Here is a 57,671-nt window from a genome sequence, read left to right as displayed (position 1 = left end):
TGACGAATTTGCCGAACTGGCCGGCATACTTGCCGCCGAAGAAGGCATTGCCGCCATTGAAGTGAACATCTCGTGCCCCAACGTAAGTGAAGGGGGCATACTCTTCGGACAGGATGCAAGACAGGCCGCCCGGGTGACCGGCGCCGTAAAACGCCGTTCCGGCACCAAGCCCGTCATCGTCAAACTGTCGCCCAATGTCACCGACATTGCCGAAATTGCCCGTGCAGTGGAAGACAGCGGGGCGGACATGCTTTCGTGCATCAACACGCTGAGCGGCATGGCCGTGGACATCCGCAGCCGCAAGCCTCTGCTGGCCAATGTCATCGGCGGACTTTCCGGCCCTGCCATCAAACCAGTGGCCCTGCGCTGCGTATGGCAGGCCGCCCGCTCTGTCAGCATTCCGGTCATCGGCATCGGCGGAGCCACCACGGCAGAAGACATACTGGAATTCATGCTGGTGGGCGCACACGCCGTACAGATAGGCACCGCCAACTTCATGCGCCCCGACTGCGCCTTCCGGCTGGTGGATGAACTGCAGCAGCTGGTGGATACGCTGGGCATCACCAGCTGGGATGACTTCAGAGGCTCGCTGGACATCAGATAATTTTTCGGCAAATTACCGGAAAGCAGCCCGGAACGCCGTTCATTCTGCGGCATTGCGGCATGTTATCACAGCGGCACGGCACAACACCGCCATCAGGCCGGAAAGGAAATCCTTTCCGGCTTTTTTTTGCACCGGCTCTGAGCGCAGGAAAGGCAGAACGTTTTCAAACTGTTGCACGGCACGCACCAACTGCAACGACTGACCATTTTTGTACAAACATACTTGCCTTGAATAGTGCGAACACGTACAACTTCACAAAATCAATAAAAATGCCGCATTGCAACGCGGCATGACGGGAGAGCCGTTCACTCGAATCACTCACACCTTACCGCTTCCGAGGAGGACCGCATGGAAACCATGCCAGACGAAAAAATTGTCTCGCGCGGAAAAGAATTTTTCACCAGCATCAGCGGCGAAGCTCCGTCCATCTTCAACAAGGGATGGTGGACCGGCAAAGTCATGGACTGGGCCATGAAAAATGAAGACTTCAAAGTCCAGCTTTTCCGGTTTGTCGACGTTTTCCCGTATCTGAACACCTCGGAATCTCTTTCGCGGCATATCCGCGAATACTTCGCCGAAGGCGGCGACGTGCCCGCAGTGCTCAAATGGGGAGCCGGAAAAGCCGGCATAGGCGGCAAACTGACCGCCATGCTGATGGAAAAAACCATCCGCTCCAACATTGAAAACATGGGCCGGCAGTTCATCATCGGCCAGAACGCCAAAGAAGCCGTCAAATCCATAGCCAAACTGCGCAAAGACGGTTTTGCCTTTACCGTGGACCTGCTGGGCGAAGCGACTGTGAACGAGGAAGAGGCCGACGCCTATCGCGACGGCTATCTGGAGGTGCTTGACGCGCTGGCCAGAGAACAGGACAAATGGTCGCCCCTGAAAGGTCCCGGCCCTGACACGGACACAGACTGGGGCTGCACCCCCAGAGTCAACGTATCCATCAAGCCTTCCGCACTGTATTCACAGGCCAAACCCGTGGATATAGAAGGCTCGGTGCAGGGCATCATGAAGCGCCTTGTGCCCGTGTACCGCAAGGTTGTAGAAATGAACGGCTTTCTGTGCATTGACATGGAAGCGCTGAAATACAAGGAAATGACGCTTGAACTGTACCGCAGACTGCGCAGCGAGCCGGAATTCCGTCATTATCCGCATCTTTCCATCGTGCTGCAGGCCTATCTGCGTGAATCGGAAAAAGACCTTGCCGACCTGCTGCACTGGGCCCGCACCGAAAAGCTGCCCATTGCCATCCGGCTGGTTAAGGGCGCTTACTGGGACGCCGAAACCGTCATAGCCAGACAGAACGGCTGGGACATTCCCGTATGGGTGCACAAACCACAGTCCGACATGTGTTTTGAACGCATGGCCCGCACCATTCTTGAAAACAGCGACATCTGCTACTTCGCCTGCGGTTCGCACAATATCCGCACCATTGCCGCCACCATGGAAACAGCCCGCCAGCTGGGCGTGCCCGAAACACGATACGAATTTCAGGTGTTGTACGGCATGGCCGAACCGGTCCGCAAAGGCCTGCTGAATGTGGCGGGCAGGGTGCGGCTGTACTGCCCCTACGGCGAGCTTATTCCGGGCATGGCATATCTGGTGCGCCGCCTGCTGGAAAACACAGCCAACGAATCATTTCTGCGACAGAGCTTTGCCGACGGCACCGACATGGAGCGGCTGCTTGAAAATCCGGAGCTGACCCTGCAGCGCGAGCTGGCAGCCCGTCCGGCACCGGTGGAGCCTTCCGGCACGGGAGGCATTCCGCCGTTCCGCAATGATCCCATGATAGACTTCACCATACCCGAACAGCGGGCCGCCTTTCCGCGGGCCATAGCCGAGGTACGCGCCGCCGCAGGCGGCACCGTCCCTCTGTTCATCGGCGGTAAAGAAGTGTTCACGCAGGACACCATGCCAACGACCAATCCGGCCGACCCCGATGAAAAACTCGCCGATGTATGTCAGGCGGGCATAGCGGAAATCGATGCGGCCATCGAGGCGGCGGGCAGGGCGTTTCTCATCTGGCGCGATGTGTCACCCGAAGACCGCGCCAACTACCTGTTCAAGGCCGCGGACGCCGCACGCAGAAGCGCCTACAGGCTGTCCGCATGGCAGATTCTTGAAGTGGGCAAACAGTGGGATCAGGCATACCACGATGTGGGCGAAGGCATAGACTTTATGGAATACTATGCCCGCGAAATGCTCCGGCTGGGCAGGCCCCGCCGCATGGGCCGCGCCCCCGGCGAACACAACCACCTGTTCTACCAGCCCAAAGGCATTGCCGCCGTCATCTCGCCGTGGAACTTTCCCTTTGCCATCTCCATCGGCATGGCTTCTGCGGCTATAGTGACGGGCAATCCGGTCATTTACAAACCATCCGGCATTGCCGCGCGCATCGGCTACAACCTGACAGAGGTCTTCCGCGAAGCAGGACTGCCCGACGGCGTATTCAACTACTGCCCCGGACGCAGCTCGGTCATGGGCGATTATCTTGTCGAACACCCCGCAATCAACATGATCTGCTTTACCGGATCCATGGAAGTAGGCCTGCGCATTCAGGAAAAAGCGGCCGTTGTACAGCCCGGACAACACCACTGCAAACGCGTCATCGCCGAAATGGGCGGCAAAAACGCCATTATCATTGATGACGATGCCGACCTTGACGAGGCCGTGCTGCAGGTCATTTATTCGGCATTCGGCTTTCAGGGGCAGAAGTGCTCCGCCTGCTCGCGGGTCATCGTGCTGGACCCCATATACGACCGCTTTGTGAAGCGGCTGGTCGAAGCCTGCAACGACCTGAAGATAGGACCGGCAGAAGATCCGGCAAACTACATGGGCCCGCTGGCCGATGCCTCGCTGCAGAAAAACGTCGGCAGATACATTGAAATAGCCAGAGAAGAAGGTACCATACTGGTTTCGCGCGACGATATTCCCGCGCGTGGCTGCTATGTGCCGCTTACCGTGGTTGCCGACATTACTCCCGACAGCCGCATAGCGCAGGAAGAAATATTCGGTCCCGTGCTCGGCGTCATGCGGGCCTCCACCTTTGAAGAAGCGCTGGAAATCGCCAACGGCACCCGGTTTGCCCTGACCGGCGGCGTGTTCTCGCGCAGTCCGGAACATCTCGAAAAAGCCCGCAAAGAATTCCGCGTGGGCAACCTGTACCTGAACAAGGGCAGCACCGGCGCGCTGGTGGAACGGCAGGCATTCGGCGGCTTCAAGCTTTCCGGTGTCGGCTCAAAGACCGGCGGCCCCGACTACCTGCTGCAGTTCATGGACCCGCGCGTAGTGACGGAAAACACCATGCGCCGCGGATTCACCCCCATCGAAGAAGACGACGACTGGATTGTATAACGCGGGTACGATCCGGTAAGAAAAACAAACATGAAAGGCTCCTGAAAAGGAGCCTTTTTTATCAGTCGGAAACCTTACAAACCTATCAAGACAATCATGCCTGTGCATGCCGGCAGCCTTGCCGGAGTTTATATCTGCGAAGGTTGCCCGCATACTGCAGCCTGTATACGGCGCAGCCAGCTGCCATCAGATCACAGCTTGCGCATCTTGTTCAGGGGCCAGTACACGTATCCGGCTTTTGCCGTTATTTCCTTTTCAGAAACGAGAGTCTGAAAGTTTTGCGGATTACGGGCACCGACAACATAGTGCCCCTTGGGTATCAGGTAACCATCGCCTGCGCCAGCAAACGTTCCTGAGCGCGTGCAGACAGACGCAGGGCATTTTTCGCCCGCAACGCCATGAACCTGTAATATAAAAGGACTCTTGCTAAAAGGGCCTGTTGTTTTTTGCTCAATTATCACAAAATCACCTTTGACAGGCTCTTGCTCCCAGTATTGATACGGGACGCCCAATAGCGCTGTTCCTGCCTCAAGCTCTGGCGACAACATCGTACTGCCGGAGGCTATGGAAAATGCATGTAATCTACCCGCAGGAAATTCTCTGCCCGGTCCGAGAGTTGCCGCTGCAAGCCCCGCAACAAGCGCCAGCCTTGACCATTTCCCTGCACTACCTTTCGCATCTGCAGCTTTATTCAGACGCGCTGCGTCAACAGCGGAGTATAAGCGGATGGCAGTATCCAGCAGCACTACAAAAACGACCAGCGCCAAGTACCGGTCATTGCTTAGTGCCACGGCAGCGTTCAAAACAAGATAACCGGCTGAGCTGCCTGATGCCAGAATCAGGGCCTTAGACACTTTCCCCTTAACTATCTGACCTGCCCCCGGAACAACAAATGACAATAAAGCCAACAGGACATTTGACATAATTATATGAAGTTCCCGTGAAAGATTGATTTTTTTATCAGAAACAGAAACAGCAACAGCACATGATCTGTACCTTTGCCATAAGATGTTTATTTATCGACATAAAACACGCTGGTTCCATCTTGCCCAAACCATCTTTTGCCCCGCAACATGCACTCTGAGCGGCCATTTCCTCAACTTTCAACGCACCCTCACATTGGCAATAGCTTTGATTCTATTCTGGAGTTGATAACAAAAATTATTTTCAATGCCAAATAAAGGGGCAGCATCCGACAACCCGTTTTATTCCTTTCGACAGGTGCGCCAAGCGACTGTGCACACAACAATAGCTGTGAAAAAAGCCCCATAAGGACAAAAAACAGCCCGCAGGCCACATGGCCTGCGGGCTGTTTACTAAGCGTAATCATCCTGTCCGATGGACGCTACAGGGCAGCCTTCAGAACGTTCCGGCTTACTTCCAGCGTCTGGTCGCCGCGCTCGGACATGGCTGTCAGGCCTTTTGCTTCCAGACCCTTGATTACAGCGTCGAAATGCTCAACGCCGAGCTTATGGTCGGAAAGTCTGGTTTTAACGCCCAGAGACTCAAAGAAGGCTCTTGTCCGGGCAATGGCGGCATCAATGCGCTCATCGTCTGTGCCTCCGGTGATGTTCCAGATGCGCTCGGCATACTGCAGCAGCTTTTCGCGTTTGGCATCGCGGCGCACATCCATCAGGGCAGGCAGAATGATAGCCAGCGTCCGGCCGTGATCAAGCCCGTAAAGAGACGTAATCTCGTGCCCGATCATATGGGTTGCCCAGTCCTGCGGCACGCCGGAACCGATAAGGCCGTTCAACCCCATGGTTGCGCACCATACAAGGTTCGCACGGGCATCATAATCTTCGGGGTGATCAATGGTGTAACGTCCGATTTCAATAAGGGTCAGCAGGATGCCTTCCGAGGTTCTGTCCTGAAAGCGTCCTTCCACGGGAAAGGTGAGATACTGCTCCATAACATGGACAAAGGTGTCCACCACTCCGTTTGCCACCTGTCTGGCAGGCAGCGAGTAGGTAAGCGTGGGATCAAGAATTGAAAACTTCGGGAAGGTAAGCGGGCAGAGTACGGGGAACTTTCCGTCACCCTTGCTGATAACTCCTCCCATGTTCATTTCAGAACCGGTGGCGGGCAGCGTTACCACGCATCCCAGCGGCAGAGCTTTTGCGGCGGGCACACCGGCAAAGCCGTGGTACAGCAGCGACTCCGGATCACCGTCATGCACCGATGCCAGCGACACAAACTTTGTCCCGTCCATTACGGAACCGCCCCCCACAGCCAGCAGAAAATCCACCCCTTCACTGCGGACCTTTTCCACCGCCTTCAGCAGTGTTTCGTACCGCGGGTTGGGTTCAATGCCGCCGAACTCGTGAACGGTTCTGCCGTTTTCAAGGGCAGCCCGCACCTTGTCCAGCGTGCCGAACCGGCGGACACTGCCCCCGCCGTACAGAACAAGCACAGTGGCACCGGCAGGAACCAGCGTATCAAGCTCCGCCAGTCTGTCTTTGCCGAAAACAATGCGGGTAGGGTTGTGGAAATCAAAATCAAGCATGCTGAAAACCTCCTGTGAAAACCGGCCTGACAGCACGACACAGCCGGACACATACGGCCCGTCCAGCGGCCCATGCCGGAACATTTATACGATAACGCTCCATTGTATCCTATCGGCTGCGCCCCGTCACCCGTCCCGCGCATAACATATGCCCGCACCCTCCGGAGATACGCTGACACGGCGCAGGGCTGCCTGCCATGAATCAGCCTGCGACAGGGTTTGCTTTTCCGTTGAGTATCCGTATAGTCACATATCGCGTAAATACCGGCATGTTACGCCCCCTGCTTCGGGGAGCGTGATACCGGCACATGACGCCAGTACCTGTTACGGAGTGTGAATCATGCGTGTATCACAGCCATCCGGCGGACGCACCATACCGCCCATACCACCGGTCCCCAGACGAGACGTGCTGGTGACCGTCAGCGAAACGCCTGCCCAGCTGCATGCGGCGGAGTTTGCTGCCCGCTTTCTGCACGATTCGCCGTCCATCGGCATTACACTGCTGTATGTGGCCCCGCCCAGACGCTATAAAAGCATCGGCCCTTACGGGCTTGTCATGGGCGAGGCAGGCATGGACGAAAAAGAGTTCCACCGCCATCTGGCCCTGGGCAATGAAAGTCTGGAACAGGCCAGAACCATGCTGCTGCAGGCCGGAGTACACGAACAGCGCATCCGGCTGTGCGCCGTGCCTGATTCCGTCTCCATGGACTGGGACATCCTGCATCAGGGCACTACAGGAGGCCATGCAGCCATTGTGCTGGGCAACCGCGGCCGCACATGGCTGGAAAACATGCTGGAAGGCACTCCGGACATCACCAGTGAAATGGTCAAACAGTCGTGCGTGGTGCCGCTGTGGCTCTGTCCGCCGCAGGCGCGTGATTCAAAGGAAGTGCTCATCTGTGTGGACGGCTCCGCCTCGGCGTTCAACGCGGTACATCATATCGCCAGCCTGCTGGGCAGTGACAGCCCCCACAAATTCACGCTGCTGCGCGTCTGCCGTGCAACGCCGTGTGGCCTGACAGACAGCGGCATGCTGTTCAAACAGTGCAGGCAGATCATGGAAGGGCAGGGCATTGCGGCGCACCGCATCTCCACCAACGTGGTCACCCACGGCAATGTGGTAGAAGCAATCCTGCGGCTTTCGCTCGAAGGCGACTTCGGGCTGGTGGTTTCCGGCAGGCGCGGCATGGGGTCCGGCATTCTTGAACATCTCATGATGGGTTCCGTGGCGGACAAACTGTTCCGCAGGCTGCGCAGCAGCGCCCTGTGTCTGTGCTGCTGACAGCACCCTTCACACAGCACGCGCATATTGTCCGGTCATGCGTTGCCCCGCCGCGCATTGCTCCTTTGCGGCCGCAGGTGCATACAGACGGTATGGAATACATAGCGGCCCGCACCATCCTTGCCCGCGTGAAAAACGCGCCGGACGCGCTTTTCGGCGGACATTACACCATGAACCTGTACCGCGGCTGTCCCCACGGCTGCATCTACTGCGACACCCGCAGCAACTGCTACGGCATCGGCAGGCTGGAGCACATACGAGCAAAACGTCATGCACTGGAAATCCTCTGGCATGAAGTAGTTTCCAAACGTGCCCGGGGAACCGTGGTCACAGGCTCCATGCACGACCCGTATCTGCCGCAGGAAAAAGAAGAGCAGCTCACCCGTTCTGCGCTGAAGCTGCTCATCCGGCACGGATTCGGGGTGCATGTGATAACTAAAGGTACCCTTGTAACCCGCGATGCAGACCTGCTTGCGCAGGCACAACGTACCTTCGGGGCTGTCAGCATAACCGTGACCACGCCGGACGACGGGCTGGCCGCCGCCATAGAGCCGCACGCCCCGCCGCCGTCCATGAGGTTCAAGGCTCTGGCCGCGCTGCGCGCTGCCGGTGTATACGCCGGCATCACCCTCATGCCGGTACTGCCTTTCATCACCGACTCGCCCCGCGACATCACCCGCCTTGTACGCTGCGCGGCTGACGCCGGTGCGGCATATGTGCTCTTCTGGCCGGGCATGACGCTGCGCGATGCCTGCCGCGAACACTACCTGCTCCGGCTGGAACATCTTTTTCCCGGCATGGCGCGGCAGTACAGGCGCCGCTACGGCGACAGATATGTCTGCATGTCTCCTGCCGCCGCACAGCTGAACAGAATAGTGGACCGCTGCACGGCGGCCTGCGGCATGGAACGCTCTGTCCGCGTATGGCAGCCGCCCCGGCCGGAACAGGGCCGCCTGCTGTAGGCGCCTGCCGCAAGTGCCGGCCTGCGCTCGGGCACCCTGCAGCACGGCAACAGCCGCAGGGCTGGTGCCATACCGCATATTGCACTTCCGCTGCAGGCAGCTTCGCATTGTGCGTCGTTCCGCCCCGCAGCCGCTACACATTCACCCGGTACATAAAAAAAGCCGCCCGCATGAATCCATGCGGGCGGCTGTACAGTCATCAGCGTTTCACGTGAAACGTCAATTTCCGCAGCGGGCTACATCATTGCAGCCACATGATCGGCACCGGCCTGCAGCGCCTCGGCGTTTTTAGGGATAAGATGCGCATAATGGCTTGAAATAACGCTGGAAAGACTCTTTTTAACCACTTCCAGATCAAGCACTCCCGTGGCCTGCACATAGCCGCCCAAAGCCACCATGTTGGCCATACGCGTGTTGCCCAGCTTATCCGCTATTTCATTTGCGGGCACGCCGTAGGACTTCACTCGGCTTTGGGCCTGCGAAACATCCACCAGCGAAGAGTTGATAAGCAGCACGCCGCCGTCCTGCATCGTGGGCTGGAACTTGTCCATGGACGGCTGGTTCATGATGATGAGGCTGGCGGGACGCTGGATAATGGGCGAGCCGATTTCCTCGTCAGATACTACCACGGTGCAGTTTGCCGTACCGCCCCGCATTTCCGGACCATACACGGGAATATAGGTCACGTTCAGACCGCTTTCCATACCGGCGTATGCCAGCAGGTTGCCTATCAGCATCACGCCCTGACCGCCGAAGCCCGCAATGATGACGTCCTGATACAGACTCATTGGCTTACTCCTTTCCATCCGCTTCGGCGGTGACGTCTTTGTATACTCCCAGCGGGAAGTAGGGGATCATCTCCTCCGCTATGCGCCTGTTGGCGGAAACCGCATCCATATGCCAGTTGGTGGGGCATGCCGACAGCATTTCAACAAAACCGAAACCGATGTTGTTGGTCTGCATTTCAAACGCCTTGCGCAGTGCGCGCTTGGCTTCGCGGATATGCTTTACGGAATCGAGCGAAACACGGGCCGCATAGGCGGTTCCGCCCAGACCGGCGATGATTTCCGTCATCTTGATGGGCAGACCTTCGTGCTCGGCACAACGCCCGCCCGGGCAGGTTGTGGTCTTCTGTCCCACCAGCGTGGTGGGGGCCATCTGACCGCCGGTCATGCCGTATACGGTGTTGTTCACAAACACCACGGAAATACGCTCGCCGCGGTTTGCAGCGTGTACTATTTCGGCCAGTCCGATGGAAGCAAGGTCGCCGTCGCCCTGATAGGTAAAGACAAACTTGTCCTTGCGCGCGCGTTTGGCGCCCGTGGCAACGGCCGGAGCACGGCCGTGCGGCGCTTCCACCGCGTCCACGTCGAGATAATTGTATATAAAAACGGAGCAGCCGATGGACCCGATGCACAGCGTGTCCTGCACCAGTCCCATTTCTGTCAGCACTTCGGCCACAAGCCGGTGCGCCACACCATGGTGGCAACCGGGGCAGTAGTGCGTGGGACGGTCGGCCATCACCTCGGGCACATCGAACACCAGCTTTTCGTTGTTGTTTGCGCTCTGCATGGCTTACCTCCCCAGCCTTGCGACTATGGCTTCCACAAAGTCGTCTGAACCGGGCAGGTTGCCGGGCATATGACCGTGGAAATCCGAATCGGCCAGACCCCGGACCGAAAGACGCACGTCTTCGACCATCTGACCGCAGTTCTGTTCAATGGTAAGGAACCGCTTGCCTTTTTCCGCCAGTGCCCGCAAAGGAGCATCGGGGAAGGGGTAGAGCGTCAGCGGACGCACAAGGCCCACTTTGCGGCCTTCTGCACGCAGGCGGCGCACCGAACTTTTCACTATGCGGCCGATGGAACCATAGGCAACCACCACGAGCTCGGCATCATCGCATTCGTATACTTCGGCTCTTGCTTCGACCTTCATGGCCTCGTACTTCTGCTGCAGATGCCTGTTCTGTCCTGCCAGTGCCCCGTCATCAAGAAACAGCGACTTGAGCAGACGCGGACCGCGTCCGGCGGCACCGCTCAGGCACCAGTCCGCGGCACCGTAGTTTTCAATTTTTTCAGGAGACCACGGCGTGACGGGTTCCTTCATCTGGCCCACAATGGCATCGCCCAGCATCAGCACGGGGTTGCGGTACTTGAATGACAGATCAAAGGCTTCGATCATCATGTCGTAGCCTTCCTGACAGGTACCCGGAGCAAGCACCAGCGTGCGGTAGTCGCCGTGTCCGCCGCCGCGGGTGGACTGGAAATAGTCGCCCTGCGACGAACCGATGTCACCCAGACCGGGGCCGCCGCGGTTCATATTCACGATGACACCGGGCAGTTCGCTGCCCGCCATGTAGGAAATGGCTTCCTGCATCAGCGAAACACCGGGGCTGGACGAAGTGGTCAGCGCACGGTGGCCGGCCGCAGCGGCACCCAGCAGCATGTTGGCTGCGGCCACTTCCGACTCTGCCTGCACAAACTCGCCTCCGGCCTCGATGATGGCCGTGGACATGAACTCGGGAATATCGTTCTGCGGCGTTATGGGATACCCGAAGTAGCAGGTGCACCCGGCAGCCAGCGCTCCGCGAGCTATGGCCTCGTTCCCTTTGATGAAAATTCTTGAGGGCTTTGCCGACATGCGCCTACTCCTTTGCCTTTTCGCCTTTGGCGGGCTTTTCGGGCCGGTATACCCGTATCGCTAAGTCGGGGCAGATAAGCGCGCACGAAGCGCACCCCGTACACTGTTCCATGTCCTCTTCAGTCACTTCGGCCACTTTGTACCCTTTACGGTTAAAGCGGGAAGACTGACGGATGATTTCCTTGGGGCAGACAGTGGTGCACAGCAGGCACCCCTTGCACCGTTCATCCAGAAAAGTAACCCGTGCCATTCGCACTACCCTCTGTTTTTTCCGCAAGCTTTTTTCAGAAAAGAAAAGCTCACTGTGTCATGAGTTTTTTTGGTAATTCTAAGTGCCGTGGGTATACCGCAAGTCCCGGCAATTTGCAAAATTGTGCAACGGCGGTTTGTGCCATAAAACTTACAGAATAAGCATGGCGTCGCCGTATGAGAAAAAGCGGTACCCTGCAGCCACGGCCTGACAGTAGGCCTGCAGGGTTTTTTCGCGCCCGGCAAAAGCCGATATCATCATAAGCAATGACGATTCCGGCAGATGAAAATTGGTGATGATGTGGTCGGCCACGTTAAAGCGGTACCCCGGATAGATAAATATGTCCGTCCAGCCGGTAAAAGGACGAATTTCTCCGCATGCGGCCCATGCTCCTTCCAGCACCCTTGTGGATGTGGTGCCCACCGTGACCACCGGCCGGCCCTGCCGTTTTGCATCGTTTATGGCCTGTGCGGCCTGCTCCGTTATTTCCATGTACTCGCGGTGCATGGTATGGGTACGGATATCCTCTGCGCGGACAGGGCTGAACGTGCCGTAGCCGACATACAGCGTAACCTCGGCCCAGCCGAATCCCTGTTCCTGCAACGACGCCGTAAGCTCCGGCGTGAAATGCAGCCCCGCGGTGGGTGCCGCCACCGAGCCCAGTCTGTCCTGCCTGCTGTACACGGTCTGGTATCTGCTGTGGTCATCTTCTCCGTCGGGCCTGCGGATGTACGGAGGCAGCGGCAGATGCCCCTGCCGCAGGAACAGTCCGGCAAGGTCGCCTTTCCAGTGCATGCGCACCGCACAGCGGCCGAAGTCGGCAGTGTGCAGCACCTCAACGTCCAGCCCGTCAAAATGCATTACATCACCAGGCCGCACCCGTTTGGAAGCTCTCAGAAGACCTTCTGCCTCTGCACAGCTGCGGCCGTCTGTACCGGTCTGCGGCTGTACCAGCGGCAGCGGAGTAAGCAGCAGAAATTCCACCTTGCCGCCGGTGGGGCGTCTGCCCAGCATGCGCGCGGGCAGCACACGCGAGTTGTTGGCCACCAGCAGGGCGCCCTCGGGCAAAAAGCTGCCTATATCCTTAAAAGAAGCCTGTGTGTTAACACCGGACTTCCTGTCCATGACAAAAAGCCGCGAAGCCCCGCGGTGTTCCGGCGGATGCTGCGCTATCTGTTCTTCGGGCAGTTCAAAACGGTATCCGGCAAGAGAGTAGTCGTCTGCGGCGGTATCGCTGCTGTCAGTGCCTGCCTCGCAGCGGCGGGCCGTATCTGTGGGATGCTTGGAATGCATAAAACAATGGTCCTTAATTCGTTTTCCGGTTCTTTCGGGCGCACCGGTGCGGATTGCCGCAAAAGACCAGAACTTGCCACGGCAGGCAAGTCTTTTTCGGCACCGGCGCTGCCCGCTGCCACAGCACGGCCCGGCGCCGGTGCCCGCCGCAACGCGCAAAGGCTGCACTCCGCGGGCCTGATTCGTTGCGTGACAGGACAACATGCGCTATGTCACATACCGAGTGACATCGCCGCCGCTGCGCGGCGCAGCATCATAAGAACCATGTTGCCGCAGAACTCAGAATTATCTGCTCCCAAGGAGACCCCATGAAGAAATCCCTCATTCCCGCACTTCTTCTTGCCTGTGTGGTGGCGCTTTCCGGCTGCACCACCGGCAGCTCCAAGACTTCCGGCGGCACAGAAGAAGCTTCGCAGTTTCTGTACTACGACTTCAACGACATTGTTGTGCCCCGTGACATGAAGCTCAAAGATTCTTTTGTGCTGGGCACCGGCGCCGAGCGCACAGGTTTTCTCGGCTTTTCCGGATGGGTCGATTCGCGGTCGCTGACTGCAAACACCATCTCGAACATGCAGCGCGACGGCTGGAGCCTGCGTTTTCAGTTCATCAGCCCCCGCACGCTGCTGCTTTTTACCAAGCCTGACAAATTCGCCGTCATCAACATCACCGATGGTGCCACCAACACCGAGCTGGAAGTATGGGTTGCCCCCCGACGTGACAATGTGGGGCTCGAAAAACCCATTCTGGACACGCCTTCCATGGCCGTACCCGGCGACATCACCATCAAAGAAGAAGGACTGGTCAACTAGTGAGCCCTGCATCCGTCAATGCGCATCTGGCTTTTACAGGCTATCTCGGCAGACGCCTGCACATGGGCGTGTGCGGTTCCGTAGCCGCCTACAAGGCGCTTGATCTGCTGCGCCGGTTTAAAGATACCGGCGCGGATACCGGTGTGACCCTGACGGACAGCGCGTGCCAGTTCATCACGCCGCTCAGCTTCGAAGCGCTGGGGGCTTCTCCCGTATATACCGGCATGTACCCCGTGGGTGACGATGTTTTCGGACATCTCACCCCCGGGGATGCCTGCCACGCATTTCTCATCGCTCCCGCCACGGCCGCCACGCTGGCGCGTCTGGCCTGCGGTCTGGCAGACGACATGCTTTCGTGCCAGGCACTGGCCTTTGAAGGACCGCTGGTCATTGCCCCCGCCATGAACCCGCGCATGTGGAACAATCCGGCAACGCAGGAAAACTGGGCCAGACTGAAACAGCGCGGCCACGTGGCCGTGGAACCCGGCTGCGGGCGCATGGCGTGCATGGATGTGGGGCAGGGCAGGCTGGCAGACCTTGATACCATTTTTCTGTATACGCTGCGGGCCATGACACCGCAGGACATGACCGGACAGCAGGTCATGGTCACTCTGGGCCCCACCCGCGAACAGTGGGACGGCGTACGTTTCTGGTCCAATCCCTCTTCGGGGGTCATGGGTGCCTGTTTTGCCGTGGCCGCATGGCTGCGGGGCGCACAGGTGCATGCCGTCTGCGGACCGGCAACACCGTGGCTGCCCGCAGACATCACACGGCACGATGTAACCGGTGCGGCGCAGATGTATCAGGCAGCAGCCGACCTGTGGCCCCGCATGGACACCGGTATATTCACCGCCGCAGTCGCCGACTTCAGTCCGGAGCCTTTCGGTGCTGAAAAATTCAAAAAATCCGGCACGGAAACGCTGTCCATCCGGTTCACTCCCAACACCGACATTCTGAAAACGCTGGGCACCGCCAAGCGCGAAAACCAGCGCATTGTCGGGTTTGCCGCAGAAACGGGCAACCTGCATGAAAACGCCGTCGGCAAGCTGCGGCGCAAAAACGCTGACATGATAGTCGGCAATATTGTCGGCACACCGGAAAGCGGTTTTCAATCGGCCACCAACAAAGTTTTTGTGGCTGACAAAACAGGCCGGACCGAAGAATGGCCCGTACAGCCCAAAACCGAAGTGGCATGGAGGATTCTGGATTGGCTGTTGCAAATGTAGCCATCCGCGAAGACCTGCGCCCGTGGTATCAGGCCGGTGTACAGCATCTTTTTATGGATGATGCGGTAACCGCATGGATAGAGCAGGGCAGGCGGGAACAGCAGACAGCCGCCCCGCAGGCTTCTGCCCGTGCGCAGGCGCCTGCTGCGGGCCGTCCGGTGCACTCTTCGGGCTTATCCGCCGCAGAGGAGACAACGCCGGAAACGCCTGCACGCAGTATCCGGCGGCAAGCCCCGCGCGCAGAAAAAACACCGGTGCAGGCTTCCTCAGGCAATCATTCAGCCTTCAGACCGTCCGGGCGGGCTTCCGCTCCTGTGCGCCCTGTAACGCACGAGGCTCCTGCAGCCTGCACCATGCAGGAAGACACTCCGCCGCCCCCGCAGGCCAGCAGCATGCCCCCGGAACAGTGGCCGCCACAATGGCAGGCCGCATGGAGCAAAATTCCCGGTCCCGCACCTGTGGTATGGACTTACTGGTCGCTGGGCGACGACCTGTGCGGTAATGCCAATGCAGAACGCGGCGCGTTGCTGCGCAAAATCATAGGAAGCCTAAGGCTGCCGCGCGGGACCAGTGCCTTCTGGCCCGTGGCTCTGCCCGCCGCACCCGCGCCCGACGAACATGCCGCCCCCCTGCAGGCCAATCCCGAAATTTTTCTGGCCGGCATAAACAGAATACGCCCGCGAAGGGTGTTCGCCTTCGGCAGCAGGGCTCTGCGGTCATTTGCCCCCCATTGCGGTCTGCGTCCGTATCAGTTTGTACACTATAACGGCTTCAGGCTGTATGCCATGCCCGACATCGACTACCTGCTTGAGTCGCCTGCACCGGTGGAAGCCGTCATTTCCTGTCTCAAGGTCGCCCTGCAGAAAGTTTCCCGCTGAATCCCGAAGCCGGCCCGCCGTCATGTACGGGGCCGGCTTTTTCTTTCAGTCTGTTCGTATTACGCACTGTCTTCATTTCAGAACACAACATCATTTCCGGTCAGGTCAGCCCGCCGTTGCAATTGCCGCCCTGATTATTGTTCCACCTCCTGCGCGCCCCGCATCTCCGAAAAAACTGTTCACAGAATATGCTTTACTGTACACTGGCTCCGGATCCTCTTTTTTCATGCCCGCCTGTCCACGGAGGAACACGATGAACACGTCTCATGCTCTGTATCGCAAAATAACGGCCATTTGCGCCACGTTATGCTTTTTCGCAGCCTTTCACCCTGCCATGCCAGCTTCCGGAGCTGAAAATGCCGTGCAGAAACACACTGTTTCTGTGGTGCATGTAACGATAAAGGCGGGCATCGGTCCTGCCACGGCTGACCTTTTACGCGGAGCCATCAAACAGGCCGAAAGCGGCAGCGACATGGTACTGGTGACGCTGGACACGCCCGGCGGCCTTGTATCTTCCATGCGCGAAATGGTGCAGGACATTCTGAATGCGGATGTACCCGTGGGAGTATGGGTCGGTCCTTCCGGAGCACATGCAGCCAGTGCGGGGGTGTTTATTGTGGCGGCTTCCAGCATCAGCGGCATGGCCCCGCAGACAACCATGGGAGCGGCCATCCCTGTCACACCGGACGGAGCCGACACCAAAGGGGATATGGCCACAAAGGTAAAAAACGACCTGTCCAGCCTTGTGTCCGGTCTGGCAGAACGGCGCAACCGCAATGTGGACTGGTATGTTTCGGCAGTTCGGGAAGGCAAAAGCCTGCCTGCCTCACAGGCAATAATGAACAACGTTGTGGAGTTTATGGCCACCACCCCCGAAGACTTTCTTGTACAGGCGGGCAGCAGGGGTGTACCGGCAGGCATGGGGACATTGCGGTTCACCGCCGACGACATACGCATTATCCCTTACGAGCCCGGTTTGCGGTACCGCTTTCTGGGCTGGTTGCTCGACCCGCAGGTGGCGTATCTGCTGCTGCTTGCCGGTGTGGCTCTGCTTTTTGTCGAATTTACCCATGCAGGAGCCATACTGCCCGGAGTGCTCGGAGCGCTCTCACTGCTGTTGGGGCTGTATGCCATGACCATACTCCCCACGGCGGCGGCGGGCCTGCTTCTTATTCTTCTGGGGCTTGTCCTCTTTCTGCTGGAAATCAAAGTGGTCAGTTTCGGACTGCTTTCACTGGCCGGTGTGGCCGCGCTGTTCATCGGCTCGCTCATACTCTTTCCCGAAAGTGAAGGGCTGCGCCTGCCCATGATGACCATCGGCCCCACCGTACTGGGCATAAGCGCCTTCATGGGCGGTCTGGTATGGCTTGCGGTCAAGGCGCAGCGCAGCAAATCCGCAATGGCTTCAGATCAGCTGGCAGGACAACAGGCCATGGTCATGCGCTGGCAGGGCCGCAAAGGAACCGTAAAACTGCACGGCACCCTGTGGAATGCCGTAACCAGAGAAGAACAACCCATCGCCAAAGGCGAGACTGTCACAGTTACCGGTGCAAAGGGGCTGACACTCCATGTGTCGACGCATCCGGCACCGGAGGATGCTGTGCAGGAATAGCAACCAAAACCGCAAGTACCGGACAGCCGGTACCCGCCCGACAGGAGACTTCATCATGCTTGCCTATCTGCCTATTATCGTAGCGGTCATAGCGTTTTTCATTGTTTCAATCAAAATTCTCAACGAATACGAACGGGCCGTTGTATTCCGTCTGGGCAGGGTCATCGGCGCCAAAGGTCCGGGCCTTTTCATTCTCATACCCATCATCGACAGTATGGTGCGCGTCAGCAAACGTGTTCTTACGCTCGATGTCCCCAATCAGGATGTCATCACCATGGACAACGTTTCCGTCGAAGTGAACGCCGTTGTCTATTTTCGCGTGGTTGATCCGGTAAAGGCCATCATTGAAGTGGAAGATTATCTGTTTGCCACGTCGCAGCTGGCCCAGACCACACTGCGCAGCGTGTGCGGCAGCGCGGAACTTGATGAACTGCTGTCGCAGCGTGAAGAAATAAATGAAAAAATCCAGCAACTGCTCGACGAACAGACAGACCCGTGGGGCATAAAGGTGCAGGCAGTGGAACTGAAACACATAGACCTGCCCGCAGAAATGCAGCGCGCCATGGCAAAACAGGCCGAAGCTGAACGCGAACGCCGCGCCAAAGTCATTAACGCCGAAGGTGAACAGCAGGCCGCAACGAAGCTGAAAGAAGCCGCCATAATTCTTGCGGAATCGCCCGCAGCACTGCAGTTGCGCTACCTGCAAACCATGCGGGAAATGGCTTCCGGCAGCACATCTACTGTCATCCCCATTCCCTTTGACCTGCTTAAGCCGTTTATGGACGGCAAAAAGTAACCAGACTGCACAACACACACCGAAAGGGGCCGCAAGGCCCCTTTTTGTTTACCTCCGGCGGTCCCTGTTCTGATGACTTTTTCATGTCTCCGACGGGCAAGGGGAATGATTCCCCTTGCATCCCCCGTTGCGCACGTGCTGTTCCGGTCAGCTGAGCACTTACCGGCGTACCGGCTGCACGCCATGCGCGGAACAACGCAGCACAACGTGCTGCAGGCGTATCTATGAACTATGCGATGCGCACTTTGAGGGTGCAGGGAGATCATCTCCCTGCCCGCCGGAGGCAGTTTACTTTTGTTTAAGGCTATTATGTCTCCGACGGGCAAGGGGAATGATTCCCCTTGCATCCCCCGTTGCGCCCATGATGTTCCGGTCAGCTGAGCACTTACCGGCGTACCGGCTGCATGCCATGCGCGGAGCAACGCAGCACAACGCGCTGCAGGCGTATCTATGAACTATGCGATGCGCACTTTGAGGGTGCAGGGAGATCATCTCCCAGCCCGCCGGAGGCAGAGTGAGATCGCATTGTGATATGTCTCCGGCGGGCAAGGGGAGTGATCCCCTTGCATCCCCCGTTGCGCACGTGCTGTTCCGGTCAGCTGAGCCTTATCGGGCTAACGGCGAACTTGCGGACCGGCTCATCACACGACACGGCTGCGTCAAAAGAGCGGCCCGTCAGTGCAACCGGATTCAAGCTTCCCTGTAATGCTTCCGGCATGAACGTAAAATTTTTCATGCGTACCGTAGGCGGCGATACCCTCTGCCACCAGCATTTTTCATCCGTCCGGATTACCTTCAGGGCAAAAGGTGACGGCGGGGGACTTTTGCTCTATATTTCCGCCTGTCATTTTTTACGCACACAGACTGCGCAGCGGCGCAGCAGAACAGGAATCAGACATGCATATACTAGTCACCGGCGCAGCCGGATTCATAGGGTTTCACCTTTCCAGACGTTTTCTTGCCGAAGGGCATACTGTTGTAGGCCTTGACTGCCTGAATGATTACTACGACGTACAGCTGAAAAAAGACCGCCTTGCCCTTTTGCAGCAGGAGAAGGGCTTTACTTTTACGCCCACAGATCTTGCCGACGACGCGGCCATGGACGCGCTTTTTGCCAGAGAACAGTTCACGCATGTAGTCAATCTGGCTGCTCAGGCCGGAGTCCGCTACAGTATCGAAAACCCGCGTTCATATATCCAGTCCAACCTTGTGGGCTTCGGCAACATAATTGAAGGTTGCCGCCACAATGGGGTGAAGCATCTTGTGTATGCCTCGTCCAGCTCTGTTTACGGTCTGAACACCAATATGCCTTTCAGCGTACACGACAACGTGGACCATCCCATCAGCTTGTACGCCGCCAGCAAAAAAGCCAATGAACTGATGGCTCACACCTACAGCCATCTTTACAGACTGCCTACCACAGGGCTTCGGTTCTTTACCGTGTACGGCCCGTGGGGCAGACCGGACATGGCTCTTTTTCTGTTCACCAAAGCCATTCTGGAAGGCAAGCCCATCAATGTGTTCAACGAGGGGCACATGCGCCGCGACTTCACGTATATTGATGACATCATCGAAGGAGTGGTGCGCGTAACCATGCGCACTCCCGAGCCCAACCCCCAATGGGACGGAACAGCTCCTGACCCTTCTTCCAGCCCCGCGCCGTACCGCATCTACAACATTGGCAACAACAACACGGTAGAGCTTGGCGAGTTCATCGCGACTCTGGAAGAATGCCTGGGCAAAAAGGCCGTTAAAAACATGATGCCCATGCAGCCCGGCGATGTGGAAGCAACATATGCCAATGTGGACGACCTGATTGCCGACACCGGCTTCAAGCCCGGAACTCCGCTCAAAGAAGGGATAGCAAACTTTGTGAGCTGGTATCGGGAGTACTACAAAAAATAGCTGCCGTGTACCGCACCAGACTTCAGGCCCGCTTTTGCGGGCTTTTTTGTTGCTGCATGGTCTCGCTCAACGTATTTCTTTTTGTAATACAAAAAGACTTCTCATCAGGCTTTCTTTTGTTTCACGTGAAACATTAAGTTTTGCCTTAACAACCAGCAAAGCACCGTGGTTGAGCGGTTAAAGCTGTAAACAGGCCATCATGCCGCCTGTAAAAATACTCCGACACCCGTTGACACTTTCTGGCCGCTTTACTAGCTATACACTCGACCTCAGCGTGAAATATGACTGCCTGTCATGTTTCACGTGAAACATGAACGTGCAAACCGAGAGAGAGTGCTGTGGCAAGAATCATCGCTATCGCTAACCAGAAGGGTGGAGTAGGCAAGACCACGACTGCCATTAACCTTGCGGCCTCGCTGGCAGTGATGGAAAAACGCGTGTTGCTGGTAGACTGCGACCCGCAAGCTAACGGCACAAGCGGGCTGGGCATTGATCCGGACCAACTGGGCGAAAGCCTGTACACGGTTTTTTTCCGGCCGGAAGAAGCGCTGGAAGCCGTTCACCCCACCAATCTGGAATATTTGTCCGTACTGCCTACCACCACCGATCTGGTGGCCGTGGAGCTGGAACTGGTGGATAAAATGGGTAGAGAATATTATCTGACAGATGTCCTGAAAAATCTGGAAAGCAGATACGATTATATAATTCTGGACTGCCCGCCATCGCTGGGGCTTATCACGCTGAATGCGTTGTGTGCCGCACGCGAATTGCTCATTCCGCTTCAATGCGAGTTTTTTGCACTGGAAGGCATTGTCAAACTGCTGCAGACCTTCGAACAGGTAAAGAAACGGCTTAACCCGGGGCTGACGCTGATGGGCGTTGTGCTTACCATGTACGACCTGCGAAACAGACTTTCGCGTCAGGTAAAAAATGAAGTACGCAAATGTTTTCCGGACCATTTGTTTGAAACAGTGGTACCCAGAAATGTGCGCCTTTCCGAAGCCCCGAGCTACGGAAAATCAATCATTCATTATGACGTGAAATCAAAAGGCGCTGAGGCCTATCTGGCACTGTCCAAAGAAGTTGTGCTCAGAAGGCCCCAGCAGAAAAACGGGTAGGGCGGTTACTCGGTGCACACGGCTGTATGTTCGTAGCAGATGTGGTCTTTGAAGTGTTTTTTACGCACAGTGGCCCCGCAGGCCTTGCAACGAAAAACCAGCAGCCCGCCAAGATTGGCATTGGTCAGCCGAAACGGTTTGGCCGCATCATGCTCCCAGTCTTCTGTTTTTGCCCCGCAGCAGTTGCACTGCACCTCGGCGTTAAAAGGATACCTGAAGTCCCAGAACTCTTTAAAGGACTCCCAGTCTTCCAGCGGTTCCGGCTGTTCCACCGTCGGATACATGGCATCAAGGGCGTTTTCCAGCAGGGGAGCAACCTTGCGGCCCACCCTGTTCCAGAGTTCTGCACTGATGGTTATTGAATGCAGGTTGCCCTGCCTGTCGTACAGCGGCAGCACATGGGTATTTTTATCAGACATACTTCGCCTCCGAATAGTTGTTGCGCTTGCATAGGGCTGCAACACAATTCAGGAGGAATCAACATATTGTCAAGGAGAGAGAAATGGCAGCTGTGCAAAGAGGATTAGGTCGCGGACTGGATGCCCTGTTTAAAGGTTATCAGGAAGAAGCGCCCGCGGCAGATACCAAACATGAAAATCCGGGCACAGTATCCATAAAGGCGCTGATGCCTAATCCTGATCAACCGCGCAAACATTTCAGCGAAGAAGCTCTGCAGGAGCTGACAGACTCCATCCGTTCACAGGGTGTATTACAGCCGCTTCTGGTGCGGCCCGCCAAAAACGCGGAAGGCATGTACGAAATAATCGCCGGAGAGCGTCGCTGGCGGGCATGCCAGAAAGCAAGGGTGACAGACGTACCCGTCATCATCAAAAACCTGACGGATGAAGAGACCCTTGCCGTAGCTCTGATAGAAAACCTGCAGCGCGAAGACCTGAACCCTATGGAAGAAGCTCACGGCATGGCACAGCTGAAAGAGCAGTTCGGCATGAATCAGGAAACGCTGGCCGCCAGACTGGGTAAAAGCCGATCTGCCGTAGCCAATACGCTGCGCCTTTTGCAGCTGCCCGAAGCAGCACAGCAGGACCTGACAAAAGGAGCGCTGACAGCCGGACATGCCCGCACATTGTTATCCGTTTCGGACGAGACCGCGCGCGCAGCATTGCACAGACGCATAATCGACGAAGGGCTGACCGTACGGGCAGCAGAAGAGCAGGCCGCATACTTTAAAGAGCACGGCGAACTGCCCGCAGAAAACAGCGCTGGCCCGGCAAAAAAGGCTTCCGCACTTCCCAGAACCATGCCCAGCCCGACTATGAGCAGCCTGCGCGAAAAACTTAAAGCAACCATGCCGGTAAAGGCCAGTATCACCGGTTCGGAAGAAAAAGGAAAAGTAACGTTGTCTTTTTCTTCTCAGGAAGAGCTGGCAAGGGTTCTTTCACTGCTGGGCATTGAACTGTAGCAAAGGCGCCACTCCATGACCTATTCTTTTGATACTGAACGCCTGTGCGCCGCCATACCGGCTCTGACCGGCAAAAGAGTGCTTATCGTCGGCGACGTGATGGTGGACGAGTACCTGATCGGCGATGCAGAGCGTATATCACCCGAAGCTCCCGTGCCTGTGGTGGGTGTTGAGCGCGAGCAACTGCTTATCGGCGGAGCCGGCAACGTGGCCAAAAATATCCAGTCACTGGGCGGAAAGCCGGAACTGATAAGCCTGTGCGGTACGGGCAGCAACGCAGCAACGCTGCGCCATGTACTGCAAAACGAAAACCTGCAGGCAAATCTGATTGATATAGAAGGCAGAAGAACGACCATTAAAACAAGAGTGCTGGCCAGACAGCAGCAGATGGTACGCATAGACCGCGAAGACACCTCTCCGCTGACCGGCACCGGACTGGACAGAGTGCTTGAAGCCATAAAAGACAGGCTGCCGCACCATGATGTAATCATTCTTTCCGACTACGGAAAAGGACTGGTTACAGACGTCTTCATGTCTCGGCTGAATACGCTTCTGGATACATATGCCGCCCGGCACGGCGTACGCCACAATGTTTTTGTCGACCCCAAAACACGGAACTTCCGGCTGTATAAAGATGTCTTCATCCTGACACCGAACGCCAAGGAAACAAGCGAAGGCGCAGGTATGCCAGCCGGTTCGCGTGAAGAAATTCTTGCCGCAGGCAAACGTATCTTCGAACTGCTCAACTGCAGCAAACTGCTGACCACACTGGGGGCCTCCGGCATGGCGCTCTTTAACGGTCAGGATGAAGTGTGGCACATACCCACCACTGGGCAGGCCGTATTTGACGTAACAGGCGCAGGCGACACTGTCATAGCAACGCTGGCTCTGGCACAGGCTGCCGGCATATCTCTGCTGGACAGCTGCATGCTGGCAAACTTTGCCGCAGGTGTTGTTGTGGGACAGGTCGGGGCTGCATCCGTATCGCCTCCTGAACTTGAAGAAGCCGTCCGCAGGCATCAGGCACCCGCTATCAGCCGCTGGCTGTAAATAAAAGCTCCGGATCCTTCCGGAGCTTTTTTGCTTTGTCCGGTATATCCATCCCAAACTGCCTCCGGCGGGCAGGGAGATGATCTCCCTGCACCCTCGGTACGCGCATCACATTTTCCACAGATACACATGCGACGCGTTGTACGGCCTTGCTTCGACCCGCTGACGCCGCCCCGTACGCCCGCAAGCGCACAGCTGACCGCGCCGTCCGACGCGCAACGGGGGATGCAAGGGGAATCAGTCCCCTTGCCCGTCGGAGACATACAAAACCTGAAACAAAAGTAAACAGCCTCCGGCGGGCAGGAAGATGATCTCCCTGCACCCTCGATACGCGCCTTGCATGTTCCGCAGATACGCCTGCGGCGCGTTGTACTGCCTTGCTTCGACCCGCTGACGCCGCCCCGTACGCCCGCAAGCGCACAGCTGACCACCCCGTCCGGCGCGCAACGGGGGATGCAAGGGGAATCATTCCCCTTGCCCGTCGGAGACATAACACCCCTGAATAAAAAACTGCCTCCGGCAGGCAGGGAGATGATCTCCCTGCACCCTCGGTACGCGCATCACATTTTCCACAGATACACCTGAGACGCGTTGTACGGCCTTGCTTCGACCCGCTGACGCCGCCCCGTACGCCCGCAAGCGCACAGCTGACTACGCAGTCCGGCGCGCAACGGGGGATGCAAGGGGAATCAGTCACCTTGCCCGTCGGAGACATAACACCCCTGAATAAAAAACTGCCTCCGGCGGGCAGGGAGATGATCTCCCTGCACCCTCGGTACGCGCATCACATTTTCCACAGATACGCCTGCGACGCGGTGTACGGCCTTGCTTCGACCCGCTGACGCCGCCGGTTCCGGTTGCGGAAGACAAACGTTAAATATGCCGGTTGGCACAAGAGTCATTTTTTCGTATCCTGAAAAATACAGACAAAAAAACCTGCACTGACGTGGTCTGATGCAGCACGGGGGGGGAACGATGACAGTATGGCAAAGCAGCATTTCGGATAATGGGGCGCTTATTCTGGAAGGGGAAATTGACTACAGCGTTGCTGCGCAGGTGCGGACAGCCTTGCACAGGCATATCGAGTCCTCCGGCGGGGCGGTAGTGCTGGACATGGAAAAGGTCAGTTACATAGACAGCACGGGGCTTGCGTTACTGATAGAACTGCGCAGAAAACTGCAGGAACAGTCCAGAGAAATACGCATAAGTGCAGCTTCGGTGCGCGTGCGGCAACTTTTTGAACTCACCCAGATAGCGCCGATTTTCGGTCTGCGGAAGGACAGGGCAGACTGAGCATGCCGCGCGAGGTGCAGACATTCGTCTGGCTGATAAACAGTCTGTTGTCGTGGCCTGCACAGGCACGTCGCCGGCAGCGCGTTTTCTACCGGCGGCTGATGTGGCATCAGCTTGCCGAAACGGGCACAAGATCGCTGGGTATTGTTTCAGTTATCGCTGCCTGCACGGGTATGATTCTGGCGCTGCAGGCGGCGCAGCAGCTGGAAAAGGTGGGGGCGCTGAGCTATGTGGCAAACATGGTCAGCGTGACCATTGTCAAGGAACTGGGCCCGCTGCTTACAGCCATCATTCTGGCAGGCCGTTCCGGAGCGGCATTCTGCGCCGAAATATCAACCATGCAGATATATGAAGAGATTGACGCGCTTGAGGTCATAGGCATCTCGCCTGTACGGTATCTTGTTGTGCCCAAGCTTTGTGCCATGCTGATCATGCTTCCTGTGCTTACACTGTGGGCAGACCTTGTGGGTATCATTTCCGGCGGTCTGTTCGCTGCGCTGGGGCTGGGGCTTTCATTCAGCGGGTACCTGAATCAGGCCGTGTATTTTCTGGGTACGGGCGATGTTGTTTCCAGCGTGGTCAAAGCCGCCGGTTTCGGCACAGCCATCACCCTGATATGTTGCTGGCAGGGATTCATGGCACAGGGCGGTGCGGCGGATGTGGGCAGACGAACCACCAAGGCTGTTGTGCAGTCAATATTCATGGTCATCCTGCTTGATCTGTTTTTTACAGCCATCAATTATCTGGCAGGATAGATCATGCACTCTTCACCATCCATAACCCTGCAGGATGTCGATGTGGGCTACCCGCACAATATTGTGCTGCACAACCTGCATCTGACCATTCCGGCCGGCAAGATAACTGTTGTGCTGGGCGGTTCCGGTTGCGGAAAATCAACCTTACTGCGTCACATACTGGGGCTGCAGCTGCCCCGGCGCGGCCGGATATATATCGGGCAGGACGATCTGTGCGCCATGAACAGCGAGCAACTGTACAGCTACCGGCGCAACATGGGGGTGCTGTTTCAGGGCGGCGCGTTGCTGGGGTCGCTGACAGTGGGCGAAAACGTGGCCCTGCCCCTGATGGAGCACACGCGTCTGGACGATGAAACCATACGCACTGTTGTGCGGCTCAAGCTGTCGCTGGTCGGGCTTGATAATGTAATGGACATGCTGCCTGCACAGCTTTCCGGAGGTATGCGCAAAAGGGCTGGTCTTGCCCGGGCACTGGCTCTGGATCCGGGAATTCTACTGTGTGACGAGCCATCTGCAGGGCTTGACCCCATAACGGCGGCAGAGGTGGATCAACTGATTACAGACATGCATGATTCACTGCAGATGACCATACTGGTGGTCACCCATGATCTGGACAGCCTGTACCGTATTGCACAGCATGTCATTGTGCTGCATGCGGGCAGGGTGCTGTTTACCGGCAAAACAGATGATCTGCGCAAGTCGCAGGACAGATACATCAGGCAATTTCTGGAACGCCGGCCGGATGCCAGAAAAACACCGGACTGGCTGCTGTGACGCACCGGTAGCCGGGGACAACATGCTGGACAGAAAACATACAACAAAAGAGATGGTCAGAGCGGGCCTGACAATAACGCTGGGGCTCGCGGTGCTGGGGCTTTTCATTGTGGCTTTCGGCGGACACAGATTCTGGGAAAAGCTCGACACCTATCACATCAGATTTCTGACGGTGAAAGATCTTTCAGTGGGGCGGCCGGTAAAATATGCAGGTATCAACATCGGGCGTGTGCTAGATATTTCTGTGGATAAGATGGACCCGGGGCAGGTGCATGTGACCATCGGCGTGCAGCAGGATTTTGCCGTATATCAGGGCACAGTGGCCAGCATAACCCAAAAGGGACTGGTGGGAGATAACTACGTTCTGCTGAGCCTGAAAGCCCGGCCCGGACAAAAACTGCCGGTACAGAGCGAAATACCCGCAGATACCAGCACTTCGATCTTTGAAGCAGCTGCTTCCGTAGGGCATCTTGTTCAGGAGCTGCATCCCAAGCTGGTACGCATAGCCGACAGCCTTGATATACTGCTTGCCACGATAAACAGTCAGGACATGGCAGGAGTGACCCGGAACATGAATGCCGTGCTGCACAACGCAGCACAGGGCATAAAGACCATGACAACAGAAATACAGGCTGTAAGCGGCGATGCCAGACAGGGAATACGTGAAGCGCGCAACGTGATGCGCACAGTGCAGGGCAGCGCGCACAAAGCCGATGAAGCGCTGGAAAGCACTCGTCTGGCCATGGAAGCAGTACGGATGCAGACCGAAACGCTGGGCGGCATGCTGACGGCGCTTTCCGGCAGGTTTGAAGAAAACCTGGAATACGATCAGGCACAGGTGGAAGAAATTTTACGCAACACGCGGGAACTGACAGAAAATCTCAATCTGCTTTCGCGCTCTCTGCGGGACAGACCATGGCAGATTATCTTTCATCCGGACGAATCACACGAAATAACGAGATAACGCCGGCGGACAACACTTATGACAAACATACGCCATACTCACCATACCGCAGTATTGGCAGCCACTGTGCTGCTGGCATGCCTGCTGCTGGCTGTCGGTTGCGGCAGAACAGGCGGCCCCAGAGAAAATCTGCTCCGAATCAATGCAGGCCACGCCCTGCGGGAACAACCGCAGACAACCTGTGCCGAAGACGAAAAACGGCATCTGCGCCTGCAGGAGACAGGCACCATGCCGGCACTCAACAGAACGGCCGTACTGGTGGCGCGGGGCAATGTGCTTGTTCCCAGCACCACATGGTACTGGGAAGGAACACCGGCCGCCTTGTTCACGCGGACCCTTGAAAACGAAACAGCTATCATGCCGTATTACGACATAAGTACGCACCCGGTGCCGCGAAGACAGCTTGACGGCGTTCTGCACACCACCATCACGGCCTTCGAGGTGGTTGCGGACACGCCGTATACGGTGCGGGGCGCCGTACGGCTGGAGCTGTGGACACCTGACGAAACACGGAGAGCGGCCATAACTGAGCTGCGGGCTGAAAAAAGTATTACGCGGATGGAGGCCGACCGCATTGCAGGTGCTGCATCAGAAGTGCTGCAAAATCTTGCCGGACAGACGCGTGCATGGCTGGAAACTCTGGCGCTGCCGGCACTGCCGCAACAGATAAAGGGCACGCGGTAACCATGGACTGCATGCAATATATAGCCGAGCAACGCATTAAAGAAGCGGCGGAAAATGGTGAGCTGGATGACTATGAAGGCAAAGGCAAGCCACTGGTGCACAATGATGACCCGCTGATGCCGCCGGAATTGCGCATGGCATACAAGATATTGAAAAACAGCGGATTTATGCCGCCGGAAGCGCAGGATTTGAAAGAAGTCCATTCCATAATGGAGCTGCTGGACACATGCAGCGACGAGCAGGTGCGCTACCGGCAGATGAATAAGGTACAGGTGCTTCTTGCCCGTATAAACCGCGGCCGCCGCTATCCGGTGCGGCTGGAAGAATTGCAGGAATACTACCGCAAAACCGTGGAAAGAGTGACGGTGAACGGCGGCAGATGATGTGCTGTCCCGACGGGGCATTGATTCAACTGCCGCATCATATGCGCAGTCCGGTTTTGCAAGAGCTACAATATACACGTCACCCATCGTGGCATGCTTGTGTTTTGCCTTCCGGCGTTGCCGGACAGCTGCGAACAATCAGCAGATCAAAAGGATGTCTTTCACCCCATCATAACCTGAAGTGCCACGTTCTCCTCCTGCCCTGTGCAGGGCGGTGCATAAAAATGCCCGCCATCCCATAAAGGATGGCGGGCACATCATACTGAATCATGTCACGCTTTGCGCAGCAGTGCCGCGTAAAAATATTCACACGCAGGGCTGTCGGGCGGAGTCGTCCACTCCAGCATCAGCTGTGCCTGGCTGCGCTCCATAAACCGGGCTATCTGCAGTTCGTTTTCCTCGGGATTCAGAGTACAGGTAATGTAAGCAAGCAGGCCGCCTGCGGGCAGAACCTGCCAGACATTGTCCAGAATTTCCGACTGCAGCGTAACCAGCCGCGACATGGAATAGGGAGTGCGGTGCTGCCGTATGTCGGGACGGCGTGAAAGCGTACCAAGTCCGGAGCAGGGCACATCGGCCAGCACGGCACGAGGAGCTATACCCTCCGGAACCTGCGAGGCGGGAGCAGCAAACAACGGAACATCAGGCAGCCCCAGCCGCTCCAGCTCCGTACGCAGCCCTTTAAGACGTTTTTCACTGGGATCACTGGCTGCGCATACATCCACGCCCCGTTCGAGCAGCGAACATGTTTTACCGCCGCGTCCGCAGCAGCAGTCCCACACAGGGCCTTCCCATGTTTCGGGACGCAGTGCGTCCATAACTTCCTGCACGGCAAAAGACTGCGACGAAGCTATTCCCTCCTCCTGCAGAACATACAGTTCGGCAGGGCGGGAGTCGGAAGCAAAAAGCAATCCTGCGGCACTGTGCCCGATACATGAAGGATGAGCGGTCAGGCGGGCATGCGTCTGTGGCCCTTCGGGATGCCGCAGGTTGATGCGCACCCCGGCAGGAGCGTGACGTGATGAACCGGCAAGATACTGCTCAGCACGTTCCTCGCCATATGCTTCAATCCACATATCAACAACCCACCGCGGAGCGGCATACCATACCGACAGGTATCCTGCGGTATCAACGCCTTCGGCCTGCAGCGTTTCACGATACCAGCCGGATTGCAGCGGAGCATCGCCCAGCCGGTCGATGCTGCGCAAAACAGCGTTGGCCAGACGCGAAAGTCCCGTTCCGAACCGCGAACGCACATACGAAACAGCCCAGTCCACCGACGCATATACAGGAACACGCTGTAAATACAGTATTTCATACACAGAAATACCCATTGTCAGCAAAAGCTCCGCGGGCAGCCGTGAATCCGGCTTTAAAAAACGGCGTATAAGCCACGAAATTCTGATTTCCGACCTCAGGTATCCATACACAAGCTCCGTGCACAGAGCGGCATCCTGAGGGCTTAATCTGTTGTCTTTAAGGTAACTGTCCAGCACACTCTGTGCTTCACGCTTTTTATCAAGCACATCGCGCAATATTTCCAGAGCGGCACCTCGTGCCGGAGGAAGTGTTGCAACACCGCCACGGCGAGGGGACTGTTTTTTCATGAACGGCCTCGTTTAAGTTCAGCCTCGGCTTTTATGGCAGCTTCAAGGTCGAGCGGAGGAGGGGGATTATGAATAAACATGCGGAGCGCAACTTCCATAAGCTGCATGGGCACGAGCGTATCAAGGCACGGGCCGTTGGGGCGTTCGTTAAGAACACCGTATACCGGCAGAGGATATGTATCCTGAATACCGGATGTAAGGTCGCGCTCGCATGCGACGGCAACAATGAATCTGGGACGCTGCTGCACCACAATGCGGCGCGCTATGGTGCCGCCCGTGGCCACTGCCAGCGACACACCGTAATGATCGCGCAGGGCTATCAGGTCGCCTATGGGGCATGAACCGCAGCGTTTACAGCGGTCAACGTTATACGTAAGCCGCACGGGACAGTTGCTGTTCTGCAGACAGTGCGGGGTAAGTATCAGAATTTCATCGGGATTAAAGCGCCCTGTTTCACCTCTGATAAGTTCGTTGTTCACACGGATGAAACTGTGACGCACTTTTTCTTTGGGAATACCGAAAAAACGGGCCAGCATGACCATGAGCGGCAGAAACAGCTTGATGGTCAGGCCGCGGATGCGGCTGGTACCCAGCACCGGACGCCCTTTGACTATGTTCAGCACAAGCCCCAGCGCCGCCCATGCGATAAGCAGTATGAGCGAGAGCATGAAAAGGCCGGAAACATACGGCAGCGCAGGGTGAATGTTGGCAAGCCCGATGGAGGGTATCGCCCATACCAGCAACAGAATGGTGCACAGAATAACCGAAGTGCCGGTTATCAGCCCTATGAACAGCCGCTTGCGGGCCCCGTAATACCTTTCCGGTCCGGCTTCTGATGCAGCGTCGCTGCGGTCGGGTGTGGTCGGATTCATAAGGTAACCTTAGCAAAAGGCGGGAAAGGCAATCAATACCCGCGGCACGGCACGACCGGAAAAGAAAAATAACACACCGGCAGAAAAGAAGTTTCCGCCGCATACACTGCAGAAGGGCTGTCGCCGGCCACGGCAGCAGACCACAGCCGGCCACAGACGCAGGGTCTCAGCATTCATCCAGACCGACACACTCCGCCAGAGTGCATTCGGCCAGATATCCGCAGTAAAAAGCAGAAGCAGTCATGGGCTTGCGGCTGGCAGGACGCAGCGAAGAAACAAGGTACAACCTGTCAGCACAGGCAATGGCCAGCCTGTCGCCTGCCATACCTGTCACCGTGCCGGGCTTGACCCCTTCGGGCACGGCATCACCCGTGCAGCCGGGTTCTATACCCACGCGCAATGTTTTATGCCCTTCGCGGCGCAGCGCAAAAAAAGCCCCCGGCCAAGGATGAACCCCGCGGATATGAGCATCCACTTCACGGGCAGGACGGTTCCATACAATTTCACCGTCGGCCTTGGTCAGTTTGGGAGCATGGGTGGCAGCCTCATGGTTCTGTTCCATGGGCACCAGTTCGCCTTTCATCATCCGCCCCAGCGCTTCTACCAGCAGCCTGCCGCCCAGATCGGCCAGTTCGTCATGCATGGTTGCCGCCGTATCGGTAATACCTATGCCGGTAGCCCTCTGCAGCAGCATGGGCCCGCTGTCCAGACCGGCCTCCATCTGCATTATGGTCACACCTGTCACGGCGTCACCGTTCATGATGGCCCGCTGAATGGGGGCGGCACCACGGTACCGCGGCAGTAACGAGGCGTGCACGTTCACCGCACCCCGCGGTGCTATATCAAGAACGCACTGCGGCAGAATAAGCCCGTATGCAGCTACCACAAGCACATCGGGCTGCAGCGCGGCAAGCTGACGCACATCTTCTTCGGCCTTGAAATTAAGCGGCTGGAATACAGGCAGGCCGTGTTCCAGAGCCAGCGATTTCACAGCGGAAGGACGGCATTCCAGCCCGCGGCCGCAGGGCCTGTCGGGCTGCGTGTACACAGCAAGCACCTCGGCGTCTTCCCACGCAAGCAGATGAGAAAGTACCGTCGCCGCAAAATCCGGCGTGCCCATGTAGACTATTTTCAGTTTTTCGCGCGCTTCTGCCATTTTTTCACTTTGTTGTCATAGAGTGAACGCTTAAGGCGGCTTATCTTGTCGATAAACAGCGTACCGTCCAGGTGGTCTATTTCGTGCTGCAGACAGATAGAAAGCAGTCCGTCGGCGTCAATGCACACGGCGTTGCCGTCAAGGTCGGTGGCGTGCAGACGTACCTTTTCAGTACGGGTTACCTTGCTGCGCAGTGCAGGCACGGACAGGCAGCCCTCTTCGGTATCAACCTTGCCCTCCAGCAGCTCAAGACGCGGATTAATGTATGTCCGCAGGTCCTCGCGCGCCTCCGGACCGGAAACATCGACCACAATAAGCCGGCAGGTGGCACCCACCTGCGGCGCAGCCAGACCGATACCGTCTGCGTCATACATGGTTTCAGCCATATCGGCTGCCAGCTGACGTATCTCGTCTGTTATCTCTTCAATTTCCTCGCATTCGATGGCAAGGCGTCTGTCGGGGTATGTCAGAATTTCTCGAATCATAGCTTTTTTTTCCTGCTGCGGGCTTACGCACAACGGCGTTTCAGACAAATAATAAGCACAGTACATCCGTTGAAAAGCCCCTGCCGCACGGACAACCGCCGCCTTCTGCCATACACCCGCATGCATGCAGCGGCAACACTTCAATATGCCGGCGACACGGCACAGCGTACAAAACGCCCCGGCGGTTTTCCGCCGGGGCGTACATGGTTATTACGCTTCCTGTTTTTCACGTAGTCTGATGCCAAGCTCGCGCAGCTGTTTTGCCGCTACCTGATCAGGGGCATGCGTCATCAGACAGGTTGCCTTCTGTGTTTTGGGGAAGGCTATGACATCGCGGATGGATGCGGAGCCCGCCAGCAGCATGACCAGACGGTCCATGCCGAAGGCTATGCCGCCATGAGGCGGTGCGCCCAGTTCCAGCGCCTGCATGAGAAAACCGAACTGTTCCTCGGCTTCCTGCGGATCAAAGCCCAGAGCGCGGAACATGTGTTCCTGTGCTTCGCGACTGTGGATGCGTATGGATCCGCCGCCCACTTCGTTGCCGTTGAGCACAAGGTCATATGCACGGGCGCGGGCTTTGGCCGGATCGCTGACCATCAGTTCTTCGTGGCCTACCTGAGGCGCAGTGAAAGGATGGTGGCAGGCCACATAGCGCTTATCTTCGGGCGAGTATTCAAACAGGGGAAAATCAGTCACCCACAGGAAATTGTAGCTGTTTTCGGGAATAAGCCCGAACCTGTCGGCCACCTTGAGGCGCAGGTATCCCAGCGAGTTATTGACCACGTCGGGCGAAGCAGCCTGAAAGAACACGATATCGCCCGTTTCCAGCCCCAGTTCCGTCGTAAGTGCGGCGCGCTCGTCATCGGAAAGGAACTTGGCAATGGGCGACTGCCATTCGTCTTCCTTAATCTTTATCCACGCAAGCCCCTGCGCACCATAAACCTTCACAAACTCGGTGAAGTCGTCAATTTCCTTGCGCGAAAGCACGGCACCGCCGGGCACACGCATGGCTTTGACCAGTTCCGCCTTGGCAAACAGCCGGAATCCGGAACCGCGCAGGATATCCGTCACATCCTTGAGGCGCAGATCAAAGCGGGTGTCAGGCTTGTCCAGACCATATTCGGCAATGGCCTGATCGTACGGCATACGCGGGAAAGGCAGCGCCACATCAATGCCCAGAGTCTCCTTGAAAACCCTCGCCATCAATCCTTCCGCCATGGACTGCACGCGTTCTTCGTCCACAAAGCTCATCTCGATATCCACCTGAGTGAACTCGGGCTGACGGTCGGCACGCAGGTCTTCGTCGCGGAAACAGCGCACAATCTGATAATAGCGGTCCATACCGGCCACCATCAGAAGCTGCTTGAAAATCTGCGGAGACTGCGGCAGCGCGTAAAATTCTCCCTGATTCATACGGCTGGGCACCAGAAAATCGCGGGCACCTTCAGGAGTGGATTTGGTGAGATACGGGGTTTCCACTTCCAGAAAGTTCAGCTGGTCAAGATAATTGCGGATAGCCTGCGTGGCACGGTGGCGCAGCTGGAAGTTGCGGGCAAGCCGAGGACGGCGCAGGTCGAGATAGCGGTATTCAAGGCGCAGGTTTTCGCTGGCCTCAACGCGGTCTTCCACCTGAAACGGAGGAGTCTTGGAGGTGTTCAGCAGTTTCCACTCGGAAACATACACTTCCACTTCACCCGTCTTCATATTGGGGTTCACCATGCCTTCAGGGCGGGGACGCACAGTGCCGCGCACGGCCAGCACGTATTCGGAACGCAGCACGTGAGCGCGCTCATGCGCGTCCACGCTGACATCGGGGCTGAACACAACCTGTGTCAGGCCGCTGCGGTCGCGCAGATCGATAAAAATAAGGCCGCCGTGGTCACGGCGAAACTGAACCCAGCCCATCAGGCACACTTCGGACCCGATGGCATTGGCATTCAGCTCACCGCACGTATTGGTGCGCGCCCAATCGCCAAGAGACTCCACATATTTCTGGTGATCCTGCTGAATGTCCAAATTCTGGTCGCTCATGAAGTATACCTCTGTTTCCGGCGGGCATCCGACCCCGCCAAGATACTGTCGAAAAAAGTTAATCAGTCAGCCACAGCACCGGGTGCTGCGTCCAGGGAAATTGTCGTCTGCCCGCCGGTGTCCATGTCTTTCACGGTAACTGTACCGTCGGCAATCTCGCTGCCGCCCAGCAGCAGCACCTTGCGTACATTGCGTTTTCCGGCCTGCCGCATCTGGCTTTTCATGCTGCGGGCGGCAAAGCTGACTTCACCTTTCAGCCCGCTTTCGCGCAGGGCCTCAGCCAGCATCATTCCGCGCTCAAGACCGTCCTGTTCCAGCACTGCCACCAGAAAATCAGGACGCGGCACTTCGCGCTGCGCCTTCTGCTCCAGCGCCAGCGCCAGACGTTCCATACCGCACGCAAAGCCGATGCCCGGCACATCGGGACCGCCCAGCTGCGACACAAGACCGTCGTACCGGCCGCCACCGGCAACGGAAGACTGTGCACCTATTTCGCCGCATACCACTTCAAATGTGGTGCGGTTGTAATAATCAAGACCGCGCACCAGACGGGGGTTTGCCGTATACACCACACCGGCACGCTCCAACATGCCGAGCACCACGGAATGATGCTCCGAACAGGCATCGCAGGTATGGTCGAGTATCACCGGAGCATCCGCTGTCAGCTCTTTACAGCGCGGCACCTTGCAGTCCAGCACGCGCAGGGGGTTTGTTTCCATGCGCCTGCGGCAGTCTTCACACAGTTCTGCCGTATCAAGCGACGCCAGAAACGCCCTGAGTGCCGCATGATACTGCGGACGGCACTCACGGCAGCCCAGTGAATTGATCTGCAGCTCAAGGCCGGACAAACCTATGCGCTTGAGGAACATCAGCAGCATGAGGATTATTTCCGCGTCTGCATACGGTTCCTGCGGGCCGAGACATTCGCAGTTGATCTGATGAAACTGCCGCATGCGCCCCTTCTGCGGACGCTCGTACCGGAACATGGGACCAAACGTGAACAGCTTTGAAACCTGCTCCTGACTATGCAGCGAACCTTCGATATAAGCCCGCATCACTCCGGCTGTCGCTTCCGGCCGCATGGTCAGAGACCGGTTTTTCCGGTCAGGAAACGTATACATTTCCTTCTGCACCACGTCGGTTTCCGTGCCTATGGAACGGCAGAACAGTTCCGTGCGCTCAAGAATAGGCGTGCGCAACTCTCCGTAGCCATAGGATGAAAACACATCGCGTGCCGTATTCTCCATAAAGGTGAACACGTCGCTTTCCGGTGAAAAAAGGTCTGCAAAACCTTTTATTTTCTTTACATTACTCATAGCTGGCAATCCATACAGACAAATTACGTTGTCACGGTGCTGCACCACCGCCACGAAAGCGCGGCACACCGGTGAAACAGCCTTCTGTAGTCCATAGCCCGAGTCTTGTCAAAAACAAGCATGCCTCAAAATCAGCCTGTGCCGCTGATAAACAGCACATCCCCTCATCGCTCCTTCATCCGCGCACCACCGGCATAAAAAAAGCGGGATTCCCCGCTCAGAAACATTCCTGCCTGTCCATTATCCGCTGGGCACCGGTTTTACCGACTTCGCCTTGGCCATGATCGGCGTAACAGGCGCAATATTAACCAGATCAAGCCGCACGGCCGCAAATCCGCCAAACGGCAGCGGAGAAACCCAGCCATTGCACAGACGGAAAATCAGCACATCGCGCCATGTGACAACAGGTCCCGGCAACACAGAGCGCAAGGTCATGGGCTTATTACCGGCAGCCTCCCGCAGCATGGCCCTTATCCTGTACGGAGAATACCACTGCGCCGCCTGCAACGTGCCCGATGCCGGAAAGCGCTTACGGCCGGACAACGCATAATACAGGCTCCAGCTGTTCAGAAAGCCCACTACAACACCACGCGCCGCAACCCGGATTGCCTCCTCAAGAGCAGCCTGCGGATTCTCCATGAACTCAAGACTGGCCAGCAATGCCACATAATCAAACCGGTTATCTTCATACGGCAGATGCTCGCCGTTACCAACGTCCAGCCGGGCACGGTTGCCCATGCGCGCCCGGGCGGCATCAAGCATGGCCAAAGAACGGTCAAGCCCCGTCACGTCCAGACCGGCTTCCCAGAACATTTCCAGAAAATATCCCGGACCGCAGCCCACCTCAAGCAGCGAACGCCCACGCCGCGGCCAGCCGGAAATCAGATTCTCCAGCAGACGCTTTTCCTGACGCAGGGCAAAACTGCCGGCTTTGCCCGCATACCAGGCTTCGTATCTCTGAACGTGCTTTTCATCCCACATGCGCTACCCCTTACGGTGAAGAAAAAAACTATCACAAGCGCCGCATGGGTCAATACCAGTTCCCGACAAGTAAAGCCGCAGGGACGTCATACACGTCACAGACATAAAAATACCTGAAATAAAAACAGCCTCCGGCAGGCAGGGAGATGATCTCCCTGCACACTCAATGCGCGCCTTGCATGTTCCGCAGATACGCCTGCGGCGCGCTGTCCTGCCTTGCGCCGGACCGGTGATGCCGCCCCGTACGCACGAAAGGGTACAGCTGACCGGACCGCGCCGGGCGCATGGGGGGATGCAAGGGGAATCATTCCCCTTGCCCGTCGGAGACATACAAAACCTGAAATAAAAACAGCCTCCGGCGGGCAGGGAGATGATCTCCCTGCACCCTCGTGCGCGCCTTGCATGTTCCGCAGATACGCCTGCAGTGCGCTGTCCTGCCTTGCGCCGGACCGGTGATGCCGCCCCGTACGCCCGCAAGCGCACAGCTGACCGCACCTCGCCGGGCGCAAGGGGGGATGCAAGGGGAATCAGTCCCCTTGCCCGTCGGAGACATACAAAACCTGAAACAAAAATAAACAGCCTCCGGCGGGCAGGGAGATGACCTCCCTGCACCCTCAGTGCGCGCCTTGCATGTTCCGCAGATACGCCTGCGGCGCGCTGTACTGCCTTGCGCCGGACCGGTGATGCCGCCCCGTACGCCCGCAAGCGCACAGCTGACCGGACCTCGCCGGGCGCAATGGGGGATGCAAGGGGAATCATTCCCCTTGCCCGTCGGAGACATACAAAACCTGAAACAAAAATAAACAGCCTCCGGCGGGCAGTGAGCTGACCTCCCTGCACCCTCAGTGCGCGCCTTGCATGTTCCGCAGATACGCCTGCGGCGCGCTGTACTGCCTTGCGCCGGACCGGTGATGCCGCCCCGTACGCCCGCAAGCGCACAGCTGACCGGACCGCGCCGGGCGCAATGGGGGATGCAAGGGGAATCATTCCCCTTGCCCGTCAGAGACATACAAAATCTGAAACAAAAATAAACAGCCTCCGGCAGGCAGGGAGATGATCGACCTTGCCAACCGGAGGAAGAAGCGGAGAAAGAGAAAAGGCCGCTCCGGATGTACCGGAGCGGCCTGCGGGATTCAGCGGTTCAGTTTGTCATCCAGCATGCGCAGGCGTGTTTCTATGACCTGCGGGTTAGGATAGCTGTCCTGAATTCCCTTCAGGACGTTGCGCGCTTCTGCGTAACGCTTCTGATGCTGCAGCACATCGGCGAGTGCCAGCATGCCCAGAGCGCGCACAGTGCTTTCGGCTGCGGTCATGCCCTGCAGCTCACGCAACAGGCTTTCGGCTCTGCGGTAGTTGTTCATGTAGATATCGGTCTGTGCCAGTTCGTACACGCAGCGGGCGTGCATATCCTGAGGCAGTTCCATATCCAGACAGGCCCGCAGGGATTCAAGCGCAAGATCGTATTCGCCGCGGTCCCGGTATATCCGTGCCGCGCGCCTGTGCGCTTCGGCCTGTTGCCGGTCTGACAGATCCGGCAGAGTCTGATACTTCAGCCACACTTCCAGCGCTCTGTCACGCCGGTGCAGCTCTTCATACAGCGAAGCAAGATCATGAAGTACAGACTGCGCCCGCTGCGGCTCAAGCCCGAATTCAAGATACATGGATTCAAGCAGTTCTGCCGCCGCTGAAGGCTTTCCGCGCACTCCGCGCGCTATCTCCACAAGCTTGTTCCATACCTCCCAGCGGTTTTCCGCATGGGGATACAACTGCAGATAACGTTCGTAATGGCGCTCGGCCTCTATGTACTGCTTTTCGGCAAAGGCGGTACGCGCCAGAGCGAGCAGGTCGGCACGGCCGTCATTTTCTTTGCAGCCCCATGAAAAAAAGGCCCAAAGCATGACAGTAATGCACAGTGCGCAACGCGCAACAGTCTGCCTTTGCAGCATTATGCCCGCCTAATCGTCAAGCTGTTCCTGTTCCTGCTCCGAAACTCTGTCAAAGCCGACCACATGGTCGCCTTCGTCCAGCCAGACAAGACGCACGCCCTGTGTGGCGCGGCCCACACTGCGGACCTCTTTCACACCTATGCGGATAATCTTGTTGGTGGAGGTAAGCAGAATCAGCTGGTCGTTGGACACTACGGTCATGGCGCCCAGCACTTCACCGGTCTTGGGTGTCACCTTGAAGTTGATGACACCTTTACCGCCGCGGCTCTGTACACGGTACCGATCGATAAGTGTCCGTTTGCCGTATCCGTACCGCGAAACGGTCATTATTTCCGATTCCAGTCCGCCCTGCACGGTAACGCAGGCCACCACACTGTCGTCCTGACTCAGCGCAATGCCTTTGACGCCGGTAGCGGAACGCCCCATGGGGCGCACATCGCCGCAGCCGAAGCGTATGGCGATACCTTTTTCGGTGGTCAGAACAACTTCGCAGTTGTCATCCACCTCGCGCACCATGATAAGCTCATCTCCTTCACGCAGCCCCACGGCAATAAGCCCTGTACGACGGGCCTTGGCATACAGCGATGCGCTGGAGCGCTTGACCATGCCTTTACGGGTGGAGAAAAGGAAATACTTTTCTTCCGTGAATTCACGGATAGTCAGCGCGGTGTTCACCCATTCGTTTTCTTCCATGGGCAGCAGGTTGTTGATGTGCATTCCCTTGGCGGTACGACTGCCTTCGGGCACCTGATGCACCTTAAGCTGGAACATGCGCCCTTTGTTGGTGAACAGCAGCAGGTACTGGTGGTTTGTAGTCACCAGAAAATCCTGCACAAAGTCACCATCGCCGGTATGCACACCGGCAATGCCTTTACCGCCGCGGCGCTGCTGCTGATAGCTGTCCAGCGGAGTACGCTTGATGTACCCGCGCCGCGACAGTGTGATGACCACATCCTCATCGGGAATAAGGTCCTCGATGTCTATTCCTTCAAGTTCATCTTCCAGCATTTCGGTCCGCCGCGGGGTGGCGTATGTTTCCTTGAGCTCTTTAAGCTCGTCACGGATAACGCCGCGCAGCACTTCTTCATTTTCCAGAATGGACTTGAAGTATTCGATCTTTTTAAGCAGCTCGCGGTATTCCTCGATCAGTTTTTCGTGTTCGAGGTTGGTAAGACGCTGCAGACGCATATCAAGAATGGCCTGAGCCTGCACTTCGGAAAGCGAGAACCGCTGCATGAGCCGTTCTTTTGCTTCCGGCGGTGTTTTGGATGCCCGGATAAGTTCGACCACTTCGTCGATGTTATCCAGCGCGATACGCAGACCTTCCAGAATATGGGCACGGGCTTCGGCCTTGCGCAGGTCATAGTGCGTTCTGCGGATAATGACTTCGCGCCGGTGCTGCAAAAAGCACTCAAAGACCTTTTTCAGCGTAAGCAGCTGGGGCCTGTTGCCCACCACAGCCAGCATATTGATGCCGAAAGACGTCTCCAGCGGAGTATATTTATACAGCTGGTTAATGACGATTTCGGGAATGGTGCCGCGCTTCAGGTCTATGACCACGCGGATACCGCGTCTGTCAGATTCGTCACGCAGGTCGGTTATGCCTTCTATCCTGCGTTCGTTGGCCAGCGCGGCTATTTTTTCGACAAGCGATGACTTGTTCAGCGCATAGGGTATTTCGCGGATGACAATGGACTGGAAGCCTTTTTTGCGTTCTTCCACTTCCACACGGCCGCGGATTTTAACAGTGCCCCGTCCTGTTTCATACGCATCGCGCAGTCCTCTGCCCGCGTAGCAGAAGCCGCCAGTGGGAAAGTCGGGCCCTTTGACCAGCCCGGCAAGATCAGCCACCGTGCATTCCGGAGAGTCCAGTTCCAGCAGCAGGCCGTCAACCAGTTCGCCGAGGTTGTGCGGCGGAATATTGGTGGCCATACCCACGGCAATACCCGAAGAGCCGTTAAGCAGCAGGTTGGGCACCTTGGTGGGCAGCACCGCGGGTTCCTGCAGGGTATTGTCATAGTTGGGGCGGAACTCGACGGTTTCCTTGTCTATATCGGCCATGAATTCCGAAGCGAGTCTCGACATGCGCACTTCGGTATAACGCATGGCTGCCGCGGAATCGCCGTCAATGGAACCGAAGTTGCCCTGACCGGTGACAAGCGGGTCGCGCATGGAAAAATCCTGTGCCATGCGCACAAGGGCATCGTACACGGCGGAATCGCCATGCGGGTGGTATTTACCGATAACGTCACCGACCACACGGGCCGATTTTTTCGGCGCACGGTTATACCCGTTGCCCAGCTCGTGCTGGGCGAACATGATGCGCCGGTGCACGGGCTTCAGGCCATCGCGCACATCGGGAATGGCGCGGCCTATAATAACACTCAGCGAGTACTCAAGATATGACTTCTTAAGCTCGTCTTCGATGGTAACCTGATTGGACACTTCTGAAGCCTCTCGGGTGTGTTAAATATCCAGTTCCTGAACGCTCAGGGCATTACGCACGATGAATTCGCGGCGCGGTTCAACCCTGTCGCCCATGAGCTGTTCAAATATCTCGTTGGCCTCTTCCGCGTCATCCACCTGTACCTGCAGCAGCACGCGGTTTTCGGGGTTCATGGTGGTCACCCAAAGCTGTTCGGCATCCATTTCGCCCAGACCTTTATACCGCTGGATGTTTATACCCTTGCGCGCTTCCTGCAGCACATGGTCCAGCAGAACGAAGATGTTTTCCACTTCGGTCCGTTCGCCCTTGCGGTCCACCACAAACGAGAATCCGCCGCAGATGCGGCGCATGTCGGCCATCGAATCGTAAGGCTGTTTGTACATCTTGGAGTTGAAGAACTCGTTGCCGATGCGGGTCTTGTGCCCGTTGCTGTCTTCAAATTCCAGGTACACACGGCGTTCCAGTCCGGATTCGTCAACGCTGGTCTGCACGGAATAGCCTTTTTCCTGCAGATACGTTCCGAAGCCGTTGAATTCAGGCGTCTCAAAAAACTGGGGCGACAGTTTTTCGCCGTATTCAAGAAACGCGAGAAAGAGATTGCGGCCTATTCCCACGTTTTCCACGTCGGCAATTCTGGCATTGATGAACCGTATGGCTTTCAGCAGGTCGAGTATCTGCGTTTCACGGAACTCCATGCCGTTATGCGCCTCGATGACGACGTCTTTGGCAATGCGTTCCAGCAGATAGGTGTTCAGCTCGGTTTCATCTTTGATAAACCGCTCGAACTTGCTGTTGTACACACGGAAAAGCGGCGGCTGGGCGATATACAGGTGCCCCCTGTCTATCAGCTCGGGATACTGGCGATAGAAGAACGTCAGCAGCAGCGTGCGTATGTGGGCACCGTCCACGTCGGCGTCGGTCATGATGACGATTTTGTGGTACCGCAGCTTGCCGTAGTCGATGTCTTCTTCGCCTATTCCCGCCCCCATGGCCGTGATGAGAGCCTTGACTTCCTTGTTGGCCAGCATCTTGTCAAAGCGGGTCTTTTCCACGTTCAGAATTTTACCGCGCAACGGCAGAATGGCCTGAGTGGAAGGATTGCGCCCCTGTTTTGCAGAACCGCCTGCGGAGTCACCTTCCACGATGAACAGTTCGGATTCAGAGGGATCCTTGCTCTGGCAGTCAGCCAGCTTGCCGGGCAGGGCATTGTCGGAAAGCGCCCCTTTGCGCCGTACAAGATCCTTCGCCTTGCGGGCGGCGTCACGTGCACGGGCGGCATCCACGGCCTTTTCTATGATCAGCTTGGCATCTTTGGGGTTTTCGCCGAAATAGGTGTTGAGATTTTCATACACCAGACCGGAGACAATACCCGCCACCTCGCTGTTGCCCAGCTTGGTCTTTGTCTGCCCTTCAAACTGCGGATTGGGCAGTTTAACACTGACAACGCCGGTCAGACCTTCCCGCACATCATCACCCGACAGTTTGACCTTGAGCTTTTTAGGCAGGTCGGAGTTCTGGATGTAGTTGTTGATGGCCCTTGTGAGCGCGGTCTTGAAGCCGGCAAGGTGCGTGCCGCCTTCCTTGGTGCGGATGTTGTTGGCAAAGGTGAGCATGTTTTCCTTGTACCCCGCGTTGTACTGCAACGCGAAATCCACCATCACGTTATCCGATTCGCCCGAAGCGAAAATGATGGAGTGCACCCCGCCTTCGCCGGAGTTCAGGTTCTTCACAAACTCACGGATACCCCCCTCGTAATGAAACGAGGCGGTATCTCCGGTACGTTCGTCTATGAACTCGACCTCGAGCCCGGGATTGAGGTACGCGAGCTCCTCAAAGCGTTTTTTGAGGATATCGAAGGAAAACTGATTGGTCTCAAAAATTTCTTCGTCCGGACGGAAGCGGATGGTGGTGCCGCGCAGGTCGGTTTCTCCGACGCGCTCCAGTTCCTTGACCGGCACACCGCGTTCAAAGCGGTGATGATATTTATACCCGTCACGACGCACGGTAACTTCGAGATATTCGGAAAGGGCGTTCACGCACGAAACACCCACCCCGTGCAGCCCGCCCGACACCTTGTACGAATCGTTGTCGAACTTGCCGCCGGCATGCAGCACGGTCATGACCACTTCAACCGCGGGACGGCCTTCTTTCGGGTGGATGTCCACGGGAATGCCGCGTCCGTTATCGATAACGGTCACGCTGTTATCAAGATGCAGCTTCACGGTGACTTTATCGCAGTATCCCGCCATGGCTTCGTCGATGGAGTTATCCACCACTTCGTAGACCAGATGGTGCAGACCGCGGCTGTCAGTGCTGCCTATGTACATGGCAGGGCGCATGCGCACAGCGGACAACCCCTCAAGAACGGTGATGTTCGCCGCGTCGTAGCTCTGCTTTTGTGTCTCGTTGGTCATTTAGACTTCTTCCTCGCTGTAGTACGTCTCTTCCACTATCTTCATGGGCATGACGATTACCAGATAGTCGGGGTCGTTTTCACCGGTCAGACCGCAGGGGCCTTCGGTACCGGTCAGCGTGAAGCGCATGGAGTCCGACTGATAGTGGTTCATTATCTCGATAAGATTACGCGTGGGAAAGGCTATGCGCTTAAGGCTGCCGTCGTAGGTGCCTTCCAGCGATTCGGACGCGGAGCCGACCTCCTGTCCCTGAGAGGACAGAGAAACTTCACCTGCTTCAAGATCAAAGTAGGTGCAGCGGTTGTTGTCGGTATTGAAAATAAGCACGCGGTCCAGAGCGGCCATCATATCCTTGCGGTTTACTTCCAGCGCTCCGGCATCGGGTGTGCTCAGTTTGGAAACAAAGCTGGTATAGTCCGGATACTGGTAATACGAAAGAGGCAAACTGAATGTTTCACGCTTATCACCCGTGCGGAAGAAAAGACGCTTGTTGTCAATGTTCAGTTCTATCTCATCGGCACCGAGCCATTTCTTCAGCTCCATAAGATATTTTTTCTGCACCAGAATGCCTTCGGCAGGCAGCAGCGCATGAATATCGTCATTGAGGAACCGCTGCATGGCAAACTGGTGGCCGTTCAGTCCGCAGGCTTCAATGGCGTTGTCCTGACGGGGTTTCATGCTCATGCAGGCAATGGCTTCCATGGTGTCTTCGTCGCTTATGCAGAAAGACAGCTTGTCGATGAGTTCCTGCAGAAAATCACCGGACCAGAAAACACTGCCGCTTTCCGGATAATCAGAAAAATTCTGGAACCATGCGGTGTCATTGGTGGGCAGCGTATATTTGCGGCGTCCCTGTTCAATGCCCAGCGTACCGGTCTTGGGGTCAAGATGCAGGGTGATCTCTCCGGCAGGAAGCTTGCGGATAAGATCCACAAAGGCACGCCCCTGAACTCCGGCAAGACCTTCCTCGGTCACTTCCGCCTTATACGATCCTCTGAACTCGATATTGGAGTCGGTGGAAAGAACATGCACCATACCCGCTTCAGCTTTCAGCCAGATGGAACGCAGATAAGCCGCTCCTGTTTTGGCGGGAATGATGTTGGCTGCTTTCTGAAGTCCGTCGATCACGTCCTCTTTGAAAACTTTTAAATACATAAGGTATTCTCCCTTTGTATTATGTAGTAGGGGCGGTTCCTATGTAGGCAACCTGCATAACTACTTTTTATGTATGATTATTTTAAGTGCCTGTATTGTGAGTTTATACGAACTGTATTGACAGTGCCATGGCCGGCGGCGGTTATTCCGCACCGGATAGACACTGTTTCTTCAACTCTGTGACCAACTGCCTGGTCGTTTTGTCACTATCTATCATTTTCTTTATTTTTTTAACAGCATACATCGCCGTTGAATGGTCCTTACCACCAAAAGTCCGGCCAAGAACAGGGTATGAACTGCCCATGAGTTCGCGGCAGAGGTACATGGCAACCTGACGCGCCAGAACCACTTTCTGGTGGCGTTTGTCGCCGGTGACATCCTTTGGCGGCAGTGAAAAACGTCCTGCGCACAGGGCTATTATTCTGTCTGCTGTCAGCGGGCGGCCGGCACCGGCTTCGGTATGGCTGAGCACCTGCTCGAAATCAGTATCAGCCAGTGTGCGGTTAACAAGATCGCGGTAGGCGGTAAGTCTGTTAAGCACACCCTGCAGATGTCTGAAATCGCGGAAACGTTGTGCCAGCGTGAAAACATGCTCTTTGGCAAGCTGCAGTTTGTGAAGCTTGCACTGCCGCTGGATAAACGTGACCAGTATTTCAAGATCGGGGGTCTTCATGGTGACAATAAGTCCCCATTCCAGACGCGACCGCAGGCCGGTTTCCAGAAAATCAAGTTCTGACAGCTTGCCGGGGCAGGTGAATACCATCTGCTTCTGCCGGTCGTAAAAACTGTTGAACAGCACTGTCAGCTCATCCTGCAACTGGGGCTGTTCGCGCAGGCGGTGCAGGTCGTCAAGCAGCAGATAGTGACATGCCGAAAGCTGCTGGCGCACCTGTGCCGGATCGCCGGAACCATTGTTACTAAACAGTGTTCCTAAATCGTCTATTGTGCTGATAAAAATATGTTTTTTATCTACAGTCTTGCTCAGCTCGTTTGCTATGGCGCGCAGCAGGTGGGTTTTTCCGCTGCCTGCGGGGCCGCAGAGAACAAAGGGATTGTAACGTATTTCTTCTTCCTGTCTGGCCAGTTCGCGCGCCGAAGCAACAGGAAAGAAATTACGCTTGTTGGAGATGAATGTCTCGAACGTGTATTCGCGGCCGAAAGGTGCCGAAAGCTTTTTGGAAACGGCGGCCGGCGGCAGGGGAGACGAAGACAGCACGGGGCAGCAGCCTGTGGTGTATTCCACAGTGGTGCCTTCTCCCATGAATGTGTTCAGTTCTGACTCGAAACGGCCCTGCACCTGAGTGGAAAACCATTCCGCAAAAAAACGATGCGGAAAACGCACCTCAAGCCGTTTTTCATCGGCCAGGGTGATATCCAGCGGATCAAACCACCGGTGCAGATCCTGTTCGGTGCAGGACTGCCTGAAGTGTTGGCGCAGCGCTTTTTTTAACACGTATCTATTGCAAATTATGTATTTTTAAATGCGGGACGGCATGGCATGGGCAAAAGAAAATTACAGCATGCCGGAGCAGTACAATCCAACCTTAGAAACATATCAGATTTAAGGGTTTTTAACAAGCTTGCTGCCTGCACTGAAAGGCCCGGCGAACGTGGCGTTATAGTTGTGGAAAAAGTCTAGACAATCTCTTGTGTTCTCCATAGGCTTGTATAGTAGCCTTGTGTAGGGTACACGCCGCTGTCAGGTGGAGGTAACCAGACAAACAGAGTACACGGACTTCCGTGCGGGAAGGATTAATGCGGCCAGTAAAAAAAAGAAACACACTGCGGACTGCGGATACGCGGAAAAAACGCCTTGCGGCCGGTATGGCGGTTGTCGTCTTATGCCTTGTGATCGTCACGGGGCTGTTTTTGCGCGACGAAGATACCACGCCCGAGGCTGTGACCGGCGGTGCGCAGCAGAGCATGACAGAGGATGTTGCCACGCCTGAGATGCCTCCGGTGCCCGTGCCAGAAACCATCACAGGCACCATCCAGCCCGGCGATACGGTTTCCGGTATTCTGGAAAACTGGCTCTCTCCGGCAGAGGTTTATTCTCTGGCAAGGCAGTGCGATGACGTATTCAGCCTTTCCCGTATCAAGGCGGGGCAGCCCTGGAGCGTGACCTGTCTGCAGGATGAACTTCAGTCGTTCCGGTATGAAATAGATGACACAAGCATCCTGACCGTGGCGCGGGACGGTGATATTTTTCACGCCGCAGTGGAACCTATTCCCTATGATATCCAGCTGGACAGAGTGGAAGGAAAAATAGAGTCCAACCTGTTCACCGCAGTGGAAAACGCCGGTGAAGGTGCTGCGCTGGCATACCGCCTTGCAGACATTTTCATGTGGGAAGTGGATTTCATCAGGGATATACGCGAAGGCGACAGTTTTACCGTGGTGGTGGAAAAACGCTACCGTGAAGGTGAGTTCAAAGGGTACGGACGTATTCTGGCTGCCCGTTTTGTCAATCAGGACACCCCGTATGAAGGCTTTTTGCTGGAAGACGGCGGCAGGGGCGAATATTACACAGCGGACGGCAAAAGCCTGCGCAAGGCCTTTCTGAAGGCTCCTCTTGATTTCAGAAGAATCTCGTCGGGCTACAGCAATGCCCGTCTGCATCCTGTGCTTAATATTGTCAGACCACATCACGGAATAGATTACGCCGCCCCCACAGGCACCCCCATCAAAGCCATAGGCAGCGGTACCGTTGTGGCCGTTGCCAGAACCAAGGCCGCCGGAAAGTATGTTAAAATACGGCACATGAACGGATACGAAAGCGCGTATCTTCATATGTCGCGTTATGCCAGAGGCATCCGCAGCGGGCAGAAAGTGGCTCAGGGACAGGTTATCGGCTATGTGGGAGCAACAGGGTATGCCACAGGGCCTCATCTTGATTTCCGCATGAAACGCTATGGTAAATACCTTAACCCTTCCAGAGTAACCAACCCCCGTTCGCAACCCGTATCCAGAGAACGCATGGATGAGTTCATGACAGTGCTTGTTTCGTATAAAGGGTATCTGGACGGAACTCTTGCTTTACAGACATACGGTGTAGATAACACATCCAGTATGTAGAAATATAAAAGAAAAATATTGTAGATAACCCCCGCCGGTGATTCCGGCGGGGGTTTTTTATTTTGAAAGTGATTATATGATAAAATTTTTTATATTAATGGTTTATTTTTGTTATGAACATTTATTGTACGTTTTTTGTGTATAACTTCGGGAGCAGGTCGGGCAAGCGGAGTAAAGGAGGTAGCCTCCGGCGTGCAGGGAGGTGACCTCCCTGCACCCTCAGTACGCGCCTCGCATGTTTCACAGATACGCCTGCGGCGCGCTGTACTGCCTTGCTCCGTACCGATGATGCCGCCATGAACGCCCGAAAGGGTACAGCTGACCGGTCCGCGCCGGGCGCAATGGGGGATGCAAGGGGAATCATTCCCCTTGCCCGTCGGAGACATACAAAATCTGAAACAAAAACAAACAGCCTCCGGCGGGCAGGGAGGTGACCTCCCTGCACCCTCAGGGCGCGCCTCGCATGTTTCACAGATACGCCTGCGGCGCGCTGTACTGCCTTGCTCCGTGCCGATGATGCCGCCCGTACGCCCGAAGGGAAGGGTACAGCTGACCGGTCCGCTTCGGGCGCAATGGGGGATGCAAGGGGAATCATTCCCCTTGCCCGTCGGAGACATAAAACAATCACTCCCCCAAGCAGCTCCTTGCCCGTCGGAGACAGAAAGAGGCTTGGCTGCAAATAATCGGGCAGAGGAGAGCGGGGACAAAGGGCTGCAGGGAATGGAAAAGGCTTCCGCCGGAATTGTTTCTGCCAGCGGAAGCCTTTGAATTTTTTTGAGGGGATGCGTTATGCGGATGCCGTATCCAGCGTGACAAAGAAGGCGGCGCCGGATCCGGTTTTACTGTCCAGAGGACTTTCCACCCATATTTCGCCACCGTGACTTTTCACTATTCTGCGGCAGATTGCCAGTCCAAGACCGGCGGAACCGTTTTTGTGCGTATCTCCGTCTCTGTCTAGCCTGTAGAAGCGTTCAAAGATTCTTTCCTTGCTGGCTTCGGGAATTCCCGGACCGCTGTCTTTTATGCAGAAGGCTGCTCTGCCTTCGGTTATTCGGGCAGAAACGGTCACTGCAGAATTATTCGGACTGTATTTGACGGCGTTGTCCAGCAGGTTCCGGAAAACTTCACACAGAGCATCTCTGTCTCCTGTGACCATAAGTGGTGTTTCGGGCATCTGTGTTTCGATGGAGATATTTTTTTCGTGCGCTGCAGGGTCCATTTCTCGCACGGTCTGGCGGATGACGGCTGCGGCATCCACGGCGGACATGGCTGTCTGTTCGCGTTTGTGCTGGGCGCGTGCCAGAACCAGCAGGCTGTTGACCATTTTTATCATGTGGTTGGCATTTTTAAGGATGGTCTGCAGAAACATGCTGTTCTGCTCGCGGCCTGCTGGCGGTGATTCGATAAGCATCTCGGTGTATCCCTTGATGCTGGTGAGCGGTGTTTTCAGCTCATGCGACACGTTGGCCACAAAATCCCGACGTACTTTTTCCAGCTGTTCGCGCTCACTCACATCATGAAACGCCAGTACTATTTTTCTTGTTCCGGCAGGGTCGGCAAAAGGCACCAGAGTTATTTCCATGTACCGCCCGCCGGAAAGTTCCACATTGCACACCCGTCCGGTATCGGGCATAGGCTGGCCGCTGTGGGCGGTGTCGCTGCGCAGCATGGCATCTACTGCTTTCTGCAGATCCGGCTGCATGGTGGCTTCAAGGGGGGTGGCCCCTTCCATGCCCGCCACCTGCGGAAACATATCGGTAAGTGCCGTGTTTACAGAATGGATGCGTCCTTCTTCGTCCAGCACCATCACTCCGTCTGTTATGCCGTCCAGAATGGCTTCAAGGCGTCCTTTCTGGTCGGTAAGCATCTGCATCTGCCTGCGGGTGTTTTTTGCCATGTCGTTGATGGCATCAACCAGCGGACGCAGTTCCGTTCCCGGATAGTCGCGGATTTTGCGGGCGTAATCACCCTGTCCGATGGCGTGGGCTGTTGCGGCAAGGTCTTCGATGGAACGCACCAGAGACCGGGTTACAAGATAGGCAAGGCCGGCACTGGCCAGCATGGCCAGTAGAAACACTGCAGCCAGACCTTCTTTGAGCTCGGCCAGACGCTCGTTAACCACGGACGCGGGCAGGGCAATGCGCAGCACACCGTCCAGTCCGCTGTCGGGCACTGTGATGGTACGCGCCATATAAATAAGGTCTTTGCCCAGTGTGGTGCTGTAGCGCACTTCCATGCCTTCGCCGTTGACCAGAGCTGCTTTCACTTCCGGCCTGTTACGGTGGCTGTCCAGCGTCGGCAGCTGTTCGTAGGCAATTTCAGAATCAGCCACAACGCGGCCGTTTTCGATGTAGGTAATGCGTATACCCGTACGCTGTCCGAACCGGTGTGCCCATGCGTTCATGGAAGCGGTGTCAGAAAACGGTGCCTGTTCCTCCATCAGCCATGCGGCCATTTCCAGTCCGTTGCGTGCGCGCAGGCGCGATTCGGTCAGCACATCATCTTTCAGCAGCCCGCCGACATAAATAAACGGCGGAATAAGTGCCAGAAATAACAGTATGATGCTTCCTATAAACAGTCTGTGGCGGATGGAGTAATGTTTCATCATGTTATTTAACCGTCACTTTATGGCGTTTTTGTCACACGATTGTTACAATTGGCAGGTAAGACGGTGGCGCTTTTTTGACAAAGGCCGCTTTTCCCAGTAGTGGAGCGGCGTCTTTTACCTGCAGCGGAACAACACAGGCATCCGGCTGCTCCCCGTTTACCTGTGCACCTTCCGGTCACCGCTACCAGGGTAATTCAGGGCATCGCTCATCCCTTAAACGGACAGGTTACATGGATATATACACTGTTTTTCTTGTTCTCGCCGTCGGCGCCGGCTTTATGATGGCATTCAATCTGGGGGCCAACGATGTGGCCAACTCCATGGCATCATCGGTCGGTTCCAAAGCCATCACCGTCAAACAGGCGGTAATGATTGCCGGTGTGCTGAACTTTGTGGGCGCCGTATTTCTGGGTGCTCATGTAACTAAAACTATCAGCAAGGGTATCATCAACGCGGATATGATAACAGACCCGCGGGTGATGATGGTAGGCATGTTCGCCGCATTGCTTTCTGCTGCCTTGTGGGTGCTGGTGGCCACGCTTACGTCGCTGCCGGTTTCTTCCACGCACTCCATCGTGGGGTCGATTCTCGGATTCGGCATTGTTGCCGGAGGGCCCGAAGTCGTCAACTGGGGCAGTATGGGCTTTGTGGTGCTTTCATGGATCATTTCGCCGCTTTTTGGCGCAGGCATTGCTTTTTTTGTATTTTCCCATATACGGCGGTTTATTCTGTACCGAACCAAGATAATAGAAAAAGCGAGATTCTGGGCCCCGTTCTGGATAGCGCTTACCGCCGATCTTGTGGTGCTTTCGTTTTTTTATAAAACGCCGGTGGGCAAGAGTCTTAACCTGCACTGGTCTGTGGCGCTGGGGCTGACCGCCGTGCTGACGGTGGCGGTGTGGACTGGTTTCCGGGTGCTGTTCACACGCACGCTGCCCAAAGATGCCGACGGACCCGAAGCAGTGGAAGACATGTTCCGCCGTCTGCAGGTGGGTACGGCCTGTTATGTGGCGGTGTCGCAGGGCGCCAACGATGTGGCCAACGCCATAGGCCCTGTGGCTGCCATATACCTGATAGCGCGCGAACGCACACTGCTGGCTTCTGCGGAGGTGCCCCTGTGGCTTCTGGTCATCGGCGGGCTGGGCATTGCGTTGGGCATTGCCGTGCTGGGGCACAAGGTTATGGCCACCGTGGGTGAAAAAATAACCAAACTGACCAATACCCGTGGTTTTTCTGTGGAATTCGGAGCGGCCACAACAGTTCTCATGGCATCAAATCTGGGAATGCCGGTTTCTTCCACACACGCCGCTGTGGGGTCCATAGTGGGCGTGGGGCTGGCCAGAGGCTTTGGTGCCGTTGATTTTAGAGTGCTTTACAAAATAGTGCTTTATTGGGTACTTACAGTACCTATTGCCGCTATAACCAGTATCGTCATTTTCCAGCTTCTCAGATGGTCGTTTTTGTAGGACCCTGAAGGCTGTTACCGGAGGCTTCATATATGAACATTCGAATCCCCCTCTTCGGGCTTGTACGCGACGAACGCTCGCCCATGACAGGACTTGTCGAGCATTACGAGCAGATAGCCAAGGGCATGCGTCTTATCGAAGAGTCCATGGAGTGCTACATAACCGGCGGCACCTGCAAGGATTTCAATACACTGCTGCGAGAAGTGGATGACGCGGAAGAACATGCCGACAAGATAAAGCGCAACATCCGCAACCACCTGCCGCGTGCTTTGTTCATGGCTGTGGATAAGACGCTTTTCATCAACTATACCCGCAGTCAGGACAACATTCTTGATGCAGGGCAGGAAGCGCTTAACTGGCTGGGCATGCGCCGCATTCCCATTCCTGATGAATTTCAGAAAGAGTTTGTTTTCTTCCTGCACAAGGTATCCAAAAGCATCGAACTGCTGAAGCCGGCACTTGATGCCACAGTGGGACTCATCCACGGCGGCGGCAAGCTGGACAGAGAATCCACCAAAAACACCTACCGCGCCATCCGTGCCCAGCAGCGCGAAGTGTTCCGTGAAAAGAACCGGATTGTTTCCGCTATCTACCGTTCTGATCTTGATTTCAAGGATATCTACCAGCTCATCCATTTTGTGGATGCGCTGTACGCCATGAGCCATAATACCGAGAACTGCTCGGATATGCTGCGCTCTATGATTGCTCGGTAGTTTTTTCCCGATACCAAATGCCCTCGCAAGAGGGCTTTTTTTATGGCTCAGGGCGTCTGCGGCATTGAGTGCTGTCTGCGTGCGGCGTGCGGCGTCCGGAGTGTTCTTGTCCTGCAGTATCCGGTTCTGCGGTATTGCTTTATGGCCGTAAAAAAACGGCACACCGTGCGGTGTGCCGTTTTGCTTTTTTCATGATGCGGCTGCTATTCGCCCTGCATTTCACTGATAAAATTGTGCAGTTCCACGGGGTGCTGTTCTTCCCCGTTAACGGCAAGGCGCAGTACAAGCGCCACAGTGTTGCCGCGCGGTGTCACCGTTTCTTCCATGTAGATGGCAAACTCGCGGGGGGTGGCGCTTTCGGGCTGGGTCAGCAGCAGCCACCAGCCGTTGCCGTCCTGTTCCCATTGCTGTGTGTACCGTTCCGGCGGAAAGAACGTCATGGCCAGCAATGCCTTGAGGTCATTTGCGCTGAACCGTCCGCGGGCTTTGCCCGCTACACCAAGATATTCTCCCCGCGAAGACTGGAAAACAAGCGGAAGTATCATCACCCTGCGGGGCGGGTCGCTGCGTCCCGGGGATACGGCCTGTACAGCGGCAAACATCTGCTCATCACCGGCTGAATCTTCGGCCTGCGGCATTGTGTCCGTGGTGTGTGCGGGCGCATCTTCTGCGTCTGCCGTCCCTGACGGCTGCGGTGCTGTTCCTGCGGGAACCTGTGCAACCGGTGCCGGACGCAGGTCGGTAACTTGCCGGCGCAGTCCGGTGACTGTCTGGGCCATTATTTCCATGGCTTGCTGCATGCGCTCAAAGCGGTCATCCCACTCCGGACCCAGCGTTGCCTGTAGGGGTTTGCGCTCAACCGGTCCGGAAAGTCCCAGCTGTCGCAGCATTTCTTCTATATTCTGCAGGCGCTGCAGCATGGATGCCTGCTGCTGTGTCAGAGCCACCATGGATTTTGCCAGATTACTGACCGAAGCGGAAAAATCGTGTGACAGCTCTGTGCGCCGTGCGGGTTCGTCCGGTCTGCGGTTTTTGGGCTCGTCCTGCTGCTTTTGCTGCGGGGCTTCGTCTATCCAGTCGAACTCCTGGGCAAGCCTGCTGCGCACTTCTTCCACAGACATGCCCAGATTGAACATATCGCGTATGCGTACGCACACCGTGCCCGCTTCCGGAGTAAACCGGATGGGCTTTCCCTTGCTTGCCACGGGAATACAGCCCGGAAACTTTCTCCGGTAGCTTTTTATGGTGGTCTCGGAAACCCCCAGCATGGCGGAAAGCTCTTTGTGTGTCAGATTCCGGTCAGTCATCGTCACCCCTTGCGTTACTGGCCATGGTAAAACCATAAACCTATCGGTAAGCCACCATGAAAGAAGCGTCAACCCCGAAGCCTGTGGAAAGCGCTGCGGAGCTGTTTGTGCGCGCAATTGCTATTTTATACCGTCTGTGCCGCACGAAGTCCATGAGCGGTACACACCCGTACAGCAGCTTATACACTGTGCCGGAAAAAGGCGGTCTGCCGGTTGTCGGCGGCAGCTGCGGGTTTATGCATACAGGTGGCACCGGACGCGGTGCCTGCCGTGCAGGACGGTTTCTGCGGGAATGTGCGTGCGGCAATGCGGCATGGCGTGCGGACATCGCGGGTGGAAGTGACAGCCGGAGGGCGGGCTGACAGGACTGGGCGGTTCGCCCTGCAGACGGGTATGCGTTGTTCTGGCATCGGGGTCAGGTACCGGCAGCGATGCCAGCAGAGCTTTGGTGTACGGGTGCAGGGGGGCATTGTATATCATGTCACGCGGGGCTGTTTCTATGATGCGTCCCAGATACATAACCGCAACACGATGGCAGAAGTGTCTGACAACACTGAGATCGTGCGATATGAACAGCATGGAAAGTCCCAGTGAATCACGCAGGTCTGCCAGCAGGTTGAGTACCTGCGCCTGTACGGAAACATCCAGTGCGGAAACCGGTTCGTCGCAGACAAGCAGAGAAGCCTGAGGGGCAAGAGCTCGTGCTATGGCGATGCGCTGACGTTGCCCGCCGGAAAACTCGTGCGGATAACGGTCATAATGTTCCGGCGCCAGCCCGACTACGGCAAGCAGGTGTTCCACCCGCGCGCGCCTTGCCGCACGGGACATTCCCTGTACTTCAAGAGCCTCTCCGATACTGCGTCCCACCCGCATGCGCGGATTGAGCGACGAAAAAGGATCCTGAAAAATCATCTGCACACCGGATGCGTTGGCAATGCGGCCGCTACCGCCGGAGTCCGGAGTTATATGCACCGTGCCGGAATCCGGTTTTAGCAGTCCGGCTGTCATGCGTGCCAGCGTGCTTTTTCCGCATCCGCTTTCACCCACCAGTCCCAGCGTTTCTCCCCTGCTGATGTGCAGCGTGACGGAATCCACGGCTTTCACCGTGTCGGCGGCAGCGTCGAACAGCTTCTGCCGTAACGTAAAGCTGCGCGAAACGTCTGTTATCTGCAGAAGGGGTGTATTATCGTGCATGGCGTGGGGCATGGCTGATGGTATCAGTGGCCACAGTGTTGCTCAACAGGATGATTGTGTGGCGACTCCTGCCGAGGAAAACGTTGCCATATCGTTGAAAATTGCCGCCGCGGAGCGCAGCAGGAACAGGGTGAGAGCAGCTCCGGTGCCTTCTCCCAGACGCAGGCCGAGATCGTGCAGAGGCTCAATACCCATGGAACGCAGCGCCGTTTTGTGGCCTGCTTCGGCAGATGCGTGGCTGAAAAAGCTGTAATCGCTCACAGCGGGGCATATCTTCCATGCGGCGGTCCATGCGGCAGTGGAAATGAATCCGTCCACCAGAACAGCCATGCGATGGTAGGCGGCACCGAGAATAAGTCCCGTCAGAGCCGCTATTTCGTAGCCCCCTAGGGCGGCAAGAATATCCACGGCGTTTTGTGACTGTACCGCACCGGCGTTGACGGCAAGGGCTCTGCGGATAATATCTGTCTTATGTTTTACAAGGTCGGGGGTGATGCCCGCTCCGGGTCCGGTGATGCCGGCAGGATCAAGCCCGAGGTAGGCACAGTACAGCGCTGTGGAAGGAGTGGTGTTGGATATGCCCATCTCGCCTGTACCCACGGTGCGGCAACCCGCCTCGCGGGCCATGCCGGCCAGATCAATGCCCAGTTGCAGGGCCTGTCTGCATTGCTCGGCTGTCATGGCCGGACCCTGCGCGATACTGGCTGTTCCGGGATGAATTTTGCGCTGTATCAGCCGGGGGTGTTCGGGGTAGGCCCCTCCGCAGCTGCCGGCATCCACAACAAACTGTTCACAGCCCACGGTATTGCACAGTACATTGATGCCTGCGCCGTTGCTCAGAAAGTTGAGCACCATCTGCCGCGTGACCTCCTGCGGAAAGGGGCTGACGCCTTCGGCTGCTACACCATGATCACCGGCAATGGTGTAAATGCGCGCCGGATCGGCTGCCAGCGGGGTATCGCCGCCTTGTATGCAGTAAAGGCGGAGCGCCAGTTCTTCCAGACGTCCCAGACTGCCCCGCGGCTTTGTCAGGTTGTCCAGATGCGCCTGTGCAGCACCGGCAAGCGAAGTATCAACAGGGGAAATGTGCTGTATTATGTATTCCACGGAATGTGACATGAAAGACTCCTTTAAGAATCCTGATACCTACAATCGGCATGGTGAAATGGCAAGACAGCCGCATGGCGGAGAGGGAAATGCTATGAAAACAGCTGCTGCGGTAACGGAAAAAGGGCTGAGGCGTTTACGCGCGGTGTCTGCGGCAGGTGCTGCCTTGTGTCTGCGCATCGTTGTGGCGGTGATGTTTGTCTGTGTCGCGGCAGCGGGCAGCAGGGCAGAACATGGCCCGTTGCCTGATTCGCCCAGGGTCACTCCTGTTGTGCGTGCTGTGCATGCCGTGGCTCCTGCCGTGGTCAATATAACCACGGCCCGTATGGCTCAGGGGGCGGAACTGCCCGGACCCTTTGCGGAATCACCGCTGCTGCGCGAGCTGTTACGTCTGCCCCAGAGGCAGCAGCCCATGCAGCGTCACAGTCTGGGCTCCGGCGTAATCATAGATGGTTCCAGAGGCCTTGTCCTGACCAATGCCCATGTCATTTCGGGCGCCACGACCATCCGTGCACGGCTGCTTGACGGGCGCGAATTTGAAGCCGACCTGCTGGGTGCCGCACCGGATTTTGATATTGCCGTACTGCGCCTGCAGGCTGCGCAATCGCTGCCGCAGGTGCCTATGGCTGATTCTTCAGACATGATGCCCGGCGAAACAGTCATCGCCATAGGGAATCCGTTCGGATTCGGACATACGGTGACCACCGGAGTGGTGTCTGCGCTGCAGCGTTCCATTCAGACAAGGCAGGGCGTGTTTACAGATCTCATCCAGACCGATGCCGCAATCAATCCGGGAAACAGCGGAGGGCCGCTTATCAATATAGCCGGAGAGCTTGTGGGAGTGAACACCGCCATACAGGCAAATGCCGAAGGCATAGGTTTTGCCATTCCGGTCAACAAAGCCCGCAGGGTGGTGGATGAATTGCTGAGTTCCGGCCGGGTGCGGCCGGTGTGGCTGGGGGTGGAAGGGCAGGATATTGACCAGCGCACCGGAGCATGGCTGGGGCTGCGCGGCACCGGCGGTATGCTGGTGACCCGCGTGTACGCGGGCACTCCCGCGCAAAAAGCCGGTATCCAGCCCGGTGATGTCATTCTGCGGATGGAAAATGATACGGTGCAGGATAAGGATCATTACCTGCAGCTACTGAGAAACCATACACGCGGTCGTCAGCTGGGGCTGCAGATATTCCGGCAGGGGGAATTACGCCGCACGGCAGTGGTTCCTGTG

47 protein-coding genes (2 of these 47 cut by a window edge) are annotated in these 57,671 nt (G+C 56.6%); 23 read left to right on the top strand and 24 right to left on the bottom strand.

Annotated elements, in window-relative coordinates; translation table 11 throughout:
* Both ACZ5D1_RS00510 and ACZ5D1_RS00505 read left to right on the top strand, forming a co-directional pair.
* Positions 1-604, top strand: the 3' portion of a protein-coding gene (locus tag ACZ5D1_RS00510; protein WP_011366244.1) for a dihydroorotate dehydrogenase. 323 nt of this gene lie to the left of the window's left edge; the window shows 604 of its 927 coding nt (coding positions 324-927); its start codon lies off the left edge, out of view; its stop codon occupies positions 602-604.
* 348 nt (positions 605-952) lie between these two features.
* Positions 953-3,964 carry a proline dehydrogenase family protein gene (locus tag ACZ5D1_RS00505; RefSeq protein WP_464555570.1) on the top strand — a complete coding sequence of 1,004 codons (3,012 nt, stop codon included), beginning with the start codon at positions 953-955 and terminating at the stop codon, positions 3,962-3,964.
* A 191-nt stretch (positions 3,965-4,155) separates the two neighbouring features.
* Here ACZ5D1_RS00505 and ACZ5D1_RS00500 read toward each other — a convergent pair whose 3' ends face one another.
* Together ACZ5D1_RS00500 and ACZ5D1_RS00495 are read right to left on the bottom strand one after the other, a co-directional pair.
* Positions 4,156-4,887: a hypothetical protein gene (locus ACZ5D1_RS00500; protein WP_464555568.1), complete on the bottom strand. Its 732-nt coding sequence runs from the start codon at positions 4,885-4,887 to the stop codon at positions 4,156-4,158.
* A 422-nt stretch (positions 4,888-5,309) separates the two neighbouring features.
* The gene (locus tag ACZ5D1_RS00495; RefSeq protein ID WP_464555567.1) at positions 5,310-6,470 is read right to left on the bottom strand and encodes an iron-containing alcohol dehydrogenase; all 1,161 of its coding nucleotides are present in this window, start codon (positions 6,468-6,470) and stop codon (positions 5,310-5,312) included.
* Positions 6,471-6,810: 340 nt separating this feature from the next.
* On the opposite strand from ACZ5D1_RS00495, the gene ACZ5D1_RS00490 reads away from it, so the two are divergent.
* Both ACZ5D1_RS00490 and ACZ5D1_RS00485 read left to right on the top strand, forming a co-directional pair.
* Positions 6,811-7,752 (top strand): universal stress protein, encoded by a 942-nt coding sequence (locus tag ACZ5D1_RS00490; protein WP_027182065.1) that lies wholly within the window; start codon positions 6,811-6,813, stop codon positions 7,750-7,752.
* A 92-nt stretch (positions 7,753-7,844) separates the two neighbouring features.
* Entirely contained in the window at positions 7,845-8,714 is an 870-nt protein-coding gene (locus ACZ5D1_RS00485) for an SPL family radical SAM protein (protein WP_148204088.1), read from the top strand.
* Positions 8,715-8,950: 236 nt separating this feature from the next.
* On the opposite strand, the gene ACZ5D1_RS00480 is transcribed toward ACZ5D1_RS00485, so the two are convergent.
* The 5 genes from ACZ5D1_RS00480 to queA all read right to left on the bottom strand — a co-directional run bounded on the left by ACZ5D1_RS00480 (position 8,951) and on the right by queA (position 12,897).
* Positions 8,951-9,502, bottom strand: a complete 552-nt coding sequence (locus tag ACZ5D1_RS00480; protein ID WP_011366238.1) for a 2-oxoacid:acceptor oxidoreductase family protein — start codon at positions 9,500-9,502, stop codon at positions 8,951-8,953.
* 4 nt (positions 9,503-9,506) lie between these two features.
* A complete protein-coding gene (locus tag ACZ5D1_RS00475) occupies positions 9,507-10,286 on the bottom strand; it encodes a thiamine pyrophosphate-dependent enzyme (RefSeq protein WP_011366237.1) in 780 nt (259 codons plus the stop codon).
* 3 nt (positions 10,287-10,289) lie between these two features.
* Entirely contained in the window at positions 10,290-11,354 is a 1,065-nt protein-coding gene (locus ACZ5D1_RS00470; RefSeq protein WP_011366236.1) for a 3-methyl-2-oxobutanoate dehydrogenase subunit VorB, read from the bottom strand.
* 4 nt (positions 11,355-11,358) lie between these two features.
* Positions 11,359-11,604 (bottom strand): 4Fe-4S binding protein, encoded by a 246-nt coding sequence (locus tag ACZ5D1_RS00465; protein ID WP_011366235.1) that lies wholly within the window; start codon positions 11,602-11,604, stop codon positions 11,359-11,361.
* A gap of 150 nt (positions 11,605-11,754) precedes the next feature.
* Positions 11,755-12,897 (bottom strand): tRNA preQ1(34) S-adenosylmethionine ribosyltransferase-isomerase QueA, encoded by a 1,143-nt coding sequence (gene queA, locus ACZ5D1_RS00460; protein WP_027182063.1) that lies wholly within the window; start codon positions 12,895-12,897, stop codon positions 11,755-11,757.
* A gap of 308 nt (positions 12,898-13,205) precedes the next feature.
* Here queA and ACZ5D1_RS00455 point away from each other — a divergent pair, with 308 nt between their 5' ends.
* The 7 genes from ACZ5D1_RS00455 (at position 13,206) to ACZ5D1_RS00425 (ending at position 21,241) form a co-directional block, all read left to right on the top strand.
* Positions 13,206-13,706, top strand: coding sequence for a hypothetical protein (locus ACZ5D1_RS00455; protein ID WP_011366233.1), 501 nt, complete (start codon positions 13,206-13,208; stop codon positions 13,704-13,706).
* Positions 13,706-14,932 (top strand): bifunctional phosphopantothenoylcysteine decarboxylase/phosphopantothenate--cysteine ligase CoaBC, encoded by a 1,227-nt coding sequence (coaBC, locus tag ACZ5D1_RS00450; protein ID WP_011366232.1) that lies wholly within the window; start codon positions 13,706-13,708, stop codon positions 14,930-14,932. The genes ACZ5D1_RS00455 and coaBC overlap by 1 nt, the downstream gene beginning before the upstream one ends.
* The gene (locus ACZ5D1_RS00445; RefSeq protein WP_464555563.1) at positions 14,914-15,810 is read left to right on the top strand and encodes a hypothetical protein; all 897 of its coding nucleotides are present in this window, start codon (positions 14,914-14,916) and stop codon (positions 15,808-15,810) included. The genes coaBC and ACZ5D1_RS00445 overlap by 19 nt, the downstream gene beginning before the upstream one ends.
* 253 nt (positions 15,811-16,063) lie before the next feature.
* On the top strand, positions 16,064-17,422 hold the full coding sequence (locus tag ACZ5D1_RS00440) for an NfeD family protein (RefSeq protein WP_011366230.1): 1,359 nt from the start codon (positions 16,064-16,066) through the stop codon (positions 17,420-17,422).
* Positions 17,423-17,477: 55 nt separating this feature from the next.
* The gene (locus ACZ5D1_RS00435; protein ID WP_011366229.1) at positions 17,478-18,218 is read left to right on the top strand and encodes a slipin family protein; all 741 of its coding nucleotides are present in this window, start codon (positions 17,478-17,480) and stop codon (positions 18,216-18,218) included.
* A gap of 897 nt (positions 18,219-19,115) precedes the next feature.
* On the top strand, positions 19,116-20,123 hold the full coding sequence (locus ACZ5D1_RS00430; RefSeq protein WP_011366228.1) for an NAD-dependent epimerase: 1,008 nt from the start codon (positions 19,116-19,118) through the stop codon (positions 20,121-20,123).
* A 338-nt stretch (positions 20,124-20,461) separates the two neighbouring features.
* On the top strand, positions 20,462-21,241 hold the full coding sequence (locus ACZ5D1_RS00425; protein WP_011366227.1) for a ParA family protein: 780 nt from the start codon (positions 20,462-20,464) through the stop codon (positions 21,239-21,241).
* A gap of 5 nt (positions 21,242-21,246) precedes the next feature.
* Here ACZ5D1_RS00425 and ACZ5D1_RS00420 read toward each other — a convergent pair whose 3' ends face one another.
* Positions 21,247-21,660 carry a hypothetical protein gene (locus ACZ5D1_RS00420; protein WP_011366226.1) on the bottom strand — a complete coding sequence of 138 codons (414 nt, stop codon included), beginning with the start codon at positions 21,658-21,660 and terminating at the stop codon, positions 21,247-21,249.
* 83 nt (positions 21,661-21,743) lie between these two features.
* Here ACZ5D1_RS00420 and ACZ5D1_RS00415 point away from each other — a divergent pair, with 83 nt between their 5' ends.
* From ACZ5D1_RS00415 to ACZ5D1_RS00380, 8 genes are all read left to right on the top strand, one after another.
* Positions 21,744-22,661: a ParB/RepB/Spo0J family partition protein gene (locus ACZ5D1_RS00415; protein ID WP_011366225.1), complete on the top strand. Its 918-nt coding sequence runs from the start codon at positions 21,744-21,746 to the stop codon at positions 22,659-22,661.
* 15 nt (positions 22,662-22,676) lie between these two features.
* Positions 22,677-23,711 (top strand): bifunctional ADP-heptose synthase, encoded by a 1,035-nt coding sequence (locus tag ACZ5D1_RS00410; protein ID WP_011366224.1) that lies wholly within the window; start codon positions 22,677-22,679, stop codon positions 23,709-23,711.
* A 975-nt stretch (positions 23,712-24,686) separates the two neighbouring features.
* The gene (locus ACZ5D1_RS00405) at positions 24,687-25,004 is read left to right on the top strand and encodes an STAS domain-containing protein (protein WP_011366223.1); all 318 of its coding nucleotides are present in this window, start codon (positions 24,687-24,689) and stop codon (positions 25,002-25,004) included.
* Positions 25,005-25,006: 2 nt separating this feature from the next.
* Complete coding sequence (locus tag ACZ5D1_RS00400) at positions 25,007-25,759, top strand: ABC transporter permease (RefSeq protein ID WP_011366222.1); 753 nt, start codon at positions 25,007-25,009, stop codon at positions 25,757-25,759.
* Between the two features lie 3 nt (positions 25,760-25,762).
* Positions 25,763-26,533: an ABC transporter ATP-binding protein gene (locus ACZ5D1_RS00395; protein WP_011366221.1), complete on the top strand. Its 771-nt coding sequence runs from the start codon at positions 25,763-25,765 to the stop codon at positions 26,531-26,533.
* Positions 26,534-26,555: 22 nt separating this feature from the next.
* Positions 26,556-27,497, top strand: coding sequence for an MlaD family protein (locus ACZ5D1_RS00390; protein ID WP_464555559.1), 942 nt, complete (start codon positions 26,556-26,558; stop codon positions 27,495-27,497).
* A gap of 18 nt (positions 27,498-27,515) precedes the next feature.
* The gene (locus ACZ5D1_RS00385; RefSeq protein WP_464555557.1) at positions 27,516-28,181 is read left to right on the top strand and encodes a hypothetical protein; all 666 of its coding nucleotides are present in this window, start codon (positions 27,516-27,518) and stop codon (positions 28,179-28,181) included.
* Positions 28,182-28,183: 2 nt separating this feature from the next.
* Entirely contained in the window at positions 28,184-28,564 is a 381-nt protein-coding gene (locus ACZ5D1_RS00380) for a DnaJ family domain-containing protein (protein WP_455696541.1), read from the top strand.
* Between the two features lie 272 nt (positions 28,565-28,836).
* Here the strand turns inward: ACZ5D1_RS00380 and ACZ5D1_RS00375 are convergent, their stop codons facing one another.
* The 12 genes from ACZ5D1_RS00375 to ACZ5D1_RS00320 all read right to left on the bottom strand — a co-directional run bounded on the left by ACZ5D1_RS00375 (position 28,837) and on the right by ACZ5D1_RS00320 (position 46,426).
* Entirely contained in the window at positions 28,837-30,171 is a 1,335-nt protein-coding gene (locus ACZ5D1_RS00375) for a transcription antitermination factor NusB (RefSeq protein ID WP_464555555.1), read from the bottom strand.
* Entirely contained in the window at positions 30,168-31,043 is an 876-nt protein-coding gene (locus tag ACZ5D1_RS00370; protein WP_051364095.1) for a DUF116 domain-containing protein, read from the bottom strand. The genes ACZ5D1_RS00375 and ACZ5D1_RS00370 overlap by 4 nt, the downstream gene beginning before the upstream one ends.
* Before the next feature lie 166 nt (positions 31,044-31,209).
* On the bottom strand, positions 31,210-32,199 hold the full coding sequence (fmt, locus tag ACZ5D1_RS00365) for a methionyl-tRNA formyltransferase (protein ID WP_011366214.1): 990 nt from the start codon (positions 32,197-32,199) through the stop codon (positions 31,210-31,212).
* Complete coding sequence (gene def, locus ACZ5D1_RS00360) at positions 32,175-32,684, bottom strand: peptide deformylase (RefSeq protein ID WP_011366213.1); 510 nt, start codon at positions 32,682-32,684, stop codon at positions 32,175-32,177. The genes fmt and def overlap by 25 nt, the downstream gene beginning before the upstream one ends.
* Before the next feature lie 210 nt (positions 32,685-32,894).
* Positions 32,895-34,715, bottom strand: a complete 1,821-nt coding sequence (gene aspS, locus ACZ5D1_RS00355; protein WP_011366212.1) for an aspartate--tRNA ligase — start codon at positions 34,713-34,715, stop codon at positions 32,895-32,897.
* Positions 34,716-34,777: 62 nt separating this feature from the next.
* A complete protein-coding gene (gene hisS / locus ACZ5D1_RS00350; RefSeq protein ID WP_011366211.1) occupies positions 34,778-36,031 on the bottom strand; it encodes a histidine--tRNA ligase in 1,254 nt (417 codons plus the stop codon).
* A gap of 240 nt (positions 36,032-36,271) precedes the next feature.
* The gene (locus ACZ5D1_RS00345; RefSeq protein WP_464555553.1) at positions 36,272-37,012 is read right to left on the bottom strand and encodes a class I SAM-dependent methyltransferase; all 741 of its coding nucleotides are present in this window, start codon (positions 37,010-37,012) and stop codon (positions 36,272-36,274) included.
* 1,133 nt (positions 37,013-38,145) lie between these two features.
* Positions 38,146-38,910, bottom strand: coding sequence for a tetratricopeptide repeat protein (locus ACZ5D1_RS00340; protein ID WP_158303348.1), 765 nt, complete (start codon positions 38,908-38,910; stop codon positions 38,146-38,148).
* Positions 38,911-38,967: 57 nt separating this feature from the next.
* Positions 38,968-41,403 carry a DNA gyrase subunit A gene (gene gyrA / locus ACZ5D1_RS00335; RefSeq protein ID WP_027182660.1) on the bottom strand — a complete coding sequence of 812 codons (2,436 nt, stop codon included), beginning with the start codon at positions 41,401-41,403 and terminating at the stop codon, positions 38,968-38,970.
* A 21-nt stretch (positions 41,404-41,424) separates the two neighbouring features.
* A complete protein-coding gene (gene gyrB, locus ACZ5D1_RS00330) occupies positions 41,425-43,818 on the bottom strand; it encodes a DNA topoisomerase (ATP-hydrolyzing) subunit B (protein ID WP_027182659.1) in 2,394 nt (797 codons plus the stop codon).
* Positions 43,819-44,973 carry a DNA polymerase III subunit beta gene (dnaN, locus tag ACZ5D1_RS00325; RefSeq protein WP_011366206.1) on the bottom strand — a complete coding sequence of 385 codons (1,155 nt, stop codon included), beginning with the start codon at positions 44,971-44,973 and terminating at the stop codon, positions 43,819-43,821.
* A 142-nt stretch (positions 44,974-45,115) separates the two neighbouring features.
* Positions 45,116-46,426, bottom strand: coding sequence for a DnaA ATPase domain-containing protein (locus tag ACZ5D1_RS00320; protein WP_027182658.1), 1,311 nt, complete (start codon positions 46,424-46,426; stop codon positions 45,116-45,118).
* Positions 46,427-46,797: 371 nt separating this feature from the next.
* Here ACZ5D1_RS00320 and ACZ5D1_RS00315 point away from each other — a divergent pair, with 371 nt between their 5' ends.
* Positions 46,798-48,048 carry a M23 family metallopeptidase gene (locus tag ACZ5D1_RS00315; RefSeq protein ID WP_455696545.1) on the top strand — a complete coding sequence of 417 codons (1,251 nt, stop codon included), beginning with the start codon at positions 46,798-46,800 and terminating at the stop codon, positions 48,046-48,048.
* 787 nt (positions 48,049-48,835) lie between these two features.
* Here ACZ5D1_RS00315 and ACZ5D1_RS00310 read toward each other — a convergent pair.
* Complete coding sequence (locus ACZ5D1_RS00310; RefSeq protein ID WP_011369422.1) at positions 48,836-50,656, bottom strand: ATP-binding protein; 1,821 nt, start codon at positions 50,654-50,656, stop codon at positions 48,836-48,838.
* A gap of 230 nt (positions 50,657-50,886) precedes the next feature.
* On the opposite strand from ACZ5D1_RS00310, the gene ACZ5D1_RS00305 reads away from it, so the two are divergent.
* The gene (locus ACZ5D1_RS00305; RefSeq protein ID WP_011369421.1) at positions 50,887-52,122 is read left to right on the top strand and encodes an inorganic phosphate transporter; all 1,236 of its coding nucleotides are present in this window, start codon (positions 50,887-50,889) and stop codon (positions 52,120-52,122) included.
* Between the two features lie 32 nt (positions 52,123-52,154).
* The gene (locus ACZ5D1_RS00300; protein WP_011369420.1) at positions 52,155-52,835 is read left to right on the top strand and encodes a DUF47 domain-containing protein; all 681 of its coding nucleotides are present in this window, start codon (positions 52,155-52,157) and stop codon (positions 52,833-52,835) included.
* 203 nt (positions 52,836-53,038) lie between these two features.
* Here ACZ5D1_RS00300 and ACZ5D1_RS00295 read toward each other — a convergent pair whose 3' ends face one another.
* The 3 genes from ACZ5D1_RS00295 to cobT form a co-directional block, all read right to left on the bottom strand.
* Complete coding sequence (locus ACZ5D1_RS00295) at positions 53,039-54,142, bottom strand: MerR family transcriptional regulator (protein WP_464555550.1); 1,104 nt, start codon at positions 54,140-54,142, stop codon at positions 53,039-53,041.
* Positions 54,143-54,376: 234 nt separating this feature from the next.
* Positions 54,377-55,348, bottom strand: coding sequence for an ABC transporter ATP-binding protein (locus tag ACZ5D1_RS00290; protein WP_464555548.1), 972 nt, complete (start codon positions 55,346-55,348; stop codon positions 54,377-54,379).
* A 30-nt stretch (positions 55,349-55,378) separates the two neighbouring features.
* Positions 55,379-56,455, bottom strand: a complete 1,077-nt coding sequence (gene cobT / locus ACZ5D1_RS00285; protein ID WP_464555546.1) for a nicotinate-nucleotide--dimethylbenzimidazole phosphoribosyltransferase — start codon at positions 56,453-56,455, stop codon at positions 55,379-55,381.
* Between the two features lie 82 nt (positions 56,456-56,537).
* Between cobT and ACZ5D1_RS00280 the strand changes: the two genes are divergently transcribed.
* On the top strand, positions 56,538-57,671 hold the 5' portion of the coding sequence (locus tag ACZ5D1_RS00280; RefSeq protein ID WP_464555544.1) for a trypsin-like peptidase domain-containing protein. It continues 282 nt past the right edge of the window; the window shows 1,134 of its 1,416 coding nt (coding positions 1-1,134); its start codon is at positions 56,538-56,540; its stop codon lies off the right edge, out of view.

This window comes from Oleidesulfovibrio vietnamensis (assembly GCF_055388115.1).
This window is presented reverse-complemented; position numbering and strand designations above follow the sequence as displayed.

What these genes read in the sequence shown, in the direction of transcription:
- ACZ5D1_RS00505 (WP_464555570.1), top strand. Translation starts at nt 953, where the DNA reads ATGGAAACCATGCCAGACGAAAAAATTGTCTCGCGCGGAAAAGAATTT.
- ACZ5D1_RS00500 (WP_464555568.1), bottom strand. Translation starts at nt 4,887, where the DNA reads ATGTCAAATGTCCTGTTGGCTTTATTGTCATTTGTTGTTCCGGGGGCA.
- ACZ5D1_RS00495 (WP_464555567.1), bottom strand. Translation starts at nt 6,470, where the DNA reads ATGCTTGATTTTGATTTCCACAACCCTACCCGCATTGTTTTCGGCAAA.
- ACZ5D1_RS00490 (WP_027182065.1), top strand. Translation starts at nt 6,811, where the DNA reads ATGCGTGTATCACAGCCATCCGGCGGACGCACCATACCGCCCATACCA.
- ACZ5D1_RS00485 (WP_148204088.1), top strand. Translation starts at nt 7,845, where the DNA reads ATGGAATACATAGCGGCCCGCACCATCCTTGCCCGCGTGAAAAACGCG.
- ACZ5D1_RS00480 (WP_011366238.1), bottom strand. Translation starts at nt 9,502, where the DNA reads ATGAGTCTGTATCAGGACGTCATCATTGCGGGCTTCGGCGGTCAGGGC.
- ACZ5D1_RS00475 (WP_011366237.1), bottom strand. Translation starts at nt 10,286, where the DNA reads ATGCAGAGCGCAAACAACAACGAAAAGCTGGTGTTCGATGTGCCCGAG.
- ACZ5D1_RS00470 (WP_011366236.1), bottom strand. Translation starts at nt 11,354, where the DNA reads ATGTCGGCAAAGCCCTCAAGAATTTTCATCAAAGGGAACGAGGCCATA.
- ACZ5D1_RS00465 (WP_011366235.1), bottom strand. Translation starts at nt 11,604, where the DNA reads ATGGCACGGGTTACTTTTCTGGATGAACGGTGCAAGGGGTGCCTGCTG.
- queA (WP_027182063.1), bottom strand. Translation starts at nt 12,897, where the DNA reads ATGCATTCCAAGCATCCCACAGATACGGCCCGCCGCTGCGAGGCAGGC.
- ACZ5D1_RS00455 (WP_011366233.1), top strand. Translation starts at nt 13,206, where the DNA reads ATGAAGAAATCCCTCATTCCCGCACTTCTTCTTGCCTGTGTGGTGGCG.
- ACZ5D1_RS00440 (WP_011366230.1), top strand. Translation starts at nt 16,064, where the DNA reads ATGAACACGTCTCATGCTCTGTATCGCAAAATAACGGCCATTTGCGCC.
- ACZ5D1_RS00435 (WP_011366229.1), top strand. Translation starts at nt 17,478, where the DNA reads ATGCTTGCCTATCTGCCTATTATCGTAGCGGTCATAGCGTTTTTCATT.
- ACZ5D1_RS00430 (WP_011366228.1), top strand. Translation starts at nt 19,116, where the DNA reads ATGCATATACTAGTCACCGGCGCAGCCGGATTCATAGGGTTTCACCTT.
- ACZ5D1_RS00420 (WP_011366226.1), bottom strand. Translation starts at nt 21,660, where the DNA reads ATGTCTGATAAAAATACCCATGTGCTGCCGCTGTACGACAGGCAGGGC.
- ACZ5D1_RS00415 (WP_011366225.1), top strand. Translation starts at nt 21,744, where the DNA reads ATGGCAGCTGTGCAAAGAGGATTAGGTCGCGGACTGGATGCCCTGTTT.
- ACZ5D1_RS00410 (WP_011366224.1), top strand. Translation starts at nt 22,677, where the DNA reads ATGACCTATTCTTTTGATACTGAACGCCTGTGCGCCGCCATACCGGCT.
- ACZ5D1_RS00405 (WP_011366223.1), top strand. Translation starts at nt 24,687, where the DNA reads ATGACAGTATGGCAAAGCAGCATTTCGGATAATGGGGCGCTTATTCTG.
- ACZ5D1_RS00400 (WP_011366222.1), top strand. Translation starts at nt 25,007, where the DNA reads ATGCCGCGCGAGGTGCAGACATTCGTCTGGCTGATAAACAGTCTGTTG.
- ACZ5D1_RS00395 (WP_011366221.1), top strand. Translation starts at nt 25,763, where the DNA reads ATGCACTCTTCACCATCCATAACCCTGCAGGATGTCGATGTGGGCTAC.
- ACZ5D1_RS00390 (WP_464555559.1), top strand. Translation starts at nt 26,556, where the DNA reads ATGCTGGACAGAAAACATACAACAAAAGAGATGGTCAGAGCGGGCCTG.
- ACZ5D1_RS00385 (WP_464555557.1), top strand. Translation starts at nt 27,516, where the DNA reads ATGACAAACATACGCCATACTCACCATACCGCAGTATTGGCAGCCACT.
- ACZ5D1_RS00380 (WP_455696541.1), top strand. Translation starts at nt 28,184, where the DNA reads ATGGACTGCATGCAATATATAGCCGAGCAACGCATTAAAGAAGCGGCG.
- ACZ5D1_RS00375 (WP_464555555.1), bottom strand. Translation starts at nt 30,171, where the DNA reads ATGAAAAAACAGTCCCCTCGCCGTGGCGGTGTTGCAACACTTCCTCCG.
- ACZ5D1_RS00370 (WP_051364095.1), bottom strand. Translation starts at nt 31,043, where the DNA reads ATGAATCCGACCACACCCGACCGCAGCGACGCTGCATCAGAAGCCGGA.
- fmt (WP_011366214.1), bottom strand. Translation starts at nt 32,199, where the DNA reads ATGGCAGAAGCGCGCGAAAAACTGAAAATAGTCTACATGGGCACGCCG.
- def (WP_011366213.1), bottom strand. Translation starts at nt 32,684, where the DNA reads ATGATTCGAGAAATTCTGACATACCCCGACAGACGCCTTGCCATCGAA.
- aspS (WP_011366212.1), bottom strand. Translation starts at nt 34,715, where the DNA reads ATGAGCGACCAGAATTTGGACATTCAGCAGGATCACCAGAAATATGTG.
- hisS (WP_011366211.1), bottom strand. Translation starts at nt 36,031, where the DNA reads ATGAGTAATGTAAAGAAAATAAAAGGTTTTGCAGACCTTTTTTCACCG.
- ACZ5D1_RS00345 (WP_464555553.1), bottom strand. Translation starts at nt 37,012, where the DNA reads ATGTGGGATGAAAAGCACGTTCAGAGATACGAAGCCTGGTATGCGGGC.
- ACZ5D1_RS00340 (WP_158303348.1), bottom strand. Translation starts at nt 38,910, where the DNA reads ATGCTTTGGGCCTTTTTTTCATGGGGCTGCAAAGAAAATGACGGCCGT.
- gyrB (WP_027182659.1), bottom strand. Translation starts at nt 43,818, where the DNA reads ATGACCAACGAGACACAAAAGCAGAGCTACGACGCGGCGAACATCACC.
- dnaN (WP_011366206.1), bottom strand. Translation starts at nt 44,973, where the DNA reads ATGTATTTAAAAGTTTTCAAAGAGGACGTGATCGACGGACTTCAGAAA.
- ACZ5D1_RS00315 (WP_455696545.1), top strand. Translation starts at nt 46,798, where the DNA reads ATGGCGGTTGTCGTCTTATGCCTTGTGATCGTCACGGGGCTGTTTTTG.
- ACZ5D1_RS00310 (WP_011369422.1), bottom strand. Translation starts at nt 50,656, where the DNA reads ATGATGAAACATTACTCCATCCGCCACAGACTGTTTATAGGAAGCATC.
- ACZ5D1_RS00305 (WP_011369421.1), top strand. Translation starts at nt 50,887, where the DNA reads ATGGATATATACACTGTTTTTCTTGTTCTCGCCGTCGGCGCCGGCTTT.
- ACZ5D1_RS00300 (WP_011369420.1), top strand. Translation starts at nt 52,155, where the DNA reads ATGAACATTCGAATCCCCCTCTTCGGGCTTGTACGCGACGAACGCTCG.
- ACZ5D1_RS00295 (WP_464555550.1), bottom strand. Translation starts at nt 54,142, where the DNA reads ATGACTGACCGGAATCTGACACACAAAGAGCTTTCCGCCATGCTGGGG.
- ACZ5D1_RS00290 (WP_464555548.1), bottom strand. Translation starts at nt 55,348, where the DNA reads ATGCCCCACGCCATGCACGATAATACACCCCTTCTGCAGATAACAGAC.
- cobT (WP_464555546.1), bottom strand. Translation starts at nt 56,455, where the DNA reads ATGTCACATTCCGTGGAATACATAATACAGCACATTTCCCCTGTTGAT.